This is a genomic window from Rhizobium sp. YTU87027 (genome assembly GCF_050644135.1).
Taxonomy (GTDB): Bacteria; Pseudomonadota; Alphaproteobacteria; order Rhizobiales; family Rhizobiaceae; genus Rhizobium.
The window spans coordinates 173,015-229,612 of record NZ_CP098443.1; the positions used below are offsets into that span (position 1 = coordinate 173,015).

54 protein-coding genes and 1 pseudogene (2 of these 55 only partly in view) are annotated in these 56,598 nt (G+C 58.1%); 30 read left to right on the plus strand and 25 right to left on the minus strand.

The genetic code is table 11. The features are described 5' to 3' along the window. The 5 genes from NBG89_RS31380 to NBG89_RS31400 form a co-directional block, all read right to left on the minus strand. Nucleotides 1-1,382: the 5' portion of an NAD(P)(+) transhydrogenase (Re/Si-specific) subunit beta gene (locus tag NBG89_RS31380; protein ID WP_431324808.1), read on the minus strand. Its footprint begins 52 nt before the window's first position; 1,382 of the gene's 1,434 nt are visible here — the first part of the coding sequence; it begins with the start codon at nt 1,380-1,382; the stop codon falls past the left edge of the window. A 16-nt stretch (nt 1,383-1,398) separates the two neighbouring features. After that, entirely contained in the window at nt 1,399-2,973 is a 1,575-nt protein-coding gene (locus tag NBG89_RS31385; RefSeq protein ID WP_431324809.1) for a Re/Si-specific NAD(P)(+) transhydrogenase subunit alpha, read from the minus strand. Between the two features lie 88 nt (nt 2,974-3,061). Beyond that, a complete protein-coding gene (locus tag NBG89_RS31390; RefSeq protein ID WP_431324810.1) occupies nt 3,062-4,024 on the minus strand; it encodes a Gfo/Idh/MocA family protein in 963 nt (320 codons plus the stop codon). Between the two features lie 49 nt (nt 4,025-4,073). Continuing rightward, complete coding sequence (gene iolG / locus NBG89_RS31395) at nt 4,074-5,066, minus strand: inositol 2-dehydrogenase (RefSeq protein WP_431324811.1); 993 nt, start codon at nt 5,064-5,066, stop codon at nt 4,074-4,076. Between the two features lie 168 nt (nt 5,067-5,234). Next, a complete protein-coding gene (locus NBG89_RS31400; protein ID WP_431324812.1) occupies nt 5,235-6,173 on the minus strand; it encodes a substrate-binding domain-containing protein in 939 nt (312 codons plus the stop codon). Between the two features lie 267 nt (nt 6,174-6,440). On the opposite strand from NBG89_RS31400, the gene NBG89_RS31405 reads away from it, so the two are divergent. The 8 genes from NBG89_RS31405 to NBG89_RS31440 all read left to right on the plus strand — a co-directional run bounded on the left by NBG89_RS31405 (nt 6,441) and on the right by NBG89_RS31440 (nt 13,180). Beyond that, nucleotides 6,441-6,662, plus strand: a complete 222-nt coding sequence (locus NBG89_RS31405) for a hypothetical protein (RefSeq protein ID WP_431324813.1) — start codon at nt 6,441-6,443, stop codon at nt 6,660-6,662. Nucleotides 6,663-6,702: 40 nt separating this feature from the next. Continuing rightward, nucleotides 6,703-6,867: a hypothetical protein gene (locus NBG89_RS31410; protein ID WP_431324814.1), complete on the plus strand. Its 165-nt coding sequence runs from the start codon at nt 6,703-6,705 to the stop codon at nt 6,865-6,867. Between the two features lie 15 nt (nt 6,868-6,882). Continuing rightward, nucleotides 6,883-7,884 (plus strand): glycosyltransferase family 2 protein, encoded by a 1,002-nt coding sequence (locus NBG89_RS31415; RefSeq protein ID WP_431324815.1) that lies wholly within the window; start codon nt 6,883-6,885, stop codon nt 7,882-7,884. Nucleotides 7,885-8,171: 287 nt separating this feature from the next. Beyond that, a complete protein-coding gene (bioB, locus tag NBG89_RS31420; RefSeq protein ID WP_431324816.1) occupies nt 8,172-9,152 on the plus strand; it encodes a biotin synthase BioB in 981 nt (326 codons plus the stop codon). Then, entirely contained in the window at nt 9,149-10,294 is a 1,146-nt protein-coding gene (locus NBG89_RS31425) for an 8-amino-7-oxononanoate synthase (protein WP_431324817.1), read from the plus strand. Before bioB ends, NBG89_RS31425 begins: the two co-directional genes overlap by 4 nt. Next, nucleotides 10,291-10,929, plus strand: a complete 639-nt coding sequence (bioD, locus tag NBG89_RS31430; protein WP_431324818.1) for a dethiobiotin synthase — start codon at nt 10,291-10,293, stop codon at nt 10,927-10,929. Before NBG89_RS31425 ends, bioD begins: the two co-directional genes overlap by 4 nt. Continuing rightward, entirely contained in the window at nt 10,926-12,197 is a 1,272-nt protein-coding gene (locus NBG89_RS31435) for an adenosylmethionine--8-amino-7-oxononanoate transaminase (RefSeq protein WP_431324819.1), read from the plus strand. Before bioD ends, NBG89_RS31435 begins: the two co-directional genes overlap by 4 nt. Then, nucleotides 12,194-13,180, plus strand: a complete 987-nt coding sequence (locus tag NBG89_RS31440) for a beta-ketoacyl-ACP synthase III (RefSeq protein WP_431324820.1) — start codon at nt 12,194-12,196, stop codon at nt 13,178-13,180. Before NBG89_RS31435 ends, NBG89_RS31440 begins: the two co-directional genes overlap by 4 nt. Before the next feature lie 615 nt (nt 13,181-13,795). On the opposite strand, the gene NBG89_RS31445 is transcribed toward NBG89_RS31440, so the two are convergent. After that, on the minus strand, nt 13,796-15,631 hold the full coding sequence (locus NBG89_RS31445; protein ID WP_431324821.1) for a HAMP domain-containing methyl-accepting chemotaxis protein: 1,836 nt from the start codon (nt 15,629-15,631) through the stop codon (nt 13,796-13,798). A 315-nt stretch (nt 15,632-15,946) separates the two neighbouring features. Here NBG89_RS31445 and NBG89_RS31450 point away from each other — a divergent pair, with 315 nt between their 5' ends. Then, the gene (locus NBG89_RS31450; RefSeq protein WP_431324822.1) at nt 15,947-16,384 is read left to right on the plus strand and encodes a hypothetical protein; all 438 of its coding nucleotides are present in this window, start codon (nt 15,947-15,949) and stop codon (nt 16,382-16,384) included. Here the strand turns inward: NBG89_RS31450 and ligD are convergent, their stop codons facing one another. After that, nucleotides 16,385-17,425 carry a non-homologous end-joining DNA ligase gene (gene ligD, locus NBG89_RS31455; RefSeq protein WP_431324823.1) on the minus strand — a complete coding sequence of 347 codons (1,041 nt, stop codon included), beginning with the start codon at nt 17,423-17,425 and terminating at the stop codon, nt 16,385-16,387. 1,006 nt (nt 17,426-18,431) lie between these two features. On the opposite strand from ligD, the gene repA reads away from it, so the two are divergent. The 3 genes from repA to repC all read left to right on the plus strand — a co-directional run bounded on the left by repA (nt 18,432) and on the right by repC (nt 22,081). Continuing rightward, a complete protein-coding gene (gene repA / locus NBG89_RS31460; protein WP_431324824.1) occupies nt 18,432-19,655 on the plus strand; it encodes a plasmid partitioning protein RepA in 1,224 nt (407 codons plus the stop codon). Further along, the gene (gene repB, locus NBG89_RS31465; protein WP_431324825.1) at nt 19,652-20,677 is read left to right on the plus strand and encodes a plasmid partitioning protein RepB; all 1,026 of its coding nucleotides are present in this window, start codon (nt 19,652-19,654) and stop codon (nt 20,675-20,677) included. Before repA ends, repB begins: the two co-directional genes overlap by 4 nt. Before the next feature lie 189 nt (nt 20,678-20,866). Continuing rightward, nucleotides 20,867-22,081, plus strand: a complete 1,215-nt coding sequence (gene repC, locus NBG89_RS31470) for a plasmid replication protein RepC (RefSeq protein ID WP_431324826.1) — start codon at nt 20,867-20,869, stop codon at nt 22,079-22,081. A 600-nt stretch (nt 22,082-22,681) separates the two neighbouring features. Here the strand turns inward: repC and NBG89_RS31475 are convergent. From NBG89_RS31475 to NBG89_RS31500, 6 genes and pseudogenes are all read right to left on the minus strand, one after another. After that, on the minus strand, nt 22,682-23,161 hold the full coding sequence (locus NBG89_RS31475; RefSeq protein WP_431324827.1) for a ProQ/FINO family protein: 480 nt from the start codon (nt 23,159-23,161) through the stop codon (nt 22,682-22,684). A 91-nt stretch (nt 23,162-23,252) separates the two neighbouring features. After that, nucleotides 23,253-23,495, minus strand: a complete 243-nt coding sequence (locus tag NBG89_RS31480) for a hypothetical protein (RefSeq protein WP_431324227.1) — start codon at nt 23,493-23,495, stop codon at nt 23,253-23,255. A 112-nt stretch (nt 23,496-23,607) separates the two neighbouring features. Then, nucleotides 23,608-23,829 carry a hypothetical protein gene (locus tag NBG89_RS31485; protein WP_431324828.1) on the minus strand — a complete coding sequence of 74 codons (222 nt, stop codon included), beginning with the start codon at nt 23,827-23,829 and terminating at the stop codon, nt 23,608-23,610. Nucleotides 23,830-23,968: 139 nt separating this feature from the next. Then, on the minus strand, nt 23,969-24,355 hold the full coding sequence (locus tag NBG89_RS31490) for a type II toxin-antitoxin system VapC family toxin (RefSeq protein WP_431324829.1): 387 nt from the start codon (nt 24,353-24,355) through the stop codon (nt 23,969-23,971). Continuing rightward, nucleotides 24,355-24,609 carry a type II toxin-antitoxin system VapB family antitoxin gene (locus NBG89_RS31495; RefSeq protein WP_431324830.1) on the minus strand — a complete coding sequence of 85 codons (255 nt, stop codon included), beginning with the start codon at nt 24,607-24,609 and terminating at the stop codon, nt 24,355-24,357. The genes NBG89_RS31490 and NBG89_RS31495 overlap by 1 nt, the downstream gene beginning before the upstream one ends. A 317-nt stretch (nt 24,610-24,926) precedes the next feature. Next, nucleotides 24,927-25,180: pseudogene (locus NBG89_RS31500) on the minus strand (integrase); the annotation flags it as partial. A gap of 348 nt (nt 25,181-25,528) precedes the next feature. On the opposite strand from NBG89_RS31500, the gene NBG89_RS31505 reads away from it, so the two are divergent. Beyond that, nucleotides 25,529-26,743, plus strand: a complete 1,215-nt coding sequence (locus tag NBG89_RS31505) for an acyltransferase family protein (protein WP_431324831.1) — start codon at nt 25,529-25,531, stop codon at nt 26,741-26,743. 656 nt (nt 26,744-27,399) lie between these two features. Here the strand turns inward: NBG89_RS31505 and NBG89_RS31510 are convergent. Together NBG89_RS31510 and NBG89_RS31515 are read right to left on the minus strand one after the other, a co-directional pair. Then, entirely contained in the window at nt 27,400-28,317 is a 918-nt protein-coding gene (locus tag NBG89_RS31510; protein WP_431324832.1) for a recombinase family protein, read from the minus strand. Between the two features lie 683 nt (nt 28,318-29,000). Then, complete coding sequence (locus NBG89_RS31515) at nt 29,001-30,116, minus strand: tyrosine-type recombinase/integrase (protein WP_431324833.1); 1,116 nt, start codon at nt 30,114-30,116, stop codon at nt 29,001-29,003. Nucleotides 30,117-30,231: 115 nt separating this feature from the next. Between NBG89_RS31515 and NBG89_RS31520 the strand changes: the two genes are divergently transcribed. From NBG89_RS31520 to nhaA, 6 genes are all read left to right on the plus strand, one after another. Continuing rightward, nucleotides 30,232-31,194, plus strand: a complete 963-nt coding sequence (locus tag NBG89_RS31520; RefSeq protein WP_431324963.1) for a DUF1403 family protein — start codon at nt 30,232-30,234, stop codon at nt 31,192-31,194. 10 nt (nt 31,195-31,204) lie between these two features. Then, nucleotides 31,205-31,891: an SMC-Scp complex subunit ScpB gene (gene scpB, locus NBG89_RS31525; protein WP_431324834.1), complete on the plus strand. Its 687-nt coding sequence runs from the start codon at nt 31,205-31,207 to the stop codon at nt 31,889-31,891. A gap of 416 nt (nt 31,892-32,307) precedes the next feature. Further along, nucleotides 32,308-33,177, plus strand: a complete 870-nt coding sequence (locus NBG89_RS31530) for a DUF4118 domain-containing protein (RefSeq protein WP_431324835.1) — start codon at nt 32,308-32,310, stop codon at nt 33,175-33,177. Nucleotides 33,178-33,284: 107 nt separating this feature from the next. Beyond that, entirely contained in the window at nt 33,285-33,677 is a 393-nt protein-coding gene (locus NBG89_RS31535) for a hypothetical protein (RefSeq protein ID WP_431324836.1), read from the plus strand. 37 nt (nt 33,678-33,714) lie between these two features. Then, a complete protein-coding gene (locus NBG89_RS31540) occupies nt 33,715-34,311 on the plus strand; it encodes a hypothetical protein (RefSeq protein ID WP_431324837.1) in 597 nt (198 codons plus the stop codon). Between the two features lie 940 nt (nt 34,312-35,251). Continuing rightward, nucleotides 35,252-36,454 (plus strand): Na+/H+ antiporter NhaA, encoded by a 1,203-nt coding sequence (nhaA, locus tag NBG89_RS31545; protein ID WP_431324838.1) that lies wholly within the window; start codon nt 35,252-35,254, stop codon nt 36,452-36,454. A gap of 208 nt (nt 36,455-36,662) precedes the next feature. Here the strand turns inward: nhaA and NBG89_RS31550 are convergent, their stop codons facing one another. Next, complete coding sequence (locus tag NBG89_RS31550; protein ID WP_431324839.1) at nt 36,663-38,183, minus strand: amino acid permease; 1,521 nt, start codon at nt 38,181-38,183, stop codon at nt 36,663-36,665. 432 nt (nt 38,184-38,615) lie between these two features. On the opposite strand from NBG89_RS31550, the gene NBG89_RS31555 reads away from it, so the two are divergent. Together NBG89_RS31555 and NBG89_RS31560 are read left to right on the plus strand one after the other, a co-directional pair. Next, entirely contained in the window at nt 38,616-39,053 is a 438-nt protein-coding gene (locus NBG89_RS31555) for a hypothetical protein (RefSeq protein ID WP_431324840.1), read from the plus strand. A gap of 922 nt (nt 39,054-39,975) precedes the next feature. Further along, complete coding sequence (locus tag NBG89_RS31560) at nt 39,976-40,467, plus strand: invasion associated locus B family protein (protein ID WP_431324841.1); 492 nt, start codon at nt 39,976-39,978, stop codon at nt 40,465-40,467. 100 nt (nt 40,468-40,567) lie between these two features. Here NBG89_RS31560 and NBG89_RS31565 read toward each other — a convergent pair whose 3' ends face one another. Next, complete coding sequence (locus NBG89_RS31565; RefSeq protein WP_431324842.1) at nt 40,568-40,696, minus strand: hypothetical protein; 129 nt, start codon at nt 40,694-40,696, stop codon at nt 40,568-40,570. A 94-nt stretch (nt 40,697-40,790) separates the two neighbouring features. Between NBG89_RS31565 and NBG89_RS31570 the strand changes: the two genes are divergently transcribed. Together NBG89_RS31570 and NBG89_RS31575 are read left to right on the plus strand one after the other, a co-directional pair. Next, complete coding sequence (locus NBG89_RS31570) at nt 40,791-41,192, plus strand: response regulator (protein ID WP_431324843.1); 402 nt, start codon at nt 40,791-40,793, stop codon at nt 41,190-41,192. A gap of 25 nt (nt 41,193-41,217) precedes the next feature. Next, nucleotides 41,218-41,517 (plus strand): hypothetical protein, encoded by a 300-nt coding sequence (locus NBG89_RS31575; protein ID WP_431324844.1) that lies wholly within the window; start codon nt 41,218-41,220, stop codon nt 41,515-41,517. Between the two features lie 83 nt (nt 41,518-41,600). On the opposite strand, the gene NBG89_RS31580 is transcribed toward NBG89_RS31575, so the two are convergent. Then, on the minus strand, nt 41,601-42,014 hold the full coding sequence (locus NBG89_RS31580; protein WP_431324845.1) for a hypothetical protein: 414 nt from the start codon (nt 42,012-42,014) through the stop codon (nt 41,601-41,603). Between the two features lie 88 nt (nt 42,015-42,102). Further along, a complete protein-coding gene (locus tag NBG89_RS31585) occupies nt 42,103-42,543 on the minus strand; it encodes a MarR family winged helix-turn-helix transcriptional regulator (RefSeq protein WP_431324846.1) in 441 nt (146 codons plus the stop codon). A gap of 166 nt (nt 42,544-42,709) precedes the next feature. On the opposite strand from NBG89_RS31585, the gene NBG89_RS31590 reads away from it, so the two are divergent. Next, nucleotides 42,710-43,129: a hypothetical protein gene (locus NBG89_RS31590; protein WP_431324847.1), complete on the plus strand. Its 420-nt coding sequence runs from the start codon at nt 42,710-42,712 to the stop codon at nt 43,127-43,129. A 451-nt stretch (nt 43,130-43,580) separates the two neighbouring features. Here NBG89_RS31590 and NBG89_RS31595 read toward each other — a convergent pair whose 3' ends face one another. Beyond that, entirely contained in the window at nt 43,581-44,768 is a 1,188-nt protein-coding gene (locus tag NBG89_RS31595) for an FAD-binding domain (RefSeq protein ID WP_431324848.1), read from the minus strand. 410 nt (nt 44,769-45,178) lie between these two features. On the opposite strand from NBG89_RS31595, the gene NBG89_RS31600 reads away from it, so the two are divergent. Beyond that, a complete protein-coding gene (locus tag NBG89_RS31600; RefSeq protein WP_431324849.1) occupies nt 45,179-45,466 on the plus strand; it encodes a hypothetical protein in 288 nt (95 codons plus the stop codon). Nucleotides 45,467-45,704: 238 nt separating this feature from the next. On the opposite strand, the gene NBG89_RS31605 is transcribed toward NBG89_RS31600, so the two are convergent. After that, the gene (locus NBG89_RS31605) at nt 45,705-47,072 is read right to left on the minus strand and encodes a chloride channel protein (RefSeq protein WP_431324850.1); all 1,368 of its coding nucleotides are present in this window, start codon (nt 47,070-47,072) and stop codon (nt 45,705-45,707) included. Nucleotides 47,073-48,456: 1,384 nt separating this feature from the next. Here NBG89_RS31605 and NBG89_RS31610 point away from each other — a divergent pair. The 3 genes from NBG89_RS31610 (at nt 48,457) to NBG89_RS31620 (ending at nt 50,122) form a co-directional block, all read left to right on the plus strand. Next, nucleotides 48,457-49,059 carry a TetR/AcrR family transcriptional regulator gene (locus tag NBG89_RS31610; RefSeq protein ID WP_431324964.1) on the plus strand — a complete coding sequence of 201 codons (603 nt, stop codon included), beginning with the start codon at nt 48,457-48,459 and terminating at the stop codon, nt 49,057-49,059. 126 nt (nt 49,060-49,185) lie between these two features. Beyond that, nucleotides 49,186-49,473 (plus strand): YciI family protein, encoded by a 288-nt coding sequence (locus NBG89_RS31615; protein ID WP_431324851.1) that lies wholly within the window; start codon nt 49,186-49,188, stop codon nt 49,471-49,473. Nucleotides 49,474-49,510: 37 nt separating this feature from the next. Continuing rightward, on the plus strand, nt 49,511-50,122 hold the full coding sequence (locus tag NBG89_RS31620; protein ID WP_431324852.1) for a DNA-3-methyladenine glycosylase I: 612 nt from the start codon (nt 49,511-49,513) through the stop codon (nt 50,120-50,122). A gap of 80 nt (nt 50,123-50,202) precedes the next feature. Here the strand turns inward: NBG89_RS31620 and NBG89_RS31625 are convergent, their stop codons facing one another. Genes NBG89_RS31625 through NBG89_RS31635 form a run of 3 tightly spaced genes read right to left on the minus strand, consistent with a single transcriptional unit; the run spans nt 50,203 to nt 53,704 of the window. Then, a complete protein-coding gene (locus NBG89_RS31625; protein ID WP_431324853.1) occupies nt 50,203-51,240 on the minus strand; it encodes a TniQ family protein in 1,038 nt (345 codons plus the stop codon). Continuing rightward, nucleotides 51,237-52,115: a TniB family NTP-binding protein gene (locus NBG89_RS31630; protein WP_431324854.1), complete on the minus strand. Its 879-nt coding sequence runs from the start codon at nt 52,113-52,115 to the stop codon at nt 51,237-51,239. Before NBG89_RS31630 ends, NBG89_RS31625 begins: the two co-directional genes overlap by 4 nt. Before the next feature lie 2 nt (nt 52,116-52,117). Then, the gene (locus NBG89_RS31635; protein WP_431324855.1) at nt 52,118-53,704 is read right to left on the minus strand and encodes a Mu transposase C-terminal domain-containing protein; all 1,587 of its coding nucleotides are present in this window, start codon (nt 53,702-53,704) and stop codon (nt 52,118-52,120) included. A gap of 366 nt (nt 53,705-54,070) precedes the next feature. Here NBG89_RS31635 and NBG89_RS31640 point away from each other — a divergent pair, with 366 nt between their 5' ends. Continuing rightward, the gene (locus tag NBG89_RS31640) at nt 54,071-54,940 is read left to right on the plus strand and encodes a DUF4231 domain-containing protein (protein ID WP_431324856.1); all 870 of its coding nucleotides are present in this window, start codon (nt 54,071-54,073) and stop codon (nt 54,938-54,940) included. 4 nt (nt 54,941-54,944) lie between these two features. Continuing rightward, nucleotides 54,945-55,451, plus strand: coding sequence for a TIR domain-containing protein (locus NBG89_RS31645; protein WP_431324857.1), 507 nt, complete (start codon nt 54,945-54,947; stop codon nt 55,449-55,451). Nucleotides 55,452-55,504: 53 nt separating this feature from the next. Here the strand turns inward: NBG89_RS31645 and NBG89_RS31650 are convergent, their stop codons facing one another. Then, a protein-coding gene (locus NBG89_RS31650; RefSeq protein ID WP_431324858.1) for a hypothetical protein crosses the window boundary here: on the minus strand, nt 55,505-56,598 show its 3' portion. It continues 64 nt past the right edge of the window; only the last 1,094 of its 1,158 coding nucleotides appear in the window; its start codon lies off the right edge, out of view; it ends in the stop codon at nt 55,505-55,507.

Below are 56,598 nucleotides of genomic sequence, written 5' to 3' on the forward strand. Positions count from 1 at the left end.
AACATTCTGGTATTTTCCTTATAGAAGAGCGGGTTCTCGATGCCCGAATAGCCGGTTCCCTGACCGCGTTTCGACACGAAGACCTGTTTGGCTTTCCAGACTTCCAGAACGGGCATGCCGGCGATCGGCGAGCTCGGGTCTTCCTGCGCTGCCGGATTGACGATGTCGTTCGAGCCAATGACAATGACGACATCGGTGCTGGCGAAATCCTCGTTGATCTCGTCCATTTCGAGAACGATGTCGTAGGGAACCTTTGCCTCGGCCAGGAGCACGTTCATATGCCCCGGCAGTCGCCCGGCAACAGGATGGATTGCGAAACGTACGCTCTTGCCGGCGGCCCGGAGTTTGCGGGTCAGCTCGGAGACCGTCTGTTGCGCCTGCGCCACCGCCATGCCGTAGCCCGGCACGATGATCACGCTTTCTGCGTCGTTGAGGGCGGCGGCAACACCTTCGGCATCGATGGCGATCTGCTCGCCGGAGATCTCGAGCGTCGGTCCAGTTGTCGTGCCGAACCCCCCGAGAATGACCGAAACGAAGGAGCGGTTCATCGCATTGCACATGATGTAGGACAGGATCGCCCCTGAGGAGCCGACGAGGGCGCCAGTGACAATCAGCAGGTCATTGCCGAGCGTGAAGCCGATAGCTGCCGCAGCCCAGCCGGAATAGGAATTCAGCATCGACACGACCACCGGCATGTCGGCTCCACCAATGCCCATGATCAGGTGATAGCCGATGAAGAAAGCGGCGAGCGTCATCAGAACGAGCGTCCAGGCGCCGGCACCGTTTACGTACATGAACAACAGGATCAGCGACAGGATGGCGGCACAAGCATTGAGATAGTGCCCGCCCGGCAGTTGCCTGGCCTTGCCGTCCACTTTCCCGGCCAGCTTGCCAAAAGCGACGACGGATCCCGTGAAAGTCACCGCACCGATGAATACGCCCAAGAAGACCTCCGCCTTCATGATCGTAAGCTCGACCGGGACCTTATGAGCGAGGATGCCTGCAAATCCGTCGAGAGTCGCGCGTGCCGCATCATCCATGCCGGCAACACGCGAAGCTTCGATGTGGGCGTTAAAACCGATGAAGACGGCAGCTAGGCCGACGAAGGAATGCAGCGCGGCGACAAGCTGCGGCATTTCCGTCATCTGCACGCGACTTGCCAGGGAGTGACCGAAGATTGTGCCGCCGAGGATCATCAATACGATGACCACCCAGTTGCCGACACCCGGTCCGACGATTGCCGCGATGACTGCAAGCGCCATGCCGACGATGCCGTACCAGACAGCGCGTTTGGCACTTTCCTGTCCGGAAAGCCCCCCGAGCGAAAGAATGAAGAGAACGGCAGCTGCGATGTAAGCGGCCGAAACGATACCGATCGTCATGATAAATCTACCCCGGTCACGACTTCTGGAACATGGCAAGCATGCGACGGGTAACGAGAAACCCGCCGACGATATTGATGGTGGCGATCAGAACCGAGAGGGCGGCGAGCGTTACCACCAGCCAGTCGCCCGAGCCAGTCTGCAAGAGGGCTCCGAGGATGACGATACCCGACACGGCGTTGGTGACGGCCATCAGTGGCGTGTGCAGCGAATGGGAGACATTCCAGATTACCTGAAAGCCGACGAAACAGGCCAGCATGAACACAATAAAGTGGCCCATGAAGGCGGCCGGCGCATATGCGCCAACCAATAAAAGCAGCGCGGTGCCCAACAGCAGGAGCACTCCTTGTGCCCTTGTCTGCGCCTTGAAAGAGGCGACTTCGCTTGCGCGCTTCTCCTCCGGCGTTGGCTCCTTGGGCCTTTCGCGCTGCTTCTGGGCGGCGATGGCCTGAACCTTTGGCGGCGGAGGCGGATAGGCGATTTCCCCTTGATAGACGACCGTTGCGCCGCGGATGACATCGTCGTCCATGTTATGGAGGATCCTGCCGTCCTTGGCCGGCGTGAGGTCCGCGAGCATATGGCGGATATTGGTCGCATAAAGCGTTGAGGCCTGCGTAGCCATTCGGCTTGGAAAATCCGTAAAGCCGACGACGATGACGCCGTTGCTGGAGACGACGCGCTGATCGGCAATCGTCAGCTCGCAGTTCCCGCCTCGCTCGGCCGCGAGATCGATGACGACAGAGCCGGGCTTCATCATCGCCACCATATCGGCGAGCCAGAGCTTGGGCGCATCGCGACCCGGGATCAGAGCGGTAGCAATGACAATATCGATCTTTGGTGCCAGTTCGCGAAACTTCGCGAGCTGCTTTTCGCGGAACTCCGGTGAGGAAGGCGCAGCATAGCCGCCGGTTGTCGCTCCATCCTGCTGGTCGCCGTCGAAATCGAGATAAACGAACTCTGCCCCCATGCTTTCGATCTGCTCGGCCACTTCCGGCCGCACGTCGAAAGCGTAAGTGATAGCGCCCAGCGACGTCGCCGCCCCGATTGCGGCAAGACCTGCGACACCTGCGCCAATGATCAGTACCGTGGCCGGTGGTACCTTTCCGGCTGCCGTTACCTGACCGGTGAAGAACCGCCCAAAGTTACTGGCCGCCTCGACCACCGCGCGATAGCCAGCCACATTCGCCATCGAAGACAGCGCATCCATCTTCTGGGCCCGCGAGATGCGAGGAACCATGTCCATCGCTATCACATTGGCACCGGTCGCTTTCGCGTCGTCCAGGAGCACCGTGTTTTGCCCGGGATAAACGAAGGAAATGAGTGTTTTGCCTGCGGAAAGCCGTTTGACCTCTTCGTCAACCGGCGGACGAACCTTGATAAGGATGTCCGCGTCCGCGTAGAGCGCCTCTGCACTGTTGACGACAACCACACCCGCTCCCTGGAAATCGGCATCGGTGATCCCTGCGTCGAGGCCTGCGCCGCTCTCCACCAAGCATTCATATCCAAGCTTCTGCAATTGCCTGGCGGACTCGGGCGTCATGGCGACGCGCTTTTCACCAGCAAGCACCTCTTTTGGTGCACCGACTTTCATCCCAATTCTCTCCACTTTGCAGGTCACGATTGCCGAATTAGGCCTACTCGGCCCGGCCGGTCACAAGATCGCGCAGCGGCAAGCTGCGCTAGGTGTAGTCGACCTCGATTCGACGCTTCTCGATCAGAGACCTCCGCGCCGCGTCGAGAATGACAGCCGCGTCAAAAGCATCATCAAGGCTCGACAACGGTGGCTGCGACTGCGCGAGACAATTGTTGATGAAGTAGCTCTGGACCTGCAAGAAGCTGTCCCAATAAGTCGCGTCATCCCAGAATGGAATCGTGGCCTCACCAAACTTCGTCACGTCCCACGCGACCACGCCGCTCCCCTCCATTCCGAGGATCTTGAAATAGCATGACCATGGCTCGCGGCTGCGATCGTCCGCAGAAAAGCTACCCCAGAGGTGCGCGATTTTCCCGTCGGCATATTCCGCAGTGATCATCAACTGGTCATGCGCCTGTTTGTTGTCAAAGTGTACATTTGTCCCGGTCGCATACACGTAGGCAGGACGCCCCAGGAAGAAAAGCAGACAATAGGCGTGGTGGATCATCAATTCCCGCATCGTAAGATCCGGCTCGCCGATCGAAGCATCGTGGCGCTTGTTGTAGATCGCCCAGAAGCTCACGATATCGCCAAGCCTGCCATCCTTGATATGGGCCTTCAATCGCCGCATGTTCTCCGCATAGATGTAGTTGTGCGAGGGCATGCAGGTTCGATTGGCGGTTTTGGCGATCTCGGCAAGTTCGCGGATCTGCCTCGCCTGCTCACAAAGCGGCTTTTCCAAAAGAACGTGCTTGCCCGCGGTCAAGCAACGCTTGGCGATCTCAAAGTGCGACGCGGTGCTCGTCGCAACCAAAACGGCGTCGATCTGATCGTCGGAAAGAAGATCATCCAGCGTTGGGAATGCCTTGCCGCCTAGCCGGTCACAGAATTCTTCAGCCTTGCTCTGCGAGCGACTCCAGCCACCAGCAAAAACGTCGGAGCCAATTTGACGCAGCGCATGAACGTGCAGTTCAGCGACGCGACCAAGCCCAATGACTGCGACCTTCATAAGATCAATCCTTGTTTCAAGTATCATCCACGAGCGGCCAGCGGACCCGCTAGGCGTTGATTTGGATCGGACGGCTCTCCTGCCACGACCTGGTCGCGGCATCGGCAATCAGCTGGGCCCGAAGCCCGTCTTGCGCATCCGGCTTTGGTTTCTTGCCGCTCGAGATCGCGTCGACGAAGTGTTTCATCTCGGCGAGATAGGCGGCGCCAAAACGCTCGAGAAAAAAAGGCTGCGCACGCGGTGTCTTAAAGCCGGTGCTGCTTGCACTCTCGACGAGGTTTTCAAGAACATTCGACACGCGCAGCATGCCCTTTGAGCCGTGCACTTCGAGACGCTTGTCGTATCCGTAGGTCGTCCTTCGGGAATTTGTAATTTGGCAAATACGTCCGGACCCGGTGGTCAGGATGACGGCAGCGGTGTCAACGTCGCCGGCTTCGCGAATTGCCGGGTCGATCAAATTTGATCCAGCCGCATAGACTGTCGTCGGCTCTTCCCCAAGGATGAAGCGTGCCATATCCAGATCATGTATCATCATGTCGCGAAAGAGGCCGCCCGAACCTTTCACATATGAAAGCGGAGGTGGTGCCGGATCCCGGGACGTGATCGAGATGGTCTCCACATCGCCAATCTCGCCATCGACAACCCCCTGACGAAGCGCCCCAAAGTGCGGATCGAAGCGCTGATTGAAAGCGGTCATGAATGGAACGCCCGCTTCCTCTATGGCCTTGATGCAAAGCCGAACCCGATCGGACGACAGATCGATTGGCTTCTCGCAAAATATCGCCTTCCTTGCGCTTGCGGCACCATGGATCATATCGAAATGGGTCGCTGTGGACGTAGCGATGACAACCGCATCAATGTCCTTCGCGCTCAGAACGTCGGAAACATCCCTGACCGTGACACCAAATCTTCGCGCGCAGGCGTGAGCCGCCTCGCTTGACGCATCCGCCACAGCGACAAGGCTGGCGTTCTCGATGCCCTGGAGCGAATTGGCGTGGACTTGCCCAATTCGTCCACATCCGATTATTCCAATTCTGATCATTGTTGTCCCCACGAGGAATTAAAGGCGCTCGCTTGGCGGATTGATGCTTTCTGCAAAAAGATGTGCCGGACGGCACCACACCACCATGCATTATCCAGAATACGCTCCGGGACACCTGCCCCGGAGCGGCTCTCTTCTCGCAGCCGTGCGCGCCCTTCGTTTGGAGGGTCAGTTCTTGCTGGCGTACTTGTCTACGTTGCCTGGGTTCACCAGCTCAAAAGGAATCCAGATCGGGGATTCGACCTTTTCGTCCTTGGCGAGCTTGATCGCCGCTTCAACTGATCCGGCGCCTTGTCCAATAGCGTCTTGGAATACGCTGACATCGAGATCACCGCTTTGCATGTAGTGCATCGCATCCTTGGTCGCGTCGATCCCGGCGACCACGATGTCCTTCATGTCCCAACCAGCCGCTTTCATCGAATTGATAGCGCCGAGAGCCATTTCGTCGTTGTTGGCGACAACTGCAAGCGGCTTATAGCCGGCCGTAATCCAATTGGTCATCAGGTCCTGCGCCTTGACCGGATCCCAGTTGGCTGACTGTTCGTCAATAATCTTGATGAAATTGCACTCGGGCGTCGCGATGACGTCATGCACTGCTTTGCTCCGCAGTTCGGCGCTGTGCTGGGCGAGAATTCCCTGGATGACGAGGATTCCTGCGTCCTTGTCTTTGCCTTGCTCCTTCAAGACGCGGCAAACTTCCTTCGTCTCGATCGTGCCGGCTTCTGCCTCGTTCGAGCCGATGAAAGCCGCCTTTGGGCCAAGCTTGTCGAGGTCGCTGGGTGTGTTGTTGACGTAGACCAGCGGAATTCCCGCGTCCGCCGCCATCTTTGTAATGGTTGGGGAAGCCGAGCTTTCGACGACGTTGACGATAATTGCGTCGACCTTGGCGGCGATGAAATTTTGAACCTGCGAAAGCTGCTTGTTAATGTCGGCCTCGGCGAACTCGATCTGAAGCGGCTGCTTCGTCTTCGCCGCCTCGTCTTTCATTCCCTGAACCATAACGGCCAGAAACGAGTCACTGTGGGAAATCGCCACTCCGATATCGCCTGCATAGGCAGTTGATGTCGCAAAGACTAATCCTAGAGCACCAATAATTGAACGCTTCATCTCGCATTTCCCTCCTTCGCCGGGCGTCCGGCAGCACCCTGGATTGCCCGGACCATCCCCCTCCTCGAGGATGGCTTATGTTATCGATTACATCGCGAATATGCGAACGATTGCGTGCCGGCCTCCGGGCAGGCGAAAACCCGCGTCAGAAGCGTGCAGCTTTTCTAATGTTAACGTATACAACATGGAAATTTCTCGATGTCAACGATTACATTTTTGTTGACGTCTTGAACGATCGGCCTAGGATAGTGGCAGGAGGAAAGGACAATGGACAGCAGTGATCACAAGTTCAGGTACCGCATCGTTGTGCCGCTTTGTGGGGCGTTGCTTGTCGTACTCGGCTTTCTCTTCGGTAACTCGATCGTCGCCTTCGTCGCTGATGAAGGGACCATCTTGGGAGAGCTTCGCCTGATGCGCGCGCAAGCCTCCGTCGCGGTCTGGGATCACTACGTCGACGAACGCGCCGGCAGTGAGGCCGACCGCCATTAGAGAAATGCGTCGGACGCAAAAATCCGAGAAGGAGGAAATCATGAGCCCGGCAGACTTCACGACCGCCATCGTTACCGCACGCGCACTCGATCACGATTCGTCCTGCGGCGATCCGGCCTTCTGCATCCTGATGAAGACGGAGTTCACTCTGATGGTTATGCTCACGATGGTTCTTTGTGTCTTGTGTTCGCCCCCATTGATATGATTGGCGGAAATCGAGATGAGCCATAGTGCATCCGCTGACGTTTGTATCGTGATCGCCGCCAAAGACGCCGAGGCTACTATCGCACGGGCGGTTATGTCGGCACTCGCGCAAACCGAAGCAAGAGAGGTGGTCGTTGTTGATGACGCCTCGAATGACCAGACTGAAAAAGCCGCCCGCCAATGCGACGATGGATCAAATCGCCTCAAGGTGGTGCGCTTCAATGAGAACCGGGGACCGTCTGCGGCCCGCAACCACGCCATATCGATCAGCCGCGCCGACGTCATCGCCGTGCTTGACGCTGATGATTTCTTCCTGCCTGGTCGGCTTGAGCGATTGCTGCAACAGGAAGACTGGGACCTGGTGGCGGACAACATAGCGTTTATTGCCGATAGGGCGGTCGCCTCCGGTATCGAGGAGCGCATCCAAGAATTCCCAACCGAGTCCTACATCATCGACTTCGTCGGGTTCGTTGAAGGGAATATCTCAAGGCGCGCCGCTCAACGAGGGGAGATTGGCTTTCTCAAGCCGCTCATGCGTCGCAGCTTCCTCGAAAGACATCGTATTCGCTATAACGAAGTGCTTCGCCTCGGCGAAGATTACGATCTCTATGCGCGGGCGCTCGCATGTGGCGCCCGCTACAAGGTCACTCGCAGTTGCGGCTACGCGGCCGTCGTTCGTGACAATTCGCTTAGTGGCAGGCATCGAACTTACGACTTGGAGCGCCTTTACGAGGCAGACTGCGCCATAATGGCAAACAATGCAGATCTCGACCGAGCAGCCATGAGCGCTCTGAAACGTCATGCCCGGCATGTCCGAGATCGCTACGAACTCCGACGCTTCCTCGATGTCAAGAACCACGAAGGAGGCATGCGGGCGGTTGTGCAGCTTTTGGGTCGGCCTTCCACTATCAGGCCCGTTGCCGCTGGCATACTGGGTGACAAAGTCGAGCGGTTCTTCAGGCGTGGACGTCCGCGTTTGAGAGACAATGAGATGCAGGAGATCCGTTACCTGCTGTAGCCAGAGAACCTGCGCGGCTAAGATGAGGGTATGGAACACTTAAGCCCGAGCTTGGGGATATATGCTGATCTCGCTTCCCATCGTCATCTCTTCCGTGAGCGTGGCGATGCTTCGCGTGAGACACGCGCTTGGCGCGGACGCATAGTGATGAAAGGAACGCGTCTCGGATCGAAAGGCTGCGTTCAAAAGCGCCGCGCCGGCAGCGGCAACACAGCAAGGGATAGGGAATGCTTGTTGCACGTTATCGGTAGAAATTATCGATAATCTTTCTCGAAGGATCTGGTGCCATGGAAGAAATAGCCTCCGGCTGGACAACTCCAGTCTCTGCTGCACTGCAGGAAGCGTTGCGTGTCTATAATCTGCCGTTCAACGATCTGCTTTTTCATGCGCAGAGCGTCCATCGCATGAACTTCGATCCGAACGCGGTACAGATGAGTCGACTTCTGTCGATAAAGACCGGCGGATGCGCCGAAGATTGCGGCTATTGCAGTCAATCCGCCCACTATCCGACCGGCCTGAAAGCCTCCAGGCTGATGGAGGTGGAGAAGGTTCTCACCGAGGCGCGACAGGCCAAGGATGCGGGGGCCACGAGATACTGCATGGGTGCTGCCTGGCGCAGTCCGAAGGACCGCGACATGGATGCACTGGTCGCAATGGTCGAGGGCGTGAAGGCACTCGGCATGGAAACCTGCATGACGCTCGGCATGCTGACGGAGCCACAGGCAGGAAAGCTCGCGCGAGCGGGTCTGGATTACTACAACCACAACATCGACACGTCAGAGCGTTTCTATCCAGAAATAATTACCACCCGAATTTTCGAGGATCGGCTCGATACGCTGGAGACGGTGCGCGCAGCGGGAATCAAGGTCTGCGCTGGCGGCATCCTTGGAATGGGCGAAACAGTCGAGGACCGTATTTCGATGCTGCTGACATTGGCGAACCTGCCAGTGCCGCCGGAGAGCGTGCCGATCAACCAGCTCATCCCCATTCCCGGTTCCAAATTGGCCCATGCAACTCGCGTCGATCCGATCGATTTCGTGCGCACGATCGCGCTGGCGCGGATCCTGATGCCGACGTCGCATCTGCGCCTGTCGGCAGGACGGACCGAGATGAGCGACGAGATGCAGGCGCTCTGTTTCTTCGCCGGTGCCAACTCTATCTTCGTCGGGGACACGCTCCTGACGGCTGACAATCCGGGCGAGGACCACGACACGGCACTGTTCCGCCGTCTCGGGCTTGCGCCGATGCAGCTGGAGCCAGCCAGGTGACGGCGCCCATGCTCACGTCTTACGAGGCCACACTTTGTGGCTTGCAGCGCAAGGCGAGACTGCGCAGGCTTTCGCCGCAGCAAGGCGTGGACTTTACTTCCAACGATTTTCTTGCGCTTGCAAGCGCACCGCGCATGAAGCAGGCGATTACGGCCGCAATTCAAAGAGGTGTTCCCCTGGGGGCCGGCGGTTCCCGTCTGCTGCGGGGTAATCACCCGGAACACGAAGCTCTGGAGGCGGAAGCTGCCACATTCTTCGGCGTTGACCGCGTACTCTATTTCGGTAGCGGCTATGCGGCAAATTCTGCGTTGTTTTCCACCTTGCCACAGCGCGACGATCTGATTGTCTACGACGCACTGATCCATGCCAGCGCCCACGAGGGCATCGCAGCCAGCAAGGCGGCAGGCGTCAGCGTTGAGCACAATAACGCGAACGCATTCGATGACGCGATCCGCCACTGGCGCAAGAACGGCGGGAAAGGCCGTCCCTGGATTGCCGTCGAAAGCCTTTACTCCATGGATGGAGACAAGAGCCCGCTTGGCGAACTCGTCACCATTGCCGACCGTCACGAAGGGTTCCTGGTAATCGACGAAGCCCATGCGACAGGCATATACGGCGCGCACGGCAGAGGCCTTGCATCGGAGTTGGAGGGCCGGGAAAACCTGGTCACACTGCACACCTGCGGCAAAGCGCTGGGTGTCTCCGGCGCGCTGCTTGCGGTGCCAGCTTTGCTTGGTGACTATCTCGTCAACCGTGCCCGGGCGTTCATTTACTCAACCGCCCCCTCGCCTCTCATCGCCGCGGGCGTGCGCGAGGCCCTGCGCGTGGTCGATGAAGAACCTTTTCGTCGCGAAGCTCTTGGGCAACTTGTCGCGGTTGCCGGAGGGCAGCTTGAGGCACGGTTCGGCATCAAACCGAACGGGTCGCAAATCCAGCCAATCCTGATTGGCGACAACGCGCGAGCCGTTGGAATTGCAAAAATCCTTCAGGACGAGGGGTTCGATATCCGGGCGATAAGACCACCGACAGTGCCCGAAGGTACTGCGCGTCTGCGGCTATCGATAACGCTGAACGTCGACCAACTGCAGATAGGACGCATGCTGGATTGCCTCGCCGCCACTCTGGAGGAATTCAGGAGATGAGCCCCTGTTTCGTCATATGCGGCACGGATACCGGCGTCGGCAAGACCGTCTTTGCAGCAGCGCTCGCAGACGCGCTTGACGCGCGATACTGGAAACCCGTGCAATCCGGCCTGGATGAGGAAACCGATAGCGAAGTGGTCACCAGACTCGGGAGCGTGCCTGCTGAACGGATCTTATCCGAAGCCTATCGCCTGGCCACCCCGGCGTCCCCTCATCTGGCGGCACGTCTAGACGGTGTCGAGATAGATCTGTTTCGGCTGTCGCCGCCAGAAGTCCCCGGTGCGCTTATCATCGAGGGGGCCGGCGGCCTGCTCGTCCCACTTACCGAGAAGATGGTCTTTGCCGATGTGTTTGCGTGGTGGAATATTCCAGTCATTCTCTGTGCTCGAACATCACTGGGCACGATCAACCACACGCTCCTGTCGATCGAGGCGCTGCGCAGGCGCAACATCCCGCTTTGCGGCGTGGCATTCATTGGGGCGGAAAATCCCGACACCCAGGCGACCATCGCCGCAATGGGCCAAGTCACGATCCTTGGACGCCTACCTTTCCTTGCAAGCCTGACGCACGAAAATCTTCGTCGCGCCTTCAGCGAGGCCTTCGACATTGGATCGCTAACGGAGGTTCGCGCATGACGCCTTCGCCCGTCTGGCACCCGTTTACACAACATCGCCTCGAGGCGCCCATGAAGCGTATCGTGGCGACAGAAGGTGCATATTTGTTCGACGAGGACGGCAACCGGTTCTTCGATGCAATTTCCTCATGGTGGGTGATCACACACGGCCACCGCCATCCCCATATCATGGCGGCAATTCGCGAAGCGACCGGGGCTTACGACCAGATCATCTTCGCGGAGTTCACCCACGAACCCGCTGAGACCCTTGCTGGAGATCTGCTCGAGTTCACCCCGACGGGGCTACAGCACGTCTTCTACTCCGACAGCGGATCGACCGCGGTCGAGGTGGCGATCAAGATGGCGCTCGGCACGTTTTACAATCGCTCCGTCGCACGTGATCGTATCGTTGTCATGCAACATGGCTATCACGGAGACACGATCGGCACCATGTCTGCGGGTGAACGCGGCGTGTTCAACACACCCTTCGAGCCACTGCTCTTTGGCGTCGACCGACTTCCCTTCCCCGCACCAGGTCACGAACAGGAAACCCTCGACGCATTCGAAGCCATCTGCCGCGCAGGACGGGCCGCCGCAATTCTCATCGAACCGTTGGCACTCGGTGCTGGCGGCATGAAATTCTATGGCCGCGCCGTCCTTTGTGCTTTGAAGGAGATCGCCAGCCACCATGGTTGCCTGTTCATTGCAGACGAGGTGATGACCGGGTGGGGGCGCACTGGAAGTTGCTTTGCCTGCGAGCAGGCGGGGGTGACGCCAGATATACTTTGTACCTCAAAAGGCCTGACGGGTGGCGCCTTGCCGCTCGCGGCAACTCTTTGCACCGCAGAGATATTCGAAGCTCATTTGTCTTGCGATCGGCGCAAGACCTTCTTTCATTCAAGCTCTTTTACGGCCAATGCGATTGCCTGTTCTGCCGCTGTCGCCAATCTGCAGATCTGGCGCGACGAGCCCGTAAAAAAGCGGCTTGGCGAGCTCGCGTCGCTACATGCCAAACATTTGCGACAGTTCGAAAACGATGAGAGATTTGCAAACGTCAGGCAATGTGGAACGATCGCGGCACTCGATCTGGCGGTCCCCTCCGGCGGTTACCTTGCCGAGGTGGGACCTCGATTGCGCCGGCTATTTCGCGAGCGCGGCCTGCTTCTGCGCCCGCTTGGAAACGTCATCTACCTTATGCCGCCTTATTGTGCGAGCCCCTTCGACATTGCGACAGCATACGGCGCAATCGACGAGGTTGCCTCAATCGTCTTGAAGGAAACTGCATCGTGACACCGCTTTCATCCCGGTTGGCCGGTTTCGGTCATGCCGTTCCATCCCGTGTCGTAAAAAACGATGAGATCGAAAACCGCCTTGGGCTGGAGGACGGTTGGATCGAAAGACGCACGGGCATCCGATCGCGTTATTGGGCACGAGAGGGCGACACATTGAGCGGTCTTGCGGCCGAAGCCGGGAAAATGGCTCTGGAGGATGCATGCGTGGCGCCGGGCGACATTGGGATGCTTCTGCTTGCGACCTCGACACCGGATCATCTTCTGCCACCGTCCGCCCCGCTGCTTGCCTACAAGCTCGGACTTTTAAATTCCGGAGCCATCGATCTCGCTGGAGCTTGCTCGGGTTTCCTTTATGCTCTGACGCTGGCGGACGGATTCGTGCGCGCACACGGCAAGGCCGTGCTCGTCGTAGCAGCCAATATCCTAAGCCGCCGCATTAACCCAGCAGAGCGCGCCAGCGCCGTTCTGTTTGCCGACGGTGCTGGCGCGGTCGTACTAGCCCCTTGCCGCGACGGACGAAGCGGCCTTAGAGCCGCTGTTCTGGCTGCGGATGGGAGCGGCTACGATCTGATCGCAATCCCCTCGGGTGGCAGCAACAAGCCGTTCACTCCGGCAACCCCACCCGATCAGGTCCTGATGTCGATGCGCGATGGACGCGAGGTATTTTCGCGAGCCGTGGATCTCATGACGCAGACGTCGCGACAAGCGTTGCGCGAGGCATCTGTAGCAGTCTCAGCCGTTGACCGCTTCATTCCGCACCAAGCCAATCAGCGCCTTTGTGATGCGATTGGCCATAATCTGGGCGTGGTGGAAACCAAGATCATCAGCACAATCGCCGAATTTGGCAACTCTTCGGCTGCGACCATTCCTCTGTCTTTATCCGTACAGCATCGGAAAGAGCGCTTCGTGTCTGAAGAGCTCCTCCTGATGACAGCCGCCGGGGCAGGTCTGAGTGGCGGAGCCGCTCTGTTTGCAGTGTAGGCTACCGGCGCGAAGCTAGTCCATCATTGCCTGCGCATTTGGCAGGATGCGCGGTGGAAGTGACATAGCACCTTCCAGCGACATTCGAATGTCTGCAATGGATCGGCTCCTCTGCCTTCTATCAAGGGACATCATACTCGACGTCCTCGGAAGGGCGGCCATCCCATAATCAACAGGGCTGGTCTGTTGCGAATCCTGGTGGCCGCGATATTCGCCAACACGATCCACTCAGCTGAACAGATATAAATACGCAGTTGAGACTGTAGTGCGCTGAGTTGTCTTCCTTTCCCGTGTCGAAACAGTCCGTCTTCTAGTGCGAAGCATCGCTTCTCGTCTGTGCGTAGATAATGGACGTGTGCTGCTAGTGGTTTAGGTCGCTTGGGGGAGTGCGGCACATCATGCACCGTCATCGCGCCGGCTCAAGTGACGTCCAAGAATCTCAAGGGCTGCCGCCGTGAGACCGGTTTGATTGGAGTCCTCGATGAGGTTGTACGTCAGTCATCTGCCGCAGCTCGATGTTTGTACCGCTACGCGGTAAATGCCCGTACGTCAGGACCTGCTCGTAGTAGCCTCCTGCCTGCTGATGCACCAGGATGCGGCCACCCAGATCGCCGACTATGCAGCCATGGTCCTGACGGTACGTGTCAGCTCATTCATCTGAGCGGCTTCGCGGTCGAGGCGAAACTGGTTGACGAGATCACGCAGCCTGCTCGCCTCAGCAGACAAAGACGCAGCCGCTGCGGTGGATTGCTCGACCATAGCCGCGTTCTGCTGAGTGGATTGGTCCATGTGATTGACGGCTGTATTGATTTCGCCAAGTCCGGTTGATTGCTCGCGCGCAGACGTCGCAATCGCCTCCATCAACTGATTGATCTGAGAGACATGGTCGCCGATCGATTTCAGCGAGTGACCTGTCTCAAGGACCAGTCTGACGCCGGTGCCGACTTCGGCAGAGGATTTTACAATGAGGCCCTTGATCTCCTTGGCCGCTGTCGCTGCGCGCTGCGCAAGCTCGCGAACCTCCTGAGCGACAACCGCAAAACCTTTGCCGGCTTCTCCGGCTCGAGCCGCCTCGACGCCCGCGTTCAGCGCCAACAGGTTTGTCTGGAACGCGATTTCGTCGATGACACCAATAATATTGGAGATCTGCTCCGAGCTTTCCTCGATGCGTCTCATCGCTTGTTCGGCTTCAGACACGACCGAAGCGGAACGTTCTGCACTGACATTGGCCTCCCTTGCGACATTACGAGCCTCCTGTGTCCGCTTGGAGGCTGCCGCCACATTGGCGGTAATCTCATCGAGAGCTGCCGCCGTCTCCTCCAGAGAGGCGGCCTGCTGCTCGGTACGCTTGGACAGGTCGTGCGCACCAGAAGCGATCTCGCGCGTTCCATTGTCGATGCTGTGCACCGTCTGCAGCACAGCGCCGATCGTTGTACCGAGCTGTTGGAGCGAAGCATTGAAATCCTGGCGCAACTGCTCGTATTCCACGGCAAACGGCTCCGCTAGCCGGAAAGAGACGTCACCGCCAGCAAGGCGTCTCAATCCATCACCCAGCGACGTTGTCGCAAACCGCAATTGTTGCGATTCCCGCTCGGCACGCTCCTGTGCTGCGGCGCGTGTCGCCTCGGACTGGCTCCTCGATATTGATGCCTCCTGCTCTAAGCGAAGAACATTTATGGCGTTTTGCCGGAACACTTCCACCGCTTCGGCCATCGCGCCGATCTCGTCGGCGCGGCCGGCATAAGGGATCTCGCTTTGCAGATCGCCGTCGGACAAGATCTTCATGGCAGCGGCAATCCGGCGGATCGGACTGGCGATACCGAACACTGCAAACATTGTTCCTGCGAAGGCGACCAGAATTGCGAGAGTGGCAATCACCGCCGTGATCGTGAACGCATAGCCAGCCGTAGCGCCACTTGTGGTGACATATGTTTCAGTCTGCCCAAGAATGAAGGCCACGAGGTCTGCAATGTCCTGGCTCACGAGATCAGATTGTGGCTCCATGTACTGTCGAAAGAGACTGGCCGCCTCGGCGCCCTTCCCGTCGTCCTGCAGCCGGATCATTTGCACGGCGACCTCGCCATATTTTTTGAGTTCCGACTTGACCTGATTGATCAGCTCGCGGCCTTTCTCGGTGCGGACGCCTTTCACATATTCGTCGATCGATTGTTCGATCGCAGAGTTCGTTTCGTCGACCAGTTTCGCTGCCGCGGCTCGCTTTTCTGGTGCCGTATCCAACAGGTAACGCGCGTAAGCCAGTTTCAGATCCGAGAAGTTTTCCTTGATATCTCCGGCAACGACCAGGCGCTTTATCCAAAAGCCACCAATCTGCTGAGTATTGCCGTTCAGCGTCGAAATCGTACTGAGTGAATTGTACGACAAGACAACGAGAAAGGCACAGATAACAGACAAAACGGCAATGAGGGTCTGCTTAACTGTCAGACGTTTCATGCAATGCTCCAGTTCGTTTGGGGGCGCCTGTGTGGCTCGGATAACGGCAAGAATTCGCGTCATGTGCTAATTTAGATTTAACTCTAACTGCTCGGGCCGTCGCTAATTGGATTATTTATGTCGCTTACAAACCATACATAGCAAAAGCTCCATCTTTTGCCATCAAGGGTTTGTATGCCGGGATTTAGATGTAGTCGGTAAGCTTGACGAGGCCCGCGACTAGAGGCATTTGTCACTGAGCTCGGGCGGGAGCCAAAACCAATCCTCGACATCATGCGGCTGTCGTCAACCTCTTCAAGGAGAGGCGCTATGCGCATGACCCCCAAACAATCCATCAAACACATGACCGCAGTTTCGCTCGCCTGCGAGCGCCGCGGTGTGATGCGTGACTATGCCGGCTGGTCTATCGGAAAGCGGCGTAATCTTCGCGTCTGCCGCTTGATAGCGGAGCGGATAGCGCCTCAGTATATGTTCCCGCTGTTGTTCAAAGACGGCGATCGGGACGTTACCGCTGTGGAGCTGATTGACGAACTTGAGCACGTCCTATTGGGCATCTCGCCGGCGCGGGCATATCTGATGGCCAGCAAGATCTGTGAGGAACGCGAGAGCGTGCGCCACGAAATCGCGGGCAAGATTGCCTACATCCTCACCAGGAAGTTTACCGTTTCGCGCGTGGACAGATCAACCCAGATGACCAGACGGTCGTCTGGCGGCTCGGGCAAATGGTGGGAAACTGGACAGATGGCGCCGTGATTACGGCATCTCGTAAACGGCAGCGTTGTCTTGCACCTCGCGCATGCCCTTGTAGGAGGATTGCCGAAGCTTGCCGTCATGCGTCCAGGCGCGATACTCGATCTCGGCAATTAGCGTCGGCTGCACCCACACCAGGTTCTTGCGCCGGCCGTCGTAATTGACGGGCGGCGTCTTGCGCTTCAGACGATCGAGCGTCGTCCGGAGGTACTCGGCGCTACGCTCGTTGAATCCCGTCCCGACCGAGCCGACATAGACCCAATCATTTCCCTTTCTCGCTGCCAGCAGAAGGCTGCCGATGCCCGATCGGGCGACCATGGAATGCTCGTATCCGACAATCATGAAGCTGTCTGACTGAACGCACTTCACCTTTACCCACTCGCCAAGCCTGCCGGATCGATAAGGGCTGTCTTTGTATTTGGCGATGATGCCTTCAAGGCCATGCTCGCAGGCTGCCGCGTAGATCTCCCGGCCGTCGCCCTCGATCTCTTCGGAAAGGCGGATGGAGCCCTGCTCGTTCTTCAGAAGTGATTGGAGGAAGTACCGGCGGGCCGTGAGCTCCAGGCCGCGGATATCGTGTCCGTCGAAATACAGAAGATCGAAGGCGAACATGATGGATGCGCCGGAGTTGAGTTTCCCACCCCTCCCTCCGAGCGATTGCTGAAGCTGGCCGAAATTCGGACGGCCTTGCTCGTCGAGCACGACGGCCTCGCCATCAAGGATGGCTGAACCCACTCCGAGGCGTTTAGCGCCCGCCTCGATCGCAGGGAAACGATGCGTCCAATCATGGCCACCGCGCGTGAGAATGCGGACATTGCCGTTGTTGAGATGCACTGCGATCCGATACCCATCCCATTTGATCTCGTACGTCCAATCAGGACCAATCGGCGGCCGCGGCTTTAGAAGCGCCAGGCAAGGCTCGATGCGAGCGGGCATGGGATCCAGCGGCAGTCGCGGTTGCGACGGATCACGCGGCTTTCGCGGTCGACTGCGAAGCGGCTTCTCATTTGTAGCCAAGGGCGCGGAGCGCGGAGACTTTGCCATCGGATAATTACAGCAGGCAATGCCCGAAATGACAATAAGTCGTGGTGAGCGCGCCAATTGACTGCCGCAAGTACATCAGGAATACCTCTTGAAAGTCGAGGGACACGCATAATGCGACTGCGGTCGATTGCCATCCAGTTCATCCGCACATGCTGCGCTTGCCGTCACCATCAATGGCCAGGTGGACAATGATCAGAAGATCGAGAACCCAAACGAGCCGGAGCAGTTTATATCACGTACTTCGCCCGAAACATCTCGGGAGAAGGGTTTTAGCGGGGATGCTCTGTCGATACCCCACAAATGACTAAAGGCGCGGTCGGTGAAGACCGCGCCCAGCCATTCAGTTTAGAATATCCAAGTGCCATGGTAAGGCCATGGGCTCGCAGCACCATCGTGCCACCACTCAGCGAGTGGCTATTTTTTATGGTGACGTGACGCGCATGGCAAGGGGGACCGGATGTCCAGCATCACCAAGCGGCATGTACCGACATCACAGCTCCTGGGTGAATACTTGACCTTCGTCCCCCCAAGGTGGATCATTTCAAGGCGGATATGCGCACCCTCGCGACAGCATCCCGCTTGAGGGACAACGGTGCTGTGAATTCGGAAAATAGCGGCAGGCCTTGCCAGCGCCACTGTGGGCGCCTGCAGGACGAACTAGTCCAGGCAGTCCCGGGGTGACAAGGCGCTGCTGGTTCCGGCATGGGCGGTGATCGGTTTGTTCTCATGGTTTGCGATTTCCCCCACCTCTCGTTCCGACATTGGCCTCCGCCCAGCTGCAGCCAGGAGCTTGCTCTCAAATGTGTGAGTAACCTGGCTGGAGTGGTAATATCGCGCGGTTCAAAAAGTGTGCGGTTATCGCGTGTTAGCTGGATTGCGTTCTCATTTTTGCGAATGCGGTTAAGCTTTTGTTAACTCTATTCTTCTGGACCGACTCAGAGAATCGTGTTCTAGCTCTTGGCGGGCAAAGGCCGGAAAACCGGTCCGGAACCGCCAAGAGGGAAAGATGGCGATAGCGCAACGGATAGAATCGGTAGTTGCTTCGAAAGAAGATGCAGGCGGCAAGATCACTCGGCATGCTAATCTTCTATCTGGTCAATTGCAGCAGCTTCGTACGCGCATGTATCCGCCGAAGTCGGAAAAAGTGCTACGTCAGTTTCTGACTAACGAGGTCTCGAAGTTGACCTCGATCCCGGATTCGACGTTGAAGCTGATGTCCAGCGAAGGCCGAGGTCCGAGCCCGAGCAGGCTCGAAAACAATCATCGCGTCTATACGCTCGCGCAGATCAACGAACTTCGCGAGCTCTTCGCCAAACAAAAGCCTGCTGACGCGCTCCGCTTTCTCCCTCGCCGCCGCGAAGGCGAGCATTTGCAGGTTCTGGCCATTGCAAACTTCAAGGGCGGCAGCGCGAAGACAACGACCTGCGTGCACCTGGCACACTATCTTGCTCTTCAAGGCTACCGCGTCCTTGCCCTTGACCTCGACCCGCAAGCGTCGCTTTCAGCGCTTTTCGGAGCCCAGCCGGAAGTTGATGTTGGGGCGAACGAAACGATCTATGCAGCCTTGCGGTATGACGAAAACGAGCGGCGGCCGATCCGTGACATCATCCGCAAAACCTATTTCGACGGTGTTGATCTTATTCCGGGCAACCTCGAAGTCATGGAGTATGAGCACGAAACGCCGCGGGTCCTGGCGAATAAATCGGCGTCCGGAGCGATCTTCTTCGAGCGGCTGAAGCTCGCACTTTCCGAGGTCGAAGCGGATTACGACGTCGTCATTCTCGACACGCCTCCATCGCTCGGCTTTCTGACCCTGAGTGCGATTTACGCTGCAACGAGCATGATCATTACAGTTCACCCTGCAATGCTCGATGTCGCGTCGATGAGCCAGTTTCTATTGATGATGGGCGACTTGATCAGCGTCCTCAACGAAAGCGGCGCTCAGCTCGATCAGGATTTTATCCGCTACCTGGTAACCAGGCACAATCCAAATGACGCCCCCCAGTCTCAAGTCGTCGCAATGATGCGGCACCTTTTCGGCACCGACGTTTTGCTGCCGACGGCGATCGAGAGCACTGCGGTCGAAGCAGCGGGACTGGCCAAGCGCTCCATCTACGAGCTTGAGATGGGGCAGCTCGGCCGCGATACTCACAAGCGTGCTCGTGAGGCAGTTGACGCTGTCAACGAGGCTATTGTTCGCCTCATCAACACCAGCTGGGGGCGTGAATGAATAAATCACCCCGCAAGTCCATTGTCGCAAGCTTTGGTTTGCTGTCTGCAGAGCTCGAGAACGATCAGGTTACTGTTCAACAACCCTCCCCTCCCCCGCCGGCCGTTAATCGCGTCGGCGCCGGAGTGATTGGCGCAGCCCACCGAGCAATCGATGATATCAGGACTGAACGAGACCGGCTGAAGGCCCTGGTTGAGTCGGGTGGCGGTGCGATCCGGGAGATAGATCCATCGCTGATCGACCCCTCCCCCTACCCTGACCGACTTCCAGACGACGGCACCGAAAGTTTTGAGGCGTTCAAACGCTCGATTGAAACGGATGGACAAAAGGTCCCGATCCAGATTCGAAAGCATCCGTCATCGACCGAACGTTATCAGATCGTTTATGGGCATCGGCGCTGGCTTGCCGCCAAGCAGCTCGGCAAGCCGGTAAAGGCGATCGAAGTCGAGATTTCCGATCTTGATCTCGTCGTCGCGCAAGGTATCGAAAATGCAAGCCGGCAAGATCTGACTTGGATTGAACGAGCTCTATTTGCTTCGCGCATGGATGACGCCGGCATCAAACCGCGAGACATCTACGCTGCGCTTTCGATCGAGGATGCCGAACTAGCGAGGATGCGAAGCGTCTATCGCGCCGTTCCCTCGGATGTAATCGAGGCAATCGGGCGAGCGCCTAAGATCGGGCGACCAAGGTGGCTTGAACTTGCCAAGGCCATTTCGCAACAATCCGCTGCCTTGGATGCGATCAGGGCAGTCCTTGTCGTGAAAGCCGATCCTGCGGAAATTTCGGATCAGCGGTTCCAGCGGGCATTGAATGCTATCAAGCCTGGCGGGGATCGTCGTCGCGAGCCCACGCCGATCCTGGATGGCAGCGGCAGGAAGTTCGGGGACTGCGTGAGTACGCAGAAAGACGTCCGGATTTCGGCTGAAGGCTCGCTCGGAAGGGATTTCATCAAATTCGTTGAAGGTGAGCTGCCGGCTCTTGCCGATCGCTTTGCCCAACTGCGCGCGAACAAACCCTGACAGCTGTCAGGGTTCAGGTTTTAAGAAAGGAACACAGCAAAAGAAAAAGGCCCCCAAACGTTGCCGTCGTGGAAGCCTCTCTCAATGTGTGACAACTAGAGAATCGCATTTCCCCGAATCCCAGTCAAGAGTCTTGGCACCGTATTTTTGGTGAGCGGATTTCTTTTGCCTTTTGAAGGGTGAAAGAAAATGCAGACAGGCACAGTGACGACGCCCTTTGGGCGGCGGCCGATGACGCTTGCCTTGTTAAAGAGGCAGGCTCTTACGGCAGAGATGAAAGAAGGCAAGTCGGCCGACAAATGGGCGGTGTTCAGGGACGCCTGCGAGGCAAGGACTTTGCTTGGGGTTCAAGACCGTGCCTTGGCGGTTCTTGATGCGCTGCTCAGCTTCTACCCGGACAATACGTTGTCGCAGGAACGGACAATGATCGTGTTTCCTTCGAACGCGCAGCTGTCGGTTCGAGCGCACGGCATAACGGGTACGACGCTGCGTCGGCATCTTGCGGCGCTGGTCGAGGCAGGATTGATCAATCGCAAGGACAGCGCCAACGGGAAGCGCTATGCTCGTAAGGATGGCACTGGCGGGATCGAAGATGCCTATGGCTTCGATCTGTCGCCGTTGCTTGCTCGCGCCGAGGAGCTCGCTCTGATGGCTCAGCAAGTGACTGCAGACCGAGCGAGGTTCCGCCGTCTGAAGGAAACGCTGTCCGTCTGCCGCCGGGATGTGCGCAAGCTCATATCCGCGGCCATGGAAGAGGGTGCTCCGGGAGACTGGGGAGTCATTGAAGCGATGTATCTCGAGCTTGTCGGACGCATGCCGCGCACTCCGACGATCGGAGATCTGCAAGACCTCAGCGAGGAAATGGAGATGCTGCGCGCCGAGATCCTCAACAGGCTGGAACTGCAGATGAATTCTGAAAAAATGGACGGCAATGATATCCGAATTGAACGCCACATACAGAATTCAAATACCGAATCCAGCAATGAACTTGAACCTTGCTCTAGAAACGAGCCGGGGGCGAGGCCTGAGGCAAAACAGCGACCTACCATGGAGGCGATAAAGGCGTTTCCGTTGGGTATGGTGCTTCGGGCATGCCCAGAGGTCAGCGCTTACGGGCCGGACGGAGTAGTTTCGAGCTGGCGTGAACTTATGTCAGCCTCGGTGGTCGTTCGATCGATGTTGGGCATAAGCCCCAGTGCGTATCAGGATGCTTGCGATTCAATGGGTCCGGAGAATGCGGCAGCTACGGTGGCCTGCATTCTGGAGAGGGGCGGGCACATTAACTCGCCTGGCGGATATCTCCGGGATTTGACTGCACGAGCGCGACGAGGGGAGTTTTCGCTCGGGCCGATGCTCATGGCCCTGCTGAGGGCAAATGGGGAAAATATCCGTGTAGCCGTATGAGCTGGTCACGGCAGGAAAACCCTGACAGCTGTCAGGGTTTTGTAGGCACGAGACTCTCAAGTTCATTCGAAGGCTTAACGGACAAGTTAGACTAAGCCGGTGTGGAAAAAAGATTGTTCGGTTAAACGTTTGGATAGTTCGACCCGTGATGGTGTTCCCAACCTTTGGTCTGCTCCTGAATTGACCAATCTCCATCTGAGCGTTGTGAGCGAGGTGGCGGGTATGTCAGGCAGCGTAGACTCAACAGATTGATGTCCAGGAGTGCTTGTCCTTCCAATAGACGCGCGAAATTTGACGATTACAGAAATGCCATCTCGAAAGCGGGGCGAGACGCCCGGGCTCCGTCGGGTTACGCTGGCTCGACGTGATCTGCACAGTCTGAGACCGAGATGGTTCTATCGCCCCCGGAAAGAGGGGAGCGGCCGCCGTCCGATTTGGGCGTTTGTTGCCAGGCGCAGGGAACTATCGGCAGTAATCCGGACAGGGCTGCCATCTACTCCGCCGGCGAATGAGTTCTCGCTCGACCCTAAGCCGATGGCGCTGCTGCACGCCCACGGCGCGATAGACCAGCGGACCGGATTGTCCGACAGGATTGTCAGATTATCGCTCAGTGAGCGCAGTTTTCTCGTTGAGACGCGTGAGCAAAGCCGCTCGAATCTGCTCGCTCTTGGTGAGAGGAGGGGGAGACACCGCGGCATTCTGTGCCGTCGCGGCGCTGCCACCCGTGAGGCTCTGAAAGCGCTCCTGCGCAGCAATCCGGTCGACGTCCGACACGGGTTCGGCAGGATCGCCTTGCAGGTTGAAGCGCATCGAGTCGGGTTGGGCTGTTGCGAAGAAATACCGCTTGGAATGCAGATAAGCTCCCGTTGCGCGGCGCAGCTTCGTGACGCCGACCTCAGGCTTGAGGAGAGGGCGGATGTCGTTCCAGAGACCGAGTGCGAAAGGCCGGATCGGGTCGCCGATTTTGGCCGGCAGAATCTCGATGGGGCGCAGGAGGAGGGCATTGATGGCGCGCGCCTTGGCAAGATCTGCCTCGTTTGCCGTAATCGGGCCGCGGCTTGTTGTCCAGGGTTTCGTCATTGAGCACTCCACTTCAAAGCCCGACGTAGATGGGGATCGTGAAGGGAGTTTGACAGTGCGGTGCGAGCGTATCGACCGGCTGTGCAGATTTTCAGGAGGGCGTAAGGTCCTGAAGGATGGAGAAACTGGCGCAGCTTGCATCGATATTACCGATGCGAATGGTATGTTCTGAGCGGGCGGTCAAAAGTGACAGGCGCACATTCCTGGCGTTCTTCGCGCGCACGAGAAACTCCTGGCGGGCGAAGATCAGCCCAGATCTGTTTGTCAGCTCAAAGGCGACATGTTCGCTGTAGCCGTCATCCGCGATAATGACGGTCGCCAAGCCAGACTGCATTCGTGAAACTCCTTGGTTTGCGGAGAATTTGCTTGAGATAGGGCTGAGCTTCAATCGGACCGAGGTTTTTTCCCATGATCTCTTCGCTAGGTAGTCGCATGGAGCACTGAGCTTAATCGTCGCCTTCTGGCATAAGAGCGTCGAATATTTCCAGGAGAGCCTCGGTTATGGCGCTTCCGAGTGCGTTTCCGCTCGCCGCGATTGCCTGCTCGTCCATATCGCGCGCCGCAATCGCCAGGTTCCCGCCTTGCTCGGCGACGATCGCGCGCGCCCGCTCGATTGCCCATTGCGCGAAATCATTCCGGGTTTCGATCGCGACCGTTTCGATTTCCATCAGGTGCCTTTCAGAATTTCTTCAGGGGTGTCGGGCAAAGTTGCCCGGCGCGTTGAGTTGTGCGTACGCGCTGTTGTGGTCCAACTTTGATCTGATTGGTAGGCCCTCAAAGCCCTCGCGGGCTTGTCACCGAACCACTTCACACTGTTTCGATGTCTGTTCGCGAGAAATCATCGCCCTTGAAAAGGAGCGGCTCGCCACGGGTCTTTGCCAGCGCATACGAGAAGCAGTCGCCATAGTTCAAACCTGCCGGATGACGTCCTTTACCAAAGGCACGCCAAGCTCGTCGCGCGATCGCGATCTGGTCGGTGTCGACCGAGACGATTTCGACGCCGGCTTTGTGAAGCCACAAATCCAGTTCCGCAGCGCCTGCCTCACCCATGCGCGCTTCTATCACGATTGCCAACTCAAGGACGGAGGCCGCTGTCATGAAGCGCCGTGGAGCATCAACAATCTTTGCCTCGAATGCTTCAGCTTCCGGTTCGCCAAAGGCAATCGCCACGACCGCGGATGTGTCGATCACCATCAGCCGGGAAGTCCGTTTTCGTCATAGCCCAGAATCTCGTCGACAGTACGGTTATCGAGAACCGTCAGCTTACCCCAGCGTCTGCGGCTGGCGGCGAGCTCCTCCAATAGAACGGTGCGATTTCCTGCATTGGCGAGACGCCGCAGCCGCTCTTCCAAGGCGCGGCGCGTGGCCATGGTAATCGTCTCTCCGGTTTTCTCGGCGAGCGCCTTAGCGAGGCGTTCCGTCTCGGCGTCTTTGATGCTCAGCGCCATGCTTGGTTCCTTGGTTCCTATTATTCGGTATTCTACCTAAGCCAACTGCTATCGCAAGTGCGTTCCGCTGCGATTGGACCGGGCGGTATCACTCGCAAACCGTAGGGAAAGTAAGTCATAGATGGGAAATCCATAACGCGTGGAATGGAAATTGGACACAGCAAGACAGCGCTCCGTAGCCACTAGTGACGAGGAGCGCACGTTCGCGGGGTTACGTTGGACTCGCGGGGCTGCGCTTGGCTTGGCGGATTGCCGACAAAGCCCTGCACAGCGAGGGCTTTATCGCTCACTACGGTCACATCCAGGGGATAACGACTAGGTGACCAGTCGCGCTGCGCTGTTATTAGTAGCGCGGATTTCAGGGAGGGAGCGGAGAAAGATCCTGTCAGGCCGCGCCAGCGTGTCAGAATCGACAACGAGGTCAGCCGACGCACCGTGTCGGGCGCGTGCGGACCGTCGGCCCGCAACAGCCTTGAATGCGTAGCCCAGCCTCGACCCCAGCCGGCATGCCGTGGTCGGGATCTTCGGTCCGTCCGACCGGATTCCAAAGATGATGGGCGACGAATTTCAGCCTTTGGCTTCGGCATGAGATGGCTCTCGCGCTGTGATTTGCTCCGACTTTATCGGTGTCGATTAGCGTGATTGAGCGGAACTCATTTCATTCTATCGATAGACTTTTTGGTCCTCTAGGTTCACCGGAATCTTCCTGGTCGACAGGAATGCGGCAGTACCCAATCATCGCAACTTTTCGGTCTACGACAGCGCAGAAAAGGACAGCACAGAAAAGAAATGGTTCGCTATAATTTTACGAAAAATTTAGGTTAATTAGCGGTTTCAATTACACCCCATTCCATCGCAACCATTGATCGGTAAGCTAACCGGCATCAGCCTTTGCCATGAAACTGCCGGAGAGTTGCGCATGACCATGCTCGCCACCACGAACAATTCGCATGCAGCCAATGTTCCGTTGCTCTCGCATACGGGAGTCGTGACAACGGGCACGCGGATGGTTGGGCCCGATATCCTGCGCTCCCTGGCGATCTTGCTGGTGATGCTTGTCCACCTTCCGTTGAACGCCACGCCCGGCACATTGGTAACCGTCCGCGAATATGGCTGGCTCGGCGTTGATATCTTCTTTGTGCTCAGCGGCTACCTGATCGGCACGCAACTGTTCAAGGAAGTGACGCGCACGGGGGCAGTCGATTTCAAATCGTTTTACCTCCGGCGAGCGTTCCGCATCTTTCCGGCCTTCTTCGTGGTCCTTGGCCTTTACGCGTTAGTTCCAGTCCTTCGCGACAATTCAGCGATGCAGCCTCTCTGGAAATTCGCGACCTTCACGGTCAATCTCGGGTTCGACCCGAGGGAGGGCAACGCTTTTTCTCAGGCATGGACGCTTGCCGTCGAAGAGCAGTTCTATCTCGTCCTGCCCTTGCTGGTTCTTCTCCTGTATAAGCGCGTTGGCACGGGATGGGTGCTTGCGCTCGCAGGACTGTTGACACTCGCCGGGATCGGACTGCGTTACGTGATCTGGGATATGCAGGTTGGCACCCTCGTCACAGAGGGCCAGTTGCGCCCGGCCTTTGCGACATACCTCCGCGATATCTACTATCCAACTTACACACGCTTGGATGGGTTGCTGTTCGGCGTCTTGCTTGCAGCCGCCCGCTTCTTCAAGCCGGAGCTCTGCAGGCAATATCTGCCGCCAAAGCTCACGATACCTTCAGGTCTGATCTTTGTGATCACAGCGCTCATCTGCTTTGTCGATCGAGGTCCCCTGGCAGGACAAGGCATCTTTCCGGTGTTTCAGGCGCAACTCGGCGCGGTTGCGGGCTTCCCGCTGATCTCGATCGGCATCGCACTGCTGTTCTGCGCCATGCTCGATCTTGAGCACGTTCTCAGCCGCTGGCCCGTGCCGGGTGCAGCTCTTGTAGCAACGCTGTCCTACAGCCTTTATCTCACGCACAAGTCCGTCTTTCACGTCACGCGCCTCGTTGTCGGAGAGGAGAATCTGCAAGGCACCTTCGGTTTTTTCGCCTATCTGATCGCAAGCTTTGTCGTCGCGGCCGTTCTCTGGCTTTTTGTGGAGCGAACGTTCCTGCATCTTCGGGACAAAATGCAGTCGTCTTTGAACTAATCGTCGTGCTCTCTTATCGCCAAACCTGAACGTCGCGAGGACAATGATCCGCAAATGGCCGACAGCAGTCTCTGGAGCGGAGAAATATGCCAACGTCTTCCAGCTGTCATGGTCGGCGAGCAGTATGAGGTCAGCAGCGATTGATGATGGCCAAGCCGGCCTTCCGGCTGGGAGGCTCAATGGCGCAGGCACCCGATAGAATGGTCAGCGGCGAGATGGCCTGGCAAAAGGCCGTTGCCCGCGACGCGGTCATTCGTCCGGAAGGAACGCCATACATCGTCTCGCTGGGTTTACCGCTGCCCCATGGTCAACGGCCGCCAGTCACTGCAGGCACGGCGCCGCTGACCAGCCTTCCACGGGCATGGCGAGCCGTGACCATTACGGCCATCGCAGACCTCCTCTCTGAGGACGCTTCCAAGACGGCTCGACACTCTCCCTCTGTTCGCGAGGCCTTTCGGCAATTCGAGCGTGGGCCGGCCCCAGAGTATCATAGGGTCTTTTTACCAACGCGGGCAGCGTCAGCCATAAAACTCCGGACGGAAACCGAATACCGTCAGCGCGCCTGCGGCATCGTTGAGAGCCAAGACTGGCATCTTTGCCGTCAAAAACAGGGCGCGCAAGAAACCGGGCAATCGGCAAGTTGATGCTCCGCGCCCTCAATGACGGATGAGGCCAAACCGATGTGCCTCATCCAGCAGGTGACGAACAGAAGAAGGCTGCCATTTGCGCCCACCGCGCGCTGGCCGCTCGCCCATCTGATCCAGTTGCGCGGCAATGTCGCGTAGCGACAGGCCGGGATCGGCAATGGTAATCGCCGCAACGAGCTTCATCAGATAATCTTCTGGAGCGCGGCGGGGCGAGCGTGCCAGGAGCTCGGGGTCGGCAAGCTTCTCGCGGACCATCCGATGCACCGCGCGGCGCAGTCGTTCCACCGTCCAGTCATGGCCGCGGCGATTGAGGACCCGAACGACACTGTCCCAGCTATGCTGGGGACGAAGCTGCCGGACCATTGGTAGCCAGGTTTGGGCGGACGAAATCAGCTCGTCGAGATAAAGTTTTTCTCGCGCCTTCGAGACTGCCTTGATCGCCTCCGGGCGCCGCTCGCGAAGTCCTGGGTTGCCCGGCAACTTGCCACGCGCTTTTGCCGCTTTGATACCGGCTTTGGTTCGTTCGGCGATCAGAGCCCGTTCGAGCTGTGCGACGGCCCCGAGAACCTGAAGAGAAAACATGCCCTGTGGCGTGGACGTGTCGATCGGATCGCGGATCGATCGGAAATGAACGCCGCGCTCTTCAAGGTCCTCGATCACCTGCAACAGATGGCTGACTGAACGGGCGAGGCGATCCAGCCGGACAACAACAAGTACGTCGCCGGCAGCGAGCTCGCCGAGCAGTCTCGTCAGAACCGGTCGGGCCCGTGAAGCGCCAGATCCGTGCTCCTGAAAAATCCGCTCACAGCCGGCGGCGCGCAACTCGTCCATCTGCGCGTCATGGACCTGATCGTCGGTCGAGACGCGTGCATAGCCGATAAGACGTTTGGGGGCCGGCGATGGATTGGTGGCTAGCCGTTTTGCCATAATTTTCTCGCGCGACTTTTTGGTGCTTTGTACAGACAAGGAATGCGTGAGAAAAGGATCGGTTGCAAGCGTGTTTTATCTACCGAATAGAGACCCGCCAGAGTCGAAACGCCATCATGGACGAGCAACGGAGCGTCCACATAGGCAAACGCCCGCCAGCGGGCTCCGGTGGCGGAAATGCCGGAAAACCAGCGGTTTCGGAGTGCCCTCTCGGACCGAGAGCCAGGTGGACGGTGCGGAAACTCAATTCAGGAACTACGATTGGCCGTTTGCGCGGAAGGCGGCCGTCGAATTCTGCTTGCCGAATTCCGGTCAACCCGGCCGAAATCGGCTGGAAAGCCCGGAAAACCAGGCGTTTCCGCCCATCCTGGGCGACCGACAAACCTTCTCTGCGAGTCAGAATCCATCACTATCGATACCTGATACTTATCGATGGTTAGAAGCATAACTCAGAATGGTCAAAAGTAGCAGAAGTAAGTATGGATATAGCTTCTCGTTAATGATGTATTTACCATGAATTCAACAGGTTAATATCACGCCAATCCGCCATCCAGACCTTGCCGCATTTCGATGTCACCCCCGCTGTGGCTTTTACTTCCCGATTTCAATTGAAGCGCTAAGCTAAAAACCCAGCCCGCATTTTTGAGCTAACGATTTCATGCTGGCGGCGGGGGAGGGGCCTCTTAAAGCCCTGACGCCTTGGTGAGATTGGTGCGGAAGCGGTCGCGTCGGCGCTGATATTTGCGAGTCATTTCGGCTGAGGCGTGCCCCAACTGCTTCTGCACGTAGCGCTCCTCGATCTCGGCGGAGGAGGCAAGCCCGGCGCGCAGCGAGTGGCCGGCGAACAGCCCGGCCCGTTCCTCTTCCGGCAGATCGGAACGGACGCCGGCGGCAAGCGCGGTCTGCTTGACCAGCCGGGCGACATGTTTGTCGGAGAGCCGCTCGACGTCGATCGTCTTGTTGTCCTTGAAGATGCGGCGGAAGAGGGGACCTCTGGCGATCCGGCCAAAGCGGATCCAGCGCTCGACGGCAGCAAGGGGACATGTCTGGTCGGAGGCGCCGCGGCCGACCTCGACCTGGCGCCAGCCGGTTTTGCCGCGCAACGTCAGCAGCACGCCTTGTCCGGGAAAAATCTCGATCCAGCCACGGCCGTCGCTGTGGTTCCCATCCAGATGGTCGTCGCGGGCGACGTCGAGACCGACGATCTCAGATCGCCGCAGGCCACCGGCGAAGCCCAGGAGCAGAATGGCCCGGTCGCGCAGGCCGCGCAGATCATGACCGAGCGTGTCGACCATCGCCTTGATGTCTTCGCCGAGCACCGCCTCCTTTTGCCGCGGCGGCTTGGCGTGCTTGCGGCGGATGCCGGCGAGGACCGTGGCAATATGCCGGTCGGAGCGATCCATCGGCGTGCCGCGCTGGGTAAAGTTCCAGGCCAGCCCGGACAGGCGCCGCTCGATCGTCGCCACCGACAGGGCAGGGGTATTGCGTTTCTGATCACCGGCGGCACAGGCACCGATATAGAGGCCGATCACCTGGCTCGACGGCGGCATCGGCTCGAAACCTTCGCGGCGGCACCAGGCGGTGAAATGCCGCCAGTCCTTGGCGTAGGCATCGCGGGTGTTTTCGGAACTGGCGGCGTTGGCGTAGGCCGTTGCGGTCGCGACCAGGGCTTCGACACGAGGTGTAGGCCGCGGGGCGGAGGGCGAGGCGCCGGTTTCGATGACGAGATCGCCGCCAGCGGGAAGGTCGCCGTCATCAATATTGTCGATTTTGGGCGTGTTGGCCGGGGGATTTTGCATGGTTCAAGAGCCTACCATCATATGTCCGATAATGGAAGGTTATTGGACATAGTTTGTTTCAGACAGGCGGTGCGGTTTTATGGTAGGTATCTGGTGTAAACCGCACGTATGTTCTATGTTCTGCCGCATGGATTCGTTTGTGCCCACCCTTTCGACGCCGCCGGCCTGGCCAGCCAAGCTGCCCGGCTGGACATTGGCGCGCGGGCGCGAACCGAGCGATGCCGACGCCGCCTTCGCCGCCGGCATCGCCTTGAAATCCTTGGATGATCTCGTCCGCACCGCGCCTGTGTGGATGGGCTGCTGGCGATCCCGCCAGGCGCTCGCCTGCGGTGCGTCCGCGGTTCGGTTGATCGGCCGTAACGAGGAACAATCGGCGCTGCGCGACGCCATTCTGCGGACCGCTCCCGGCGACGATCCGGGACCGGCCGGACGCCTGGCTTTGGCTTTCCAAACGCTGGCGGACCGGAAACGGACGATCGGCAGCAAAATCCTCGAGGACCTGACCGATCTGATGGGGTTGCGTCGGGAGGGAGTGAGCGACATCGCCGACCGGTTCGACGATGCCCTGCAGTCGCCGAGCGCCGCGCCGTTTGCTGCCGCCACATTGGTGGCAAACATCTGCGCGCTCCGCCCCGACGCCGAAATCCTCGCCTGGTGGCTAGCCGACCGGCTTTTGGCCGAAAAGCTCGGCTGGGATTTTTGTGTGCCGCTGTTGATGGCGGAGCGTTTTGGCGCCGCTTTCCGCACCCCCGGAGGTCGCGGGCGGTTGCGGCCCGGCGACGACGGCTTTGAGCGGGCGGTGTGCCTGGCGCTGGTCTCGGGCGCCGGCGCGGCGCTGCGGTCGGCCGGCGACATTGCCCGCCGTGCCGAGCAGCTGGTCGCGGCGGCGCCAAAGGTTCGGACGAAGGGAGCGGCATCGGTGATCCGCAAACTGCTCGACGAGGACGCCGTGCCCGCCTCCGCGCCGGGCGCCAACCTGTCCCGCTGGGCCGCCACGCGGCTGTTCGAACGGCTGGAGGGCTTTGGCGCCGTGCGCGAACTCTCCGGCCGCTCCTCCTTCCGGATTTTTGGATTGTGAGGTGGCCGCTATGAGCGCGACACCGCAGCCGAAGCGCCACGCCAAAAAGAATCCCCAGGACGATGTCCTATACGATCGCGAGCTGGAGGATTTGCCTGCGGAGCTGCGCTGGCGGGAATGGATGCTGCGGGTCGAGGCGGTGATCTTTGCCTCGGCCGAGCCGGTCAGCCGAGAAACGCTGGCACGCGTCGTCGGCAAAGACTGCAGCATCGATCTCATCATCGACGATCTTGTCGAGGAACTGCGAGACCGACCCTACGAACTGGTGTCGGTCGCCGGCGGCTGGCAGCACCGCACCCGGATTCGCTTCGCGGAGACGATCCGGGCTTCGGCGGCGCCGACGCGGGGAGGGGCGGCGACGCTTTCGGAGTTCGAGGCGATGGTGCTGATGGCTGTGGGATATTTCCAACCGGTGACACGGAGCGATCTCTCGAAGATCTTCGGCAAGGAAGTATCCCGTGATACGATCGGTGCATTGCGCGGCGCTGGTTTCATATCGTCAGGGCCGCGCAGCCCGACGCCAGGTGCACCCTACGCCTATGTGACAACAAAACATTTCCTCTCCGTCTTTGGTCTCGAGACGCTGCGCGATCTTCCTGACATCGAAGGATTGGAGGATGTCGGGCTGCTCGGCCGCCATGCGCTCGTCGGGGAGGCGTTCGCGGAGCAGCAGGATGAAGCGCTGATGGACGACTAAGACGTCCGCGGGGTTCACGCCTTGGCCTGGTGCGGCCGCCCTTCAGGAGCGGCCCCGGTCTTTGTTGCGACAATGAGGATCGCGGCGGTCTTCTATGCTATCGTCGCCTCCGCGGGTAGCGCGATGGGAAAGCCCGCGGCTGCGAGTGCCGCGCACATCTCGTCCAACGCTGGGAATCGGTAGACGTCGTCCGTGGCAAGCTGATGGAAGAGGGAAGAGGCCGCCTATTTTGATTTCGTCATCGAAGTCATTTCCCGGAATCTTGCCGACGTAACGACTTTTTTCGATCTCGTCCCCAGACACATGGAATATTTATACGGTCGAGACTAACTCCCCTAACAACATGCAACTTCGCGTGCCGCGACCGGTTCCATGGTTGCGGCGCCGCGACCGTATACTGGGCAGGAGGTGATGCAATGGCCGATGTTGAATCGAAGCTGGAACCAGAAGTTACAACGATGCCGGTTACCGATCCACTCCCGGACTCGCGACCATGGGAGGCCTCGGCGCTGGTGGGGTATCTTGCTTCGTTCACAATGACCGCCATCGCGGCGGTCGTGGCGGTCGGCATCGATAGAGGTTTGACGATACCGAACGTCTCACTCGTATTTGTGGTGCCGGTGATCGTCGCGGGCGTTTCCTTCGGCTTTGGGCCGTCGCTCTGCTCGGCCGTACTCGGTGCTCTCGCCTATAACTTCTTTCTGACCGAGCCACGCTATACACTGGTCGTCGACGACCCGGCAAATATCTGGGCCATTTGCCTGCTGTTTCTCGTCGGACTGATTGTGAGTGGCATTGCGTTCACCTCTAGGCGCAGAGCGGCGGATGCGGCCCTTCTCAGAAGGCAGGCGACTGTGTTGCAAGCCTACAGTCGCGACGTCGTGGCGGCGGACAGCACGAATACGCTTATCTCGGTCACGTCTCAAACTCTCGCTGCGCTGTTCCAGGTTCCCGCCACTGTGATGCTCGTTGCGGAGGGTAAGGTGATTTCCGTCAAAAGCGTCGGCGGCCTGCAGCCAGAGGAGGCAGACTTCGAGGCGGCGCGATTGTCGTTGGAGGTGGGCACTGTCGCGCGCGCTGGCGTCTATCCCGCCTTGGGCTCGCGCTTTGACTTTTGGCCCGTCGCAACGGGGGAGGGCTGGGGTGCCGTCATTGGGCTCGCATTCGATCCCAGTAATCGCCCCTCGGCGCCAGAGACGTCGATCGACATCGTTGGAAGTGTTTTGGCGCTGGCGCTTTCGCGTCTGCGTTCCCCGGTTGGCCGCGACGCTCGATCCAAACCTTAAGTCCGAGGAAACGATGCACGGCAAAAAATAACCCGCTAGTTGGTGGGGTTTGCGGCCTTTAGCGTCAAGCGAAGCTGGAGTGCCGCCAGCGGATATGGAGGTGCCTCTTGGATCGATCGTTATTTCTTGCCAGGCTCCTTGGGCCGACATTTGTGGCGGTCTGGCTGGGGATGCTGATCAATCTTGGCATGTATGAGACCATGATCGCGGAGGCGCTGCATTTTGGCATCCTGTTCTATCTGTCCGGGGTATTGTCCCTGCTCGCTGGCCTCACGATCGTCAACCTGCACAATAGATGGCAGGTGGACTGGCGAGTGATCATTACGCTGCTCGGCTGGCTGATGACAATCGGGGGCATCCTCCGCATTGCCGTGCCGCAGGTGGCAATTGCCGCGGGTTCGACCATCTATAGCGGCCGTGCCGCCACTATGTTGGTGGCGCTGTTCATCGGTACGCTGGGCGCTTTCCTGAGCTTCAAGGGCTACGTGCGGCGCCTTTGAGGCTCGGAATTGCGATGATGGGAGCACGGCCAGAGCAATGAACCTTGTCTTCGCCGTTCTTGTACGCATCTTCGGCGCCGCGGCGTCTCCGATGAACTGGAATTGTTCCTTGGGTCAGCCTGGCCGAAGACGGAAACCCACAAATCGCAGAGAAGCGGACCTGGAAGCAACAGCACTCCGATTTGCTAAGGCTACGACGGATCCTGTTGCCGTTTCGCTGCCTTTGCTCGGGAATGGAAGCAGACGACAGCGAGAGCTCCAGACGACGGGACGCGGGACATTCGGACCCGGTGAAGCCTTCCAGTTTGATTGGTCGGAAGACTGGGCGATCATCGGCAATGAGTGCACCAAACTGCAGGTGGCGCATACAAAGCGTAGCTACAGCAGCGCCTTCATCGTCCGGGCCTACTTTGCTACCGACGCACGAGATGCTGTTTTGATGCCAACAAAACAAGCGTTGCGCGTCTTCGTCGTCGGCGGCCGCATCTACGACAATATGTGCACGGCGATTGATGAAGTCGGGCGTGGCATGGAGCGTGACGTCAACGTCTGCTTCCGGCCATGCCCAGCCACTACCATTTTAACAGCAATGCTCTGCTCGGATGGCGGAGGCAGGGGTCCCAGCCGAAAGTAGCCCAAACGCGGAAATGGCGATCAAGTGCCCCGTCACCGAGATTGCAGCGCTGCGCCATATCGCATTGGGCGACTTGGCTGCTTCCCTCCGGTATTAGCAAGACAGTCGTTCTGGTGGTCTGCCGATTCGATCTTCCGCTGACCCAAAACACAGCTGCGAGCCGGATCTGGGGGACAATAAGCAAAAAAACAAAACTGGTCGGAAGTTCGCATCACGATAATCCTTGGCCGGGCGACGACCGCTAAGGATGCCATCCGAAATAGACAGCGACCGACAGCCCAAGCTGGGCGACGGCCAAGACCAAACATACAGCAAAGCCGATGATGATGGCCCAGGAGCGTTTTTTCTGTCTATTCATCTGACCTCAAAGTGCTCATCGAGGACAGGTTTGTCGCGGGCGGTGCAACTGGCTCGACTAAATGCTCTGGTTTCGCCATGTCGTCGTCTCGACGTAATCGTCCGCGATGACGACTTCGTTGCCGAGAATTTTATGGTCATGCCGTGAATGCCATCAAGACTATGTCCGTTGTGCGGGTCGGAGGCGCCAGACGCTGGGAGAGAAGCGCGTGCCCGAGGTCTTTGAGCTGGTCTTAAGGGCGTATTCGTAGAACTTTCTGTCGGCAAGGCCGTCGTTTGCACCCTCAACGAGGTTGCGGTAGGCGCATTCGCGTTTCTCACCGTGCCACACTCCTTTCGTTTTGATCGGGCGACCTTCCTAAATCAAATTGTCACAATCAACCGCAGCTTGCAGAAATCACCGCTCCCGCAATAGGAGCAACCCCATTGCGTAATCGGCTGCAACTCGGGCTGATCACGTCGATTTCAATGGCACGCTTGCGGTCGATGAACTACCCTGCGCGGGATGGCGTGTGCTGCGTGCGCCACGGGATTCCCGAAATTGACGGAGACTTCGATCAACTCTCACAAGGAGCGTGACCCTATGTCTTTGTCGCACCGCCCGATCGGCCAGGGCCTCATTCATTCCACCTTCCGACGGTTTCTCGACAGCGAGACGTCTGCAGGCATGCTGCTCATGATCGTCGCTTTGCTGGCCATCGTGACCGCCAATTCGCCGCTGGCATCCGTATATTTCGCGACGCTGCACCTTTCCATTGGACCAATGAGCCTGCAGCACTGGATCAACGATGCGCTAATGGCGCTTTTCTTCCTGCTCGTTGGTCTGGAAATCAAGCGTGAGGTGTTGGATGGCCAGCTTTCAAGCTGGTCGCGCCGCATCCTGCCGGGTGCCGCGGCCGTCGGCGGCATGGTCGTTCCCGCCTTGATCTACGGCGCTTTCAATCAGGGCGATTTCACCGCAGCCCATGGTTGGGCGATCCCGACAGCGACCGACATCGCCTTTGCGCTTGGCGTCCTTTCTTTGGCTGGACCGCGTGTTCCGGTGACCCTCAAGGTTTTTCTCGCAGCCCTTGCCATCATCGACGACCTCGGGGCGGTCGTGATCATTGCGCTGTTTTACGCAAGTGACATGAACTACTGGGCCCTTGGTGGTGCGGCCGTCGCATTCTTTACCTTGATTGCGATGAATCGAGCCGGGGTCAGTCGCCTCGCTCCCTATCTGGTCCTGGGCGCCGCCCTTTGGGGCCTGGTTTTCCTGTCGGGCATCCATGCGACGATCGCAGGCGTTCTTCTGGCTCTGACCATCCCCCTGAAACTGACGCGAGGAACACCCGGGGCGCCACACGCAGTGTCACCTCTGCATCGGCTGGAACATAGCCTTCAGGTTCCGGTTGCCTTCCTGATCGTGCCTCTGTTTGGCTTTGCCAACGCCGGGGTTTCCTTGGTCGACGTCACGCTCGACTCGCTGTCAGAGCCCGTCACGCTTGGTGTCGGATTGGGATTGGCAGCTGGCAAGCTTATCGGTGTCCTTGGCGCTGTCGTGTTGACGGTACGCGCCGGGTTCGCGAAGTTGCCCGGCGCCGCGAGCGGGCCGCAGATGCTGGGCATCGCACTTCTGTGTGGCATTGGTTTCACCATGAGTCTCTTCGTCGGGCAACTCGCCTTCGAAGACCCGGCGATACAGGATCGGGCTAAGCTGGGAATCCTGATCGGTTCGTCCGTTTCCGGCGTTGCAGGTTATCTCGTGCTTCGGTTCTCGTCGCGCCGAACAGGAATACCCATATGAGATAGACGAATTCGAACTTGGAGTCTCGACGGCATGAACCGGTATCTCCCAACTGTTCTCGCGCTCTGCGCGATCGCCGCCATATGCCTGATGTTGGCAGGCATTGTCGTGATTGGGCATACTGTGGTGCACCCGCCGGTTTGACCGGGAAGTCGCAGCGCTTCACCCCCGCCGCGATGCTCCTGGAGTGCTGGTCGCGGCCCCAGGGTTAGCGGTCGCGATCCATCGACGCCGCACCTTCACGCTGCTTGACTGCAAACTCCTCCTCCGGCGAATAGACGAGCGTTTTGCGACCATGGGCGGCGAAATAGATGATTGCGAGCGCATACCAGATCGCTACGCCGATGATGCCCTTCTGATAGAGCGGATCGGTGAGCTGGAAGAAGATCGTGACCAAAGCAATTACCACGGTGAGGACCGCACCTGGCACGCCGAACGGGCTGCGGTAGGGCCGCTCAATGTTTGGAAAGCCGCGTCGGAGCTGGATGAACGTCAGCCCTTGTAACAGATAGGAGAACATGGCGCCGAACACGGCCATGTTCAGAAGCACGCCGCCGATGAAGGAGCCCGCCTGTTCGCCGCCCTGGGTGAACCAGACCGCCAGCATCACGAGGAAGCCGACGAGTGAACCGGCGATCAACGCCGTGTTCGGTGTCTTGTGCTCGCCGTGGGTCACTGAGAGAAAATGCGGGAAGTAGCCGGCCCGCGACAGTGAATAGATCTGCCGTCCGAAGGCGAAGATGATGGCGTGGAAGCTGGCGATCAGCCCGGCGACGGCAAACAATGCGAGAATTTTTGCCCAACCCGTTCCATAGATGGCACGGAAGCCGTCGAGGATCGGCTCGCCCGAAGAACCGAGCTTGAACGCCCCACTCGGAATGGCTGGATTGATGATCAGCACCAGGAAGCCTGTCGCAATCAGCGTGAACATGCCGAGCATGATGCCTCGAGGCATGTCGCGCCTCGGGTCGACCGACTCCTCGGCCGCGAGCGGCAGTTGCTCGATGGCCAGGAACAGCCAGACCGCGAAGGGCATCGAGGCCAGAACACCATAGACGCCGAATGGCAGGAACGGCCCGCCGCCGTCCGGAAGCTCGACGGCTGCACCCGTCGCCGGATCGACGCCGATGTTCATTGCATACTTGCCGAAGTCGATGAACGGAATGGCGCTCACGAAGAAGAAGACGAGGATGGCAAGGGCGATCAGCGTGACGATGACCGTTACGATGAAGGAGAGTTCCACCCCGCGGACATTGAGGCCCAGGAAGACAATGTAGCCGGCGAGCCACCAGATTGGCTGGAAGCTCTCAGGCGTGCCAAAAATGCCGGTCAAATAAGAACCGATGAAGAACACCACGACGGCGGGCGTCAGCACGTATTCGATGTTTTCCGCAACGCCGGTGATAAACCCGCCCCACGGCCCGAAGGCCGTCCGCGCGAAGGAGTAGGCGCCGCCGGTGTGCGGTAGAGCCGGGCTCATCTCGGCGATGGAGTAGGTGAGGCCGAGATACATGATGGTGATCAGAACCGTGCCGATGAACATGCCGCCCCAACCGCCGACGGCAAAGCCCAGGTTCCAGCCGGAAAAGTCACCGGAGATCACGGCGCCGACGCCCAGAGCCCAGAGCGAGAAGACGCCAGCGTGGCGCCTTAGTTCGCGGATGTCGAAATATTCCTGGCCGGGCAGATGGTAGATCACTCCGCCTTCGTGCTTGCTATCGTTGGCCATCGCAGTTGCCTCCCGACAGATTCTACTGCGGCATTCTGTTTGCCGCGCAGGTAAGACCCTCATGAATACGCCGTGTGCACCTCGGTTCGCGGCCGGTGGCCGAAGCCAAGTATGCCGGCACGCAAGGGGCTTGGTGTAGTTGCAGGCCTGAAGCGAAATGGCGGCGGGTGGACCCCACTCCGTCGCCCTTCGATTTCCCGGTGGAACCGAACAGGCGTTGGACAGTGTCCGTCTTCTGCCACCCGGCAAGGGGGCGCCGGCAAACCTCCGTATTTTCATGCATATTAGCAGTTATTCCATGCTCAATCACAAACTTTGTCAAATATGAACTCATCCCTCCTTTCGCTTCTGGGGGATTTCGTATGGCTAGACTTGCCGGCGCTCAGAATCGCGATATTTCTCACCTATGGCGTGGAATTAGAGGAGGCGACGATGAAGCACCACACGCTTGACGCGTTGCGGAGCACTGCCGGGGTTCATGCAAAGTTTCAAGACTTCACGACTACGCGCGAAACACGGCTCCTGCGATGGGCGGAGCTTTTGGAGAAAGAGCCCGATCGACGCCTGCGAACACTTCCCGAGACAGAGTATCAGCCGACATCCGTGCGCGATCGGATGCGATGCGTGGATTCGCCGATGGCTTTGGCATTCGAGGATGCCGTCTTTCGTGCCGAAGGACTGAAGGACGACACTTACGGCGAGGCAAAGCGGTTTTTTGAGCTGACCGATTGGCAATTGCATGGGTTTGTCTGCAGTTGCCATTCCGGTGCGACCGTGCGCTCCGGTAGCGCTGCTAAAAGTCTTCGGCGCGCCGCAAGGCCGAGCCCCGGTCTTTTGGCCATGCTTTGGGATGCGCTCCTGCTCCGGTAGTCAACTTCGTTGACAATGGCGCTGATCCACGCATCGGGCTTCGACCATATCGGCTCCTTATTGGGAATTGGAAGGTTTTCACATAGGCCATGCCCACGGCCCGATAGCCTTCCGAACCGATGTCCGAATAACTGCTGCGGCCGTCATCAAAAGAAGTGCCAGAGTCACCGCAGTCAGGCCTCAGCAGTCGGCGCCGCCGCCTGGAGATCATCAAACGCGGCACCGCCAGTGAGATCGAAGGCGATCGACCCCGCGAGAATGCCTATCTTCACTTGGTCCTGAGTTGCGACGTCCGGGTCGTGAAGCCAGATCCCAAACGGGAGACGATGTCCGCGCCGGAAGATGAGGAAATCCGACTCAACCAGGATCGCAAGTCCAAAAAACAAACCGCTGATGACGCCTAACGTCAGGGGCTCCAGCGGATTTCCCCTCGATCAAACGGGGAGCGCCGGGTGACAATTTCGGTGTTCTAGGCCGGCACACGGGGCCGTTTCCTTATGTTGCTTAGTACAATTGCTGATCCGGAAGGGGTTGAACGGGGGCGCGTAACATTTTATATCATATGATGATATTGTTGTTGGCCTGAAACCTGATTCGTCACCATGACCAACCGTCCACAGCTAGCGTGCCCTCTTGCAGACGATGTACTGGCCGACCGCCTCGCTCTCACCACACGAGAATTTCAGCGTTACCGGAGCCAGCGACTCTTAATGGTCGCGGTGAGCGAAGCGGGTGACACGCAGGCGGTCACAGTCACATGCCAGATCGGAAACCGAATTTGGGAAGGCCTCGTAGAGGATGGCCGGATCGTTTTTGAAGAGGTCAGATTTTTGCGTGGAATCCGATCACGAAAGCCTGCTGGCTGAGACTTCGCCTCGAAGCTCGGGTGCCACCGCTCAATGCTTACATAAAAAGGATATCGATGAAGAGACTTGCGGTTTTGATTGTTGCAACGCTGGAACAGGTGGGCGCCGTCATGGCGGCGCCGAAAATGGTCCAGCAGACAGGGGACTGGGGTGTCTATTCCTATGACAGAAACGGCCGCACGACCTGCTACGCGCTTTCTATTCCGAAGGACGTGAAGCCGGCAGATGTGGATCACGGGCAAAACTATTTTCTGATCGCGCCTGCCGAAAAAGATGGCCGCGACGAGCCGGAAGCAATCATGGGATACGATCTGAAGGCAGGATCGATGGTTCAGGTTTCGGTCGGCGACCAAACGTTCCGAATGTTTACGAAGGAGAATACAGCCTGGGTGGACGATACGGCACGCGAACCGGAATTGATTAAGGCTTTCCGTGCAGGTAGTCGAATGACATTGGAAGCGATGTCTGCGCGGGGCACGCACACAACCTATGTCTATTCCCTGGACGGCGTGACCGCTGCGTTAGACCGCGTTGCGCGATGCAAGTGAAACAGGCGGTTACCAAACTTTCTTTTTCGGCCGAACCAAATTCGGTTTTACGCTCTGTACGGCGAGGCTCCCTAGGGAAAAGGATGTGGCCGGCAGTAGGTCAGTTCACTGCTTGTGCGGCCCGGGCTTGCGATACCTCGGAATCCATTTCACCCGGAATGGCTGCCAAGCTTAACATGACGGCGACGTAGCCTGCAAAGACAGCGCAAATGAAGGCGGTCTTAGTCATTTTTACATCCTTTTTATATCACGTGGTGACATTCTTTGGTGGTTCCGCCATATTGTCAATCCTGAATGCAGGATGAACAAATGAGGGGGGCTTGGTGGCTGAGGAAAAAATTATGATCGTGGAGGACGACGCGCTGATCGCGACGGACCTTCGGGAGATCGTGTCCAATCTCGGTTACGAGGTCTCGGGTATAGCCGACAGCTTCGTGACCGCACGGCTTCTTGCTCCCGTCAGCACGATTGCATTGGTTGACCTCAATCTTAAAGATGGGGCGACTGGATTGCGCGTAGGGCAGTATCTGGCCAGCAATTTCGGAATTGAGGTGGTTATGGTGACGGCGAGCTCCGAGGCCATTCAGGACGATCTTCCGAAAGTCATAGGGCTGATATCGAAGCCAGTTCATCCGACATTGATCAAGAACGTCCTCGATTATCTGCGACGCATTCGGGAGGGAGGACGCGGCGTGCCGCCAGCAGGGATGCGGCTCTTCGTTTGAGCGCTACGCAGAGGCGGGGAGAACCATGACCGATAGACGTGCCGAGCTGATCCTGTGGGTCGGGCGGCTGGAGACCATACTTGTCAACCTCGGCATGCTGGATGAAAGTGGACAGCTTGCGACCGACGTTGGATCAACCTTTCCGAAGGAGGTCGCCGATGCGCTCGACGGATTTATCGAAAATCCCGTTGAACTGGCCGGTCTCCTGAAGATCTGCCGGGCTGCGCGCGACGGCCGTCCCTTGTCGCCTGCGGTCCTCAACGCCGCGTATCTCATGGCGCGCGAAGTCTTGCACGCGTTACAGGAAAACCTTCCAGAACCCTAGATCAAATGACAAAAAAGACCCGTCCGAAATCATTTCGGACGGGTCTCATGCTGACCGGGCAACTCACTACGTCCGGTCAAAAGCTAGCTGTCGGTGACTGCGGGGTCAGCTGACTTGGGCAATTCCTTCAACTTCATCAGCTGATCGGCACAGGTGTCGGCGGCATTTGTAACGCTATCGTTGATGCCTGCAATCTTCGTCCAGCCTCCGTCCCTGATGAAGTTTTCGCGCTCCCACGAGGACTTCGCTTGTAAAGCCCGCAGGTTCTCTTCAGCGCCCCGCGCTGTAACGAAGTTGTGGACGCAGATGCCTGCCACGAGCTCGGCCTTGGCGTCTCTGACCGCGATGTCTCGCATGACGTCCGCTCGTCCAGACGTCATCCATCCGCCCCAGGTGAAACCGGCGACCATCGTCAGGGCGCATGTGCCGATTATCGACCAAGCCCAGAGTGTCTTTGAAGGGCGGTACTCCGACCAGGCGCTGTCGCCATTCAGCATAGCTGCTCTCCTCTTTTTATATCATGACATGATACAAAGATCGCACAAGGAGATCAATCAGGAGGTGATAAAAAAACAGTGACCGTCGTCACGCCAGTTCGGTCACCTGACGAAGACGCGATAACGATTCCGCCAGCAGCGGCTCGTTCACGAGCATGCCTTTCACGTGAACCTTTGCGAGGGATTCGAGAACGTCATTGCCTTTCGATGTCAAACCGATCAGGACACTTCGCTTGTCGTCCTCCGCGGGTATCCGCATGGCCAGTTCTCCCGCGCACATCCGGTCTATAAGCTGGACGGCTCCGTTGTGGGGCATGAGCATCTGGTCGGCGAGATCTCGGATCCTGACCTGCCTGCCCGGCATGGTCCGGACGACAAGCATGGCCTGATACTGTTGCGAGGTCACGCCTGCCTCGGCAAGTGCCGCTTCGCTGAAAGCCAGGAAGCGTCGCATCGCCAGTCGGAAGCCCGCCAGCCCATCATAGACTTGGTCATTCAGTGCGGCAGAGCCGCGTACTGATCGAGGCATTCAGGTAATCCCTTTCATGTGTCACGAGATGATGTAATCTTGCCAAGCCACGCCCAGGAGGACGGTCGCGAGACGCTGCATCCATAGTGGCACCGAGTTGTCAGAATGACTGTGCCTATTTCGTGGCTTTCAGGAATAATTCGAATGGGCAAGACTGCGGCAGCCCTTGCCAATTCTCATTGAATCGATCGACCAACGTATCCCCAATACAACCACAAGTTTTTCAGAGATTTTGCTTTTCTCCATTCGGCATCAAAGTAGAGACAGCGAACGGAATGGTTCCGTGACGGCAATTGTGGTTGAAATGTGGCGGTTTCTCTGCCATCCTGCGCCGATGGTGGATATTCGATCGCCAATATATGATGTCGACGATAGCAGGCGGGCTTTGCAGTGTACGTCGGTATTCAATGACGCGTTGAGTCTTTTGATTCGCAAAGCCGTGCTTGCTGGCTGGAGAGAAGAAGAAGCTGCGCTTCAAATCGCGGACTTGGCGGATGACTACATTTTGTACCTGACGTCAAAGCCATCTCGCGAACGGCGGGCCGCCAATACCAACTGTTGCGGCGCGAGGTCTGGAAAGCTGTAAGCGTCGGAGGAGGCAATGATTTGTGGGATTTGGCACTCAACGCTTTTAAGCATCGGGATGTTAGTGATCGTTATAGTCGTTGCGCTGGTCACCCTACTGATGCTCCTGAAAAGCTTTGGTCCAGTCGGACTTGCAACTGCAACATATCCGGAGACTTCGCTCGTTCAAGCGGTGACCGAAACTAGCGAATAGTCCTAAACGATTTGACAGTCACATGATCGGATTCGAAATCTCACATTTCGCAAGCCCGTGATTGCCATTGCTGCGGAGAGCCGAATGGCAATACCCGGCGCTATCGCGGACCCGTTGTCACTTGTGCCCGATCCTTCAGTGCCATCGCGCTCTGATATACAATGCGACCCATGAAATACTCGAAAGAGACCTGGCACAGGTCGTCGTCATCGATCGATTCTCATGCGCCCGCGTGCCGGCTCTCTATCGCAGCACACGCTCAGCGGACGGCATAGGCCGGAAGACTGAAATCATCCTGCAATTGGCGCCCGAGCAGCAGGTCAGCCACGGGCGGCAGAACCATGAGGGAACTCAAGCAATTGCGCAGCGCAATGCCAAATCCGGTTTTCGGAACGAACGACGATGCAAAGCGGCTGGCCGCCTTCTGCTTGTCCTGCAAGAGTGGCATCAGTCGCATTTGATAATGTTCCAGACCGGCCAGGGCGTTATCTCTTGCACATGCGAACTCGCCGGCAAGCACATAGGCTTCGGTCATCGCCAAACCCGACCCTTCGCCGGCCAGCAGCGAGACGCAGGCTGCAGCGTCGCCGATGAGGACCGTGCGGCCCTTTGTCCAATTGTTCATTCGGATCTGGCTGACGCGATCGAAATAGATTTCTCCCGCTCCTTCCATGGCCTTCAATATTCGCGGACATTCCCACCCAACGTTGCCGAACGCATCTCGTAAAGCCGCTTTGCGCCCAGCATTGGTTGCGGGTATTCCATGGCCAGGATTGGGGTCGCGGTACACGAACAGAAAGAGCGTCCTGTCATCTCGCATGGAAAATCGGGAGATTTGTCTGCCCGGTTCTGCATAGCTGACATAGGTCAACTCGTCGCGGCGCCGATATCCCAAGAGCTCGAATGCGGCCACCTTGTACCCAAGATAGAACTCGAATTGTTCCTCCCGCCCAAAGCGAAGTTCACGGACGCGCGAATGCAGCCCGTCAGCCCCAACCACGAGGTCGAACCTTCGGCTGGCGTGATGGCCAAAGCCGATATGCAGACCGTGGGCATCGTCATCGATCGTGGTGATGCTATCTCCGAATATCGTTTCGACCTTGCCATCGATCGTTGCGTATATGGCGGACGCAAGGTCGCTTCTCCTCAAGCTGACGAAACCGCTATTTAACGTGCGCGTAATCACATCCGTAGAGAAGCCACCTCGCCGCCGGCCGTCGCTGCCGACGAAGCGTACTTCCTTTACGCGATATCCGCTTTCCCGAAGACGGGGAACGATCCCCATCATTGTTGCCACGTCGTATCCATGGCCCCAGAAGTCAACGATATACCCGCCGGATCGCGGTCCTGCGGCTTGCTCGATCAGCACCGGCTCATGGCCGTAACGATAGAGCCAGTAGGCTAGTGTTGATCCAGCGATGCCCGTGCCGTTGATCGCAACTTTCATGGTCTTGTCCTTCTCGTCAAGCAAAGCGGCAAGCTGCTCTTCAGCATCTTGTCTTGCCCAAGTTGTCGGCCTCCAGGTCGATCGTGATCGCACTCAGCCATGCTTTGCGACTGTTCCGATAAGAAATGCGAGCGCCTTTAAATTCTCTTTTATATCATGTCAGGATATATTTTCGGAAAAATAGTGTGAACCTGAACCTGGATGCAGGCGCATGAAAGTTCCGCTTTACCCGCAACGGATGAGCCGCTTTCCAGTGGCCAGGTGCAATGTATCTTTATTTATATCATGCTGTGATATATGCTGGTTGCGCCGGCAATAGGAGGAGGTTTGGCTCCGCCAGCGCGCCAGGAGCACCACTCGCCGCGCTCGCGGACCGGACTCCAGACCTTCCTGGCGGAAAGGACGATCAATTGGACGATCTCAATGTCAAAATCGATGGATCCATCGTGTTGGATCGCGACGTTCGCTTCTTCGGATCGATCGCAGGGACGTTGACGGTGCCGACCGGCCGGACGTTCGAACTCCACGGAAGCATAGGACGCGATCTCGTTGTCGAAAAAGGTGCGAAGGCAATCGTTAGCGGGTCGGTTCAGGGGACTTTGATCAACAAGGGCGGTGACGTCTTGTTGAGTGGCAGTGTGGGGCGTATCGAGGACTACGATTCCGCCAAGCCAACCCGTCGGAGCATCCATTCCTGAGTGCTGTTGATTATTTTAGATTTGACTGAGGACACTTTCCACAAAGAAGAGTCTCCTTGGTCTTGTTCAAACGTTTACCGTTGCAGCGACGCTGAAATCAGAGACGGGTCAAAGTGACCATCTGTCGGTGGGCGCTTATCAGCGAATAGTGGAGCCTGCGAGGCCTTTTTGACAATCCAGATTATCTAATGGCTAGGTGAACAGAAGCTCCCGGACGATGACGCAGTTACCTTCTGCATCATCGCGATCGTGCGTTCACATCTGCGCCCATTGCTTTCTCGGCGGTGCGTCGTGCTCTGACTGTAGCCGCAATAAAGACCCTGGAAAGACCATGATAGAGCGGCTCACGCGATAGTAAGCGGGAAGTCACATAACCGATCATTGCGACGGCCATAATCGGCACAACGGCTTGGTGATCGCCGGTCATTTCGAGAATGATGACGAAGGCAGTCATCGGGGCCTGGACGACGCCGGCAAAATACCCTGCCATTCCGAGAATGGCGGCAAGGGCAACGCTGGTCCCGAGGAGGACGCCAACAGTGCTGCCAAAGCCTGCACCCACAGCAAGCGACGGTGCGAAAATGCCCCCTGGTATGCCCGAGATCATGGAAAGAAAGCTGACGACGATTTTCTCAACAAAAAAGAGCAGAGGCGGGGCATTTCCTTCAACGGCTCCCCTTGCCTGATCGTAGCCGGTACCAAATGTCATACCACCGGATGCGATCCCAATCAGCGAAATAACAAGGCCGCAAACAGCAGCGAGCACAATCGCTCGTCTCAGGGGCTGCGGCTGCGCCCACCGGCGAATGCGTTGACCGAAATGCAAGGCAAAGCCACTGAAGGCAGCGCCCAAGATGCCGCCTCCGATGCCGCAAACGAGAACGAGAGCCCAGTCCCGAAGCTCACTCGGTGCAGCAGACGATATGCCGAAATAATTGTAGCTGCCAGACAGCCCCAGCGCCGCAAGGCCCGAGAGGATGACAGCGGTTAGAACCAGACCATTGGCGCGCGATTCATAGGTGCGGCTCATCTCCTCGATGGCAAAGACAATGCCGGCGAGCGGGGTATTGAAGGCGGCTGCGATTCCTGCCGCCGAACCGGCAAGAATCAAACCGCGCGCTTGTGGCGTGCCACCGAAGCGGGCAACAGCAAGCATGATCGACGCACCGACCTGGACCGTGGGACCTTCGCGGCCAATCGAGGCGCCGCAGAATAGACCGAGGACGGTCAAAATGACTTTGCCAAACGCAATCTTCAGCGACAGCAATCGCGTTCGGTCATCATCGTGTCGCAGATGTCGCGCTGCAATCGCCTGGGGAATGCCACTCCCCTGAGAGTTCGGAAATAACGTCGCAGCCAGGTAAGCCGAAAGCATGAAGCCAAGTGGGGTCAGCACTAACGGCAGAAAGTATGCCCATCCACCGGTGGAAGTGAGGCCAGCAAACGTTCTTTGGGCGACGTCCGCTAGCTTGGCAAAACCGACGCTGATCACGCCGATCGCCAAGGCGCCGCACCAGAAGACGATCCTCGGCCGCCAAAGATGCGAAGCACCCCAGAAGACGCGCGAGCGACGCATGAATTTGGATTTGCGATGAAAAGCAGGCATGGATGGGACCATTGGCTATTGGGATGAACGCCGAGCGCGAAAATTCATCATGACAGCTGCTAATGGCGGATCGGCGATCCTGAGGCAATAGTCCTCGATTGAATTGCCGGCCGTGCAGAGCATCAGAACATCGATTTTGCGATTGTTATCATCCGCTCTGCCGTCGGCCCGATGGATTTTCGCCCCGGCTTGCTGGACGACCTTGCGTGACCCACCGCAACGGTGTTCGCAAGCAGCCGATCAAAGAGCTGTGACGATTCGTTAGGGGACAGAGCTCTCCAACATGCAGTTGTTCGTTGTTGATGGTCAGCTGATCAGTCGGATGTAGCGCCAACCATTCAAAGCAATGGGGGTTGCGGCCGACGTGGGCAAGCCTGTACGGGACGGCGGTGCATGTTCGGCGATATCGGCACGCCCAGCAGCCATCGAAAGAATATTCCGACGCGCCGCATCGCACAACCGGCCCAGAAAGGCTCGGCCACTTCGACGGGGGTTGCGAACTCGCCGCCAAACCGAGCCGTTGGTCTTGCCTGGAAATATGTCGGCGTTGCGCCTGCTGTTGGCCTGTACCGCGAAAGTGATGGCGAACGTTTGCGCTGACAAGCCGTCTTCGACTGTGCAGCTCCATTTGAGAGCATATATATCATTATATGATGTGTTTCTAACGGTGCGTTTAGTGCTAGCATCTGTCCGTTCTGCGCAATGTGACAGCTACGAGATGCGTCGCTGATCTCGGGGCTGCGCATGCCAATCGAGACCGAACCTTGTGGAGTGATGGTTCACTTACGTCGTTGAAGGGAGATCGGAATGTTTCCTGTAGCGGTTGATAAAGGGATGGAGAAGCGAATGGAGCCCTCACGGGCTCAAGAACCTCACAGTCCGCGTCAGCTTCCATCCCTGAGCGATGAGCAACGACAACTTCTAAACGAGTATCGCTGTGGCCACGTGGCCGAGGAGACCTTTCAGGATCGACTTGCCGCTGATCCCGTCCTTACCGAGTACGTTCGCAAAGTGTGTCGTGCCTGACGGCCCGGAATCTTCTGATAGAATACTGACCGCAACGCTGGCGGTCCGGCAGAGGCTCGCGGTCGACGATCGGCACAACTGATGGCGGCGCCACACTTTGACTACATCTGCTCGAGCGGCGGTTGGGCGATCGCGTGCTGTTCAACACCATATGGGGCATGCCCACCACACAACGACACCGGGTTTGATCTGACGGTTGACAATCTAGGACGGTCGCCCTAAAAAGTGAATAGGACAAGCGTCCCAGTTGTCGCATGTGGCTCGGGGTGGAGACTATGCCTGTCGATTTGTTCGAGCCGTTTCCGTTGGGCCACTTGGTCCTCGCCAATCGAATTGTCGCTGCGCGGGGGATGGAATGATGAGCAACAAAACAACCCGTGACGAGATCATCGAGGCCGCCGATGATCTGTTCTACCAGCAAGGCTACGAGCACACGTCATTTGCCGACATTGCCGATGTCGTGAAGATCTCGCGCGGCAATTTCTATCATCACTTCAAATCCAAGGACGAAATCCTGGATGCGGTGATCGACAAGCGTCTGGCGGACCGACAGGCGATGCTGCAGCGATGGGAGATTGAGGGGAAAACCGCGGAGGATCGCATCCGCAGCTTCATCGATATCCTGATCGTCAACGGAGACAAGATCAAGCGTTACGGCTGTCCGATCGGCACGCTGACGAGTGAGCTTGCGAAGCTGAACCACACAGCACAGGCCGACGCCAACCGGCTATTCGCGTTGTTCAGGACGTGGCTTCGCAGGCAGTTCGTCGCGCTCGGCCGTCAGGCCGATGCCGATATGCTTGCAATGCACCTTCTTGCCCGCAGTCAGGGGATCGCGACGCTGTCGAATGCCTTTCAGGACGAGGAGTTTGTAAGGCAGGAGGTCGAGCAGATGTACGGCTGGCTGAGATCGTGTGCAGCGGGCACTACGCCTGATGAATCGAAACGGGCTGATACGTAAGGCGCCAACCAAGAAAACTCAACGCAATCGGATCGGCGCCCAGCCGGCATCCGGAAAAGAAACAAGCGACCCGGCAAGCGCGGGGTTGGCGCATGCATCCACGAGAAATTACGGAAGGAACAATATATGTTTGTCGTGCTGCTCAAATTTTCCGACAACAAGGCCCGGGCCGGCCAGCTCATGGGCGGCCACACGGCCTGGATCCAACGCGGCTTGGAAGAGGGCATCTTTTTGCTGATTGGCAGTCTTCAGCCAAACCAGGGCGGCGCAATCCTGGCGCACAATACGACGCGGTCGGACCTGGAGAGCCGGCTGAAGGACGACCCCTTCGTAGCGGAACAGGTCGTCACGGCGGAAATTCTCGAGATCACACCGGCGAAGGCCGACGCGCGGCTGGAATTTCTGCTCGGCTGAATGCCGGCCCCCCACTTCACAACCCGACGGCAGACATATGAGTGCAACGATATTGGGTCCGGATGGCAAATCGCGTTGCCGGTGGTGCGGCGGCGCACCGGAGTTTCTCGTCTATCATGATACCGAATGGGGCTTTCCGGTCAGCGATGACCATCGCCTGTTCGAGAAGCTGAGCCTAGAGGGTTTTCAGTCCGGACTGAGCTGGCGCACCATTCTCGCCAAGCGCCAGAACTTCCGCGCAGCCTTTCACGGTTTCGACTTCGACAGGATAGCGCGCTTCACCGAGAGCGACCTCGATCGTCTGCTCAAGGACGAGGGCATCGTCCGCCATCGCGGCAAGATCGAGGCCGTTATCAACAATGCGCGGCGGGCGCAGGAACTCGTCAGCCGGGAAGGCTCGCTGGCGGCTTTCATCTGGAGCTACGAACCGGAGACGAAGCAACTTAAGGAACCGCAGACTGTCTCGACCTCGGCGGCTTCGGTCGCCCTGTCGAAGGATCTCAAAGGGCAAGGCTGGAAATTCGTTGGGCCGACCACCGTCTACGCCTTCATGCAAGCGATCGGGCTGATCAACGACCATGTCGAGGACTGCGTGATCCGGGCTGGGGTCGAGCGAGTGCGTCAAGAGTTCAGGCGCCCGGGCGGCTGACGGGGAAGCCCATTACTGCAATCTTCGGTCAGGTCGGTCGGCGGGATGTCCGCTTTGGTCCTGCAACCCTCGTCAGCTTTTCAGCCGCTGGTCCAATCGCGGTTTCGAAATGGCCGATGACGGGGACCTTCCATCATCCGTACGTAGGTTCCCAACAAGGCTGAGAGCGCCACAGTCGGTGTGCGATGTTTTATCGGGACCTTCCGTTGTCTCTTTAGCTCAAGGGCATCCGCACGCTGTGAGATCAAGGGGCCGTAGCCACCCGCATCGAGGACGGAACGTCGCCAATGGGCGGCCACCGCATCATCGTCGGCCGTCAGCCAATCAGTTGGTCGGTCTGCGAGCCGTTCGACACATCGAATGCGCATTGATGTGGATAGGCTGCTCAGGGACGCCGTCGGAAAGCTGTCGGTAATGCTGGGCATGCGCAGCAGACACTGGACGAGCATGCCGCTGCGCAGCGACCCGGTCATCGTCTCAAGCCGGCAGATATCGTTGATGCACCGGTCCAGCTGCATTGCTGGCGGGCTCATCGGGACTTTCGATGCGCGGCGCAGATCAAAGCCGCAGTGAACGCAATAGTGCTGCGGAACGAGTTCGGTCTGATCGAAGGCCGCAATGCGGCTGTGGCAGGATGGGCATCGGTCGCGCAGTCCGCAACGATGCGTCACGCATGAAACCTGGGTCGCCAACCGCCATCGCCGCCGAAAATACGGCTGTGCGTCCTCTGCCAGACACCGGGAGCAGAACTGCAGCCATGTTGAGCCGTCGCGACGTCCGCTGCTCCGGAGCGGTAACAGGAGCGGTTTCAAGGATGAGCGCGTCAGCATCATCGCCGAGAGCCAGTGCGGTGAGATACCGGTATATGCGCGAAGCAGGTTCTCGATATCGACCGGAAGCTTGAGGTCCAGGGAGGCCGACCACATCCCGGCATGAAGCCCGAGCACGCGGGCGAACGGCCGAGGCGCAATACCATTGGCATAGGCAAGCCGGTGCAGCCAGCTCGACAGCAACTCGTCGAGCTGCGGCGTGACGATGACGGGCCATTTTTCTGAAACCACGTCACGATAGCGTTCACGGATGCTGATGACTGGCGTGTGCGCGTCAGCCGTCGTCATAGAAGGCTCTCGCGCAAGGCCGAATTGCGCCGCTGCGAAATCGGCACGTGACGCAGCTCGTCGATGCTGGCCTTGCTGATGCGTTCGGTCCCGGATCTGATCGCGGCGATGGCAGCCCTGGTGACGACGGTGACGATCTCGCCGATCAAGCCTTCAGACAGATCGAATATCCGCCGGGCCAATGCTTCGTTCGACAAATCCGAACTTTTTGCGAGCGGCAAAGCGGCTTCGAGGCTGTCGAGCAGCATGAGATAGGTCTCGCGATATTGCCACCGAGGGACCGCCACTAAGTCGAAGCGGCTTGCCATCTCGCTGGTGGCGTTGACGAAATCGCAGACAGCCACCTCGCCGATCAGCACCGGCGAGATGTCGTACTGGCGGCCGATGCGCCGCAGGAAAGCGAAGACGGCTTCGATGTCACGTGCCCGGCCCCGCAATGCATTGTGAAACTCGTCGAAGATCAACACCCTCGGCTTGAGGCTGAACAGCAAGTGGTCGAGTTGCTCCGCCTTGCGGCGAAGGTCCCATATGTCGCCGCCAGGAGCGCGCAACGCCTGCAGAATGCTGGCATAGAAATGGCCGAGGCCGGCGCCTTCGCGTGTCTGGACCATCCATACTCTTTGCTCGGGTGCGTTTCGCAGGTGCTCGACGGCAAACCGCTCGGCGATCATTGTCTTGCCGTTTGCGTAGGGCCCGACCAACATCAGCCCCTGGGTTCGCAATGACGGAGGCCGTTCCAAGAGCTCGGTCAGTCGCTGATGGCTGGCCTGGGCGACATGATGCCCGATCCAACGGGGTGCGCGGATATAGGCGATCCTTTCCTGCTGATCACGGTCAAGATATGGTCGGACATGCTCGAGCAAATGATCCGCCATGGCTACCAATCCTCCACCGGCAGCCGGCTCTTCTGGCGCGGGGGATGCTCTGCGGGAGGAGGCGCCGGCGGCTGCATGACCGCATAAGGCTTTTCCGCCGCAGCGGCATGGGCATTGCGCACGCTGTCGCGCAGCCGGCGCTTGGAGGGTTTTGCGGTCTCCACGATGGCTGCGATCTCGCGGCGGAACGCCACCTTCTCGACGTTTGAGCGTTGATTATTTGTACGGCGACGGGCGCGCTCTGCCTCGTGTTCCCACAGCGTCAAGGGCATCAGCTGGCCGTCGCGTCGCTCGACCGGCCGAAACTGACGAGTTTCCGGGTCGCGGACGTAGACATGACTGATGTCGCGGGGATCGTATCGCACCTCGAGCTTTTCGAGCCGGTCGCGCTCGGGAACGAGGATGCCCAGCCACGGCGAATAATAGTGCAAGGCGAACATGCTGATCCCTTGCGGTGAAAGTTGTCTTTCCGTCCCCGGCAGAAACGACAGCAAGACGCGCTGCGGATCGTCGCCAAAGTTCGGCAGTTCCGCACTGTTGCGTTGCCATTCGGTCAGCGGCACCTTCAGTGTCTTGGAATTTTCCTGCAGATTGTGATCGATGACCGCGAGCGCGATGCAGCGCTCCAGATCGGCAAAGCTCAGGCAGGCGCGCCGCTCCGACGGATATTCGTCGCGGTGGGCGATCGAACGCCCCGACGAACCGGGATAGGCGGCGAGTACCGCATTGAGCTTTCCCAGCAACCGTTCAACCACGCCGCCTTGATGGACGCGGCCGCGATCGCGATAGCGGATCCGGATCCCGTAATCGTCACATCCGCGCTGGAAGGCGTGTCCCTTGAACTCCTTCGCCGAGTCCGTGACGAGCAGCCGCGGCCGACCGAACATCGGCCAGGCGTGATTGAGCTCGCGGGCGGCAAGCCAGTCATCTTTCGGGCAAATGGCGTGGGCGAGACCAAGCGCGACGGACAGAACCGACGGCTTTTCCAGGGTAAGGCAGAAGCCAAGAATGGATCGTGTCGCCACGTCGGTGATGACCGTCAAATACGGACGGCCGACGAATACACCGGCGCCATCGACCACCTCTACGAAATTGACATCGGTCGGCGTATGGTCGATTTGGCAGACGGCGAGCGGATGCGGCGCGTGGATATAGCCGGGCCGCGGCTTCAGCCGCAGCAAGTGCTTTGGATTGGCCGATCGCTTCTTCGCGATCTCTTCAGGCGAAAACAGCGCCGGGATGCGCCGGGCGACCGTCACGTAAGACGGCACGACAAGACCTGCTTCCTCGCACCGCGCGCGGATCTCGTCGACCACGGGAGCAAGTGCGGTCGGCTCGAGCGTCAGCCACTTCTCGCGAAGTGTGGCCGCGATGATCTCCTCCACCTGTTCCGGCAGCCGCTTGCGCCGACTGATCGCGGTGCGAGGAAGCAAGGCGGTCACCGTGCGATCGGCGCGATAACGCGCAAGGAGATTGTAGATTTGCCGCGTGGTCAGCCGCAGTTCAGCCGCCGCGCGCGTGATGGCAGCTTGTATCGGATCGCCGCCGTCGAGGATCTTGTCCAATTCGCGGGCGACACGACGCGCCATCGACCACTGCTCGTCTGAGATTGGGCGCGCCGTGGGCAAGGTTTGGTCGTGCAATCGCTTTGGCAAGGGCGCTTCATTGAAATCGTTAGCGAAAAATCGACATCGATTTAACGCCTAAACCTAACGCCTGTATGACAATTTTCGATTTGAAATGCGAAAGTAAAAGCCACAGCCTGCGCCTCGCTGTGGCTCGCGGCAAACTCGTGCACCTTGAGGACCTCGTCGTCCAGCCTGATCGGTGGTGTGCTCTTCTTGTCGGCGATCAAGCCCCAGACGACGATGTTGGTAAAAAAGCCTGTGAGCAACTAAGTCAGTGAATAACTGAACTGAATTTTCCGGATACAATCAACCACAACGTGAAGGTTGATGATGAAGTATCCGGCGCTTTTCAAGATCGCAGACAACGCATCCAACAACAGTCAGAGACGCTTCCTGCGTCTGATACGATTTGAATATCTACTGTTGTTGGTCGCATCCATCCTCTCTCTCGGCCTTTTGGAAACGAGATGGTATTACGTCGCCTATGCGGTTGTCTTTGGCGCTTCGATGTCAGTGATGTCATTCCGGTCGATGAAGAAGCCGGAAAAGACATGGTATCAGGCAAGAGCGCTGGCAGAATCGGTCAAGACACTTACATGGCGGTTCGCTATGAGAGCCGAGCCGTTTGATGATGACCGCGGCGTCGATGCCCGTAGAGATTTCCGCAACTTGTTGAATGAGGTTCTGAAATCCAACGAGGTGTTGAGTGAGGCGTTCAGTGATGAAGATCCAGCCGATGAACAGCTGCCGGGTGAGGTGCAGACCATCCGTGAGTTCAGTCTGGACCAGCGCCGAGATTACTACCTCAAGAACAGAATTGCTGACCAACGTGCCTGGTACGTTTTGAAAGCCAAGGCTAACAAGCGTTCGGCATCGATTTGGTTCTGGATCTCCTTCGCAGCTTACGCGGCGGGCTTTGCTTTCATTGTTACTCGTATCGTTGATCCCGTGGCCGTCGGATGGCCGACCGAGCCATTAATCGTTTTTGCATCTGCGGTGATTGGGTGGACCCAGATCAAGAAATTCAACGAACTTGCCGCGGCCTACAGCTTGACTGCTCAGGAGATCGGACTCACGGAAATCCTGATAACGGATGCGAAGACGAACAAGTCTTTCTCGAGCGCTGTCAATGAGGCTGAATTGGCATTTTCCCGTGAACATACGCAATGGGCCGCGAGGCAGCACCAAGGAGGTTGAACAGTTGTCTTACAAAGATCCTTCATACATCATCTTCGATGGGGACGAAGACAAATGGGCATACGCTTTCATGAAAGGGTGGAACGCCAACGAGCGTGTCGACTTCAATTTCAACAATGCTCACGACTTGGACAGCATGACGAGCCGTGCGCAGGGCGAGGATTACGTCAAAAAAAACCTCAAGGCACGGATGCAAAAATCCACTGCTGCGATTGTACTTATCGGCGAGAAAACGAAAAACCTCTATCGCTTTGTCAGGTGGGAACTGGAACTCGCCCTCTCATTAGATCTTCCGATTATCGCCGCCAATCTTAACAATAGCAAATCCCAGGATGACCGATGCCCGCCGATCATCAGAGATCGTTGCGTGGTGCACGTGCCGTTCAAAATGAAGCCAATCATGCACGCATTGGACGGTTGGCCGGCGGAATATCGGAATATGTCAACTTTGGAACGAGCGAAGGGATGGCGACAATACTCTGCCGAAACCTATCGAGGAATGGGGCTTTAGCATATGACTGACAAGAAGCCGCCACATAAACCTCCCGCACCGAGCGTGGTCGCTCACAGCCTCCTAAGAAGTTCCGCCATTAGCGACACGGTGAACCGAGCCGATACGATAGATCCGTTGACGTGATGCTGGTCGCCCTTGTGCTGGTCGGCCATATCCACCACCGTCTTAGCGCCGAAAAAGCGCGGTCGCTCCGGCGCGAGATCGCAGGCGCGATATATCGCGTGCATCTCCATGTCGATTGCTGCCATCTTTCGATGCTGCTTGGATATCGTATTGATCTTGGCGGGGTCAGCGATCACGGCAGAACCTGAGGCTACGGGACCGAGAACGAGGGGTTGATAAAGGATGGACTGGTCGGAGAACGTGTTGTCCTTGTAACTCAGACCGACCTTGTCTTTCTGGATGAAGTTTTCGAGTTCCTGTAGTTCGGTCGGATTGATGTGGACCTGATACGGCTCGATCTTGAACTCGTCGCTGTGAAACTTGCCCACTTGATACTCCCAAGTGAACGACGCTACGATCAAGCTACCGATCGACGACTCGCCGTTGACGCCTGCGCAAATTCCGGACATCGCTACGATTTTTGGGGAGTAAAGCTCGATCGCCTTTGCTGCAGTAATCGCCGCGTCGACCAAACCGGCGCGGGGCATTTTAATGCAAAGGCCTCGGCGATCGCCAATTGTCAGTGGGACACAGTTAAGGCCCCGGGCGATGAAAGTCTCCCCGAACGAACAGCCAGCAGCTGCTTTGAATGCGTTTCTCTCCTTCTCCAGGGCGCAGAATATTATGAAGTCATATCTAAACTTCACAGCTACTCTCTGGAGGCACATTTCGAGGGCCTGCACCCACTTGCCGTCAGCGCCATACTCAACCAGGAAAATACCGGCATCGGAAAAGTATCGCCGCCGCTCACCAACGATTTCGGAAAAACCGGACAAGGCGATCACCGAAGTTCCCTTATTATGGCTGCTGTCGTGTATCGTAGCAGCCAGTTCATCAGAGAGGTCGACGCCGGGTTCCGGATGGCGCGGAGGAAGTGAAAGATCCGTGATGATGAGGTCGAATTTTTGCTCGTAGATCTGTTTGGTCGCGCTCGACAGATCGATCGATCGTACCAATGTCTCGATCGACCCCTTGAAGTAGT

Coding starts and splice junctions, on each gene's coding strand:
- NBG89_RS31445 (WP_431324821.1), bottom strand. CDS start 15,631: ATGAAACGTCTGACAGTTAAGCAGACCCTCATTGCCGTTTTGTCTGTT.
- NBG89_RS31630 (WP_431324854.1), bottom strand. CDS start 52,115: ATGGCGGATCATTTGCTCGAGCATGTCCGACCATATCTTGACCGTGAT.
- repC (WP_431324826.1), top strand. CDS start 20,867: ATGCAGACAGGCACAGTGACGACGCCCTTTGGGCGGCGGCCGATGACG.
- NBG89_RS31505 (WP_431324831.1), top strand. CDS start 25,529: ATGACCATGCTCGCCACCACGAACAATTCGCATGCAGCCAATGTTCCG.
- NBG89_RS31540 (WP_431324837.1), top strand. CDS start 33,715: ATGAACCTTGTCTTCGCCGTTCTTGTACGCATCTTCGGCGCCGCGGCG.
- NBG89_RS31620 (WP_431324852.1), top strand. CDS start 49,511: ATGAGTGCAACGATATTGGGTCCGGATGGCAAATCGCGTTGCCGGTGG.
- NBG89_RS31495 (WP_431324830.1), bottom strand. CDS start 24,609: ATGGCGCTGAGCATCAAAGACGCCGAGACGGAACGCCTCGCTAAGGCG.
- NBG89_RS31490 (WP_431324829.1), bottom strand. CDS start 24,355: ATGGTGATCGACACATCCGCGGTCGTGGCGATTGCCTTTGGCGAACCG.
- bioB (WP_431324816.1), top strand. CDS start 8,172: ATGGAAGAAATAGCCTCCGGCTGGACAACTCCAGTCTCTGCTGCACTG.
- NBG89_RS31605 (WP_431324850.1), bottom strand. CDS start 47,072: ATGCCTGCTTTTCATCGCAAATCCAAATTCATGCGTCGCTCGCGCGTC.
- NBG89_RS31520 (WP_431324963.1), top strand. CDS start 30,232: ATGTTCTGCCGCATGGATTCGTTTGTGCCCACCCTTTCGACGCCGCCG.
- NBG89_RS31530 (WP_431324835.1), top strand. CDS start 32,308: ATGGCCGATGTTGAATCGAAGCTGGAACCAGAAGTTACAACGATGCCG.
- repA (WP_431324824.1), top strand. CDS start 18,432: ATGGCGATAGCGCAACGGATAGAATCGGTAGTTGCTTCGAAAGAAGAT.
- NBG89_RS31475 (WP_431324827.1), bottom strand. CDS start 23,161: ATGACGAAACCCTGGACAACAAGCCGCGGCCCGATTACGGCAAACGAG.
- NBG89_RS31565 (WP_431324842.1), bottom strand. CDS start 40,696: ATGACTAAGACCGCCTTCATTTGCGCTGTCTTTGCAGGCTACGTCGCC.
- NBG89_RS31450 (WP_431324822.1), top strand. CDS start 15,947: ATGACCCCCAAACAATCCATCAAACACATGACCGCAGTTTCGCTCGCC.
- NBG89_RS31485 (WP_431324828.1), bottom strand. CDS start 23,829: ATGGAAATCGAAACGGTCGCGATCGAAACCCGGAATGATTTCGCGCAA.
- NBG89_RS31480 (WP_431324227.1), bottom strand. CDS start 23,495: ATGCAGTCTGGCTTGGCGACCGTCATTATCGCGGATGACGGCTACAGC.
- NBG89_RS31405 (WP_431324813.1), top strand. CDS start 6,441: ATGGACAGCAGTGATCACAAGTTCAGGTACCGCATCGTTGTGCCGCTT.
- NBG89_RS31390 (WP_431324810.1), bottom strand. CDS start 4,024: ATGAAGGTCGCAGTCATTGGGCTTGGTCGCGTCGCTGAACTGCACGTT.
- NBG89_RS31550 (WP_431324839.1), bottom strand. CDS start 38,183: ATGGCCAACGATAGCAAGCACGAAGGCGGAGTGATCTACCATCTGCCC.
- NBG89_RS31595 (WP_431324848.1), bottom strand. CDS start 44,768: ATGAAAGTTGCGATCAACGGCACGGGCATCGCTGGATCAACACTAGCC.
- ligD (WP_431324823.1), bottom strand. CDS start 17,425: ATGGCAAAGTCTCCGCGCTCCGCGCCCTTGGCTACAAATGAGAAGCCG.
- NBG89_RS31560 (WP_431324841.1), top strand. CDS start 39,976: ATGAAGAGACTTGCGGTTTTGATTGTTGCAACGCTGGAACAGGTGGGC.
- NBG89_RS31400 (WP_431324812.1), bottom strand. CDS start 6,173: ATGAAGCGTTCAATTATTGGTGCTCTAGGATTAGTCTTTGCGACATCA.
- NBG89_RS31580 (WP_431324845.1), bottom strand. CDS start 42,014: ATGCTGAATGGCGACAGCGCCTGGTCGGAGTACCGCCCTTCAAAGACA.
- NBG89_RS31410 (WP_431324814.1), top strand. CDS start 6,703: ATGAGCCCGGCAGACTTCACGACCGCCATCGTTACCGCACGCGCACTC.
- NBG89_RS31625 (WP_431324853.1), bottom strand. CDS start 51,240: ATGACGACGGCTGACGCGCACACGCCAGTCATCAGCATCCGTGAACGC.
- NBG89_RS31385 (WP_431324809.1), bottom strand. CDS start 2,973: ATGAAAGTCGGTGCACCAAAAGAGGTGCTTGCTGGTGAAAAGCGCGTC.
- NBG89_RS31635 (WP_431324855.1), bottom strand. CDS start 53,704: ATGGCGCGTCGTGTCGCCCGCGAATTGGACAAGATCCTCGACGGCGGC.
- bioD (WP_431324818.1), top strand. CDS start 10,291: ATGAGCCCCTGTTTCGTCATATGCGGCACGGATACCGGCGTCGGCAAG.
- NBG89_RS31610 (WP_431324964.1), top strand. CDS start 48,457: ATGAGCAACAAAACAACCCGTGACGAGATCATCGAGGCCGCCGATGAT.
- NBG89_RS31640 (WP_431324856.1), top strand. CDS start 54,071: ATGATGAAGTATCCGGCGCTTTTCAAGATCGCAGACAACGCATCCAAC.
- NBG89_RS31435 (WP_431324819.1), top strand. CDS start 10,926: ATGACGCCTTCGCCCGTCTGGCACCCGTTTACACAACATCGCCTCGAG.
- NBG89_RS31585 (WP_431324846.1), bottom strand. CDS start 42,543: ATGCCTCGATCAGTACGCGGCTCTGCCGCACTGAATGACCAAGTCTAT.
- repB (WP_431324825.1), top strand. CDS start 19,652: ATGAATAAATCACCCCGCAAGTCCATTGTCGCAAGCTTTGGTTTGCTG.
- NBG89_RS31415 (WP_431324815.1), top strand. CDS start 6,883: ATGAGCCATAGTGCATCCGCTGACGTTTGTATCGTGATCGCCGCCAAA.
- NBG89_RS31555 (WP_431324840.1), top strand. CDS start 38,616: ATGAAGCACCACACGCTTGACGCGTTGCGGAGCACTGCCGGGGTTCAT.
- scpB (WP_431324834.1), top strand. CDS start 31,205: ATGAGCGCGACACCGCAGCCGAAGCGCCACGCCAAAAAGAATCCCCAG.
- nhaA (WP_431324838.1), top strand. CDS start 35,252: ATGTCTTTGTCGCACCGCCCGATCGGCCAGGGCCTCATTCATTCCACC.
- NBG89_RS31615 (WP_431324851.1), top strand. CDS start 49,186: ATGTTTGTCGTGCTGCTCAAATTTTCCGACAACAAGGCCCGGGCCGGC.
- iolG (WP_431324811.1), bottom strand. CDS start 5,066: ATGATCAGAATTGGAATAATCGGATGTGGACGAATTGGGCAAGTCCAC.
- NBG89_RS31515 (WP_431324833.1), bottom strand. CDS start 30,116: ATGCAAAATCCCCCGGCCAACACGCCCAAAATCGACAATATTGATGAC.
- NBG89_RS31510 (WP_431324832.1), bottom strand. CDS start 28,317: ATGGCAAAACGGCTAGCCACCAATCCATCGCCGGCCCCCAAACGTCTT.
- NBG89_RS31575 (WP_431324844.1), top strand. CDS start 41,218: ATGACCGATAGACGTGCCGAGCTGATCCTGTGGGTCGGGCGGCTGGAG.